General features: G+C 71.4%; 47 protein-coding genes, 1 tRNA gene, 1 pseudogene and 1 riboswitch. Of the genes and pseudogenes, 25 read left to right on the forward strand and 24 right to left on the reverse strand.

Going from position 1 to position 53,909, the window contains the following annotated elements; genetic code table 11:
- Positions 1-28 precede the first annotated feature (28 nt).
- From MED15_RS19710 to MED15_RS19720, 3 genes are all read left to right on the forward strand, one after another.
- Positions 29-1,342, forward strand: a complete 1,314-nt coding sequence (locus MED15_RS19710) for a hemolysin family protein (protein WP_112736615.1) — start codon at positions 29-31, stop codon at positions 1,340-1,342.
- The gene (locus MED15_RS19715; RefSeq protein ID WP_112601088.1) at positions 1,335-2,336 is read left to right on the forward strand and encodes a hemolysin family protein; all 1,002 of its coding nucleotides are present in this window, start codon (positions 1,335-1,337) and stop codon (positions 2,334-2,336) included. Before MED15_RS19710 ends, MED15_RS19715 begins: the two co-directional genes overlap by 8 nt.
- Positions 2,337-2,503: 167 nt before the next feature.
- Positions 2,504-3,517: a C40 family peptidase gene (locus MED15_RS19720; protein ID WP_225855105.1), complete on the forward strand. Its 1,014-nt coding sequence runs from the start codon at positions 2,504-2,506 to the stop codon at positions 3,515-3,517.
- A 55-nt stretch (positions 3,518-3,572) separates the two neighbouring features.
- Here MED15_RS19720 and MED15_RS19725 read toward each other — a convergent pair whose 3' ends face one another.
- Complete coding sequence (locus MED15_RS19725; protein ID WP_112736581.1) at positions 3,573-5,555, reverse strand: N-acetylmuramoyl-L-alanine amidase; 1,983 nt, start codon at positions 5,553-5,555, stop codon at positions 3,573-3,575.
- A gap of 235 nt (positions 5,556-5,790) precedes the next feature.
- Positions 5,791-5,926: riboswitch (cyclic di-AMP (ydaO/yuaA leader) on the forward strand.
- A 76-nt stretch (positions 5,927-6,002) separates the two neighbouring features.
- Between MED15_RS19725 and MED15_RS19730 the strand changes: the two genes are divergently transcribed.
- Complete coding sequence (locus tag MED15_RS19730) at positions 6,003-6,980, forward strand: C40 family peptidase (protein ID WP_244220515.1); 978 nt, start codon at positions 6,003-6,005, stop codon at positions 6,978-6,980.
- A gap of 73 nt (positions 6,981-7,053) precedes the next feature.
- Here the strand turns inward: MED15_RS19730 and dcd are convergent, their stop codons facing one another.
- On the reverse strand, positions 7,054-7,632 hold the full coding sequence (dcd, locus tag MED15_RS19735; RefSeq protein ID WP_112736617.1) for a dCTP deaminase: 579 nt from the start codon (positions 7,630-7,632) through the stop codon (positions 7,054-7,056).
- 99 nt (positions 7,633-7,731) lie between these two features.
- Between dcd and MED15_RS19740 the strand changes: the two genes are divergently transcribed.
- Together MED15_RS19740 and MED15_RS19745 are read left to right on the forward strand one after the other, a co-directional pair.
- On the forward strand, positions 7,732-8,289 hold the full coding sequence (locus MED15_RS19740; protein ID WP_112586041.1) for a pyridoxamine 5'-phosphate oxidase family protein: 558 nt from the start codon (positions 7,732-7,734) through the stop codon (positions 8,287-8,289).
- A gap of 235 nt (positions 8,290-8,524) precedes the next feature.
- Positions 8,525-8,598: transfer RNA gene (locus MED15_RS19745), tRNA-Gly, on the forward strand.
- Between the two features lie 484 nt (positions 8,599-9,082).
- Here the strand turns inward: MED15_RS19745 and MED15_RS19755 are convergent.
- Positions 9,083-9,706, reverse strand: coding sequence for a hypothetical protein (locus tag MED15_RS19755; RefSeq protein ID WP_112601103.1), 624 nt, complete (start codon positions 9,704-9,706; stop codon positions 9,083-9,085).
- Between the two features lie 233 nt (positions 9,707-9,939).
- Between MED15_RS19755 and MED15_RS33565 the strand changes: the two are divergent.
- A pseudogene (locus MED15_RS33565) lies at positions 9,940-10,208 on the forward strand (integrase core domain-containing protein); the annotation flags it as partial.
- A gap of 647 nt (positions 10,209-10,855) precedes the next feature.
- Here the strand turns inward: MED15_RS33565 and MED15_RS19765 are convergent.
- Both MED15_RS19765 and MED15_RS19770 read right to left on the reverse strand, forming a co-directional pair.
- Complete coding sequence (locus MED15_RS19765; protein WP_112730507.1) at positions 10,856-11,419, reverse strand: 2'-5' RNA ligase family protein; 564 nt, start codon at positions 11,417-11,419, stop codon at positions 10,856-10,858.
- Between the two features lie 166 nt (positions 11,420-11,585).
- Positions 11,586-12,524, reverse strand: coding sequence for an LD-carboxypeptidase (locus MED15_RS19770; RefSeq protein ID WP_244220516.1), 939 nt, complete (start codon positions 12,522-12,524; stop codon positions 11,586-11,588).
- 262 nt (positions 12,525-12,786) lie between these two features.
- On the opposite strand from MED15_RS19770, the gene MED15_RS19775 reads away from it, so the two are divergent.
- The gene (locus MED15_RS19775; RefSeq protein ID WP_112736585.1) at positions 12,787-15,924 is read left to right on the forward strand and encodes an ATP-binding protein; all 3,138 of its coding nucleotides are present in this window, start codon (positions 12,787-12,789) and stop codon (positions 15,922-15,924) included.
- On the opposite strand, the gene MED15_RS19780 is transcribed toward MED15_RS19775, so the two are convergent.
- Both MED15_RS19780 and MED15_RS19785 read right to left on the reverse strand, forming a co-directional pair.
- Positions 15,908-16,657 carry an ABC transporter permease gene (locus tag MED15_RS19780; RefSeq protein ID WP_112586046.1) on the reverse strand — a complete coding sequence of 250 codons (750 nt, stop codon included), beginning with the start codon at positions 16,655-16,657 and terminating at the stop codon, positions 15,908-15,910. The two genes, MED15_RS19775 and MED15_RS19780, sit on opposite strands and share 17 nt — an antisense overlap.
- Positions 16,654-17,598, reverse strand: a complete 945-nt coding sequence (locus tag MED15_RS19785) for an ATP-binding cassette domain-containing protein (RefSeq protein WP_112736587.1) — start codon at positions 17,596-17,598, stop codon at positions 16,654-16,656. Before MED15_RS19785 ends, MED15_RS19780 begins: the two co-directional genes overlap by 4 nt.
- A 142-nt stretch (positions 17,599-17,740) precedes the next feature.
- On the opposite strand from MED15_RS19785, the gene MED15_RS19790 reads away from it, so the two are divergent.
- On the forward strand, positions 17,741-18,106 hold the full coding sequence (locus MED15_RS19790) for a VOC family protein (RefSeq protein WP_112586050.1): 366 nt from the start codon (positions 17,741-17,743) through the stop codon (positions 18,104-18,106).
- Between the two features lie 25 nt (positions 18,107-18,131).
- Here the strand turns inward: MED15_RS19790 and MED15_RS19795 are convergent, their stop codons facing one another.
- The 3 genes from MED15_RS19795 to MED15_RS19805 all read right to left on the reverse strand — a co-directional run bounded on the left by MED15_RS19795 (position 18,132) and on the right by MED15_RS19805 (position 19,959).
- The gene (locus MED15_RS19795) at positions 18,132-18,776 is read right to left on the reverse strand and encodes a dihydrofolate reductase family protein (RefSeq protein ID WP_112736589.1); all 645 of its coding nucleotides are present in this window, start codon (positions 18,774-18,776) and stop codon (positions 18,132-18,134) included.
- 32 nt (positions 18,777-18,808) lie between these two features.
- Entirely contained in the window at positions 18,809-19,513 is a 705-nt protein-coding gene (locus tag MED15_RS19800; RefSeq protein WP_112586054.1) for a dihydrofolate reductase family protein, read from the reverse strand.
- Between the two features lie 77 nt (positions 19,514-19,590).
- Positions 19,591-19,959, reverse strand: coding sequence for a hypothetical protein (locus MED15_RS19805; protein WP_112601095.1), 369 nt, complete (start codon positions 19,957-19,959; stop codon positions 19,591-19,593).
- A gap of 182 nt (positions 19,960-20,141) precedes the next feature.
- On the opposite strand from MED15_RS19805, the gene MED15_RS19810 reads away from it, so the two are divergent.
- On the forward strand, positions 20,142-21,050 hold the full coding sequence (locus tag MED15_RS19810) for an LLM class flavin-dependent oxidoreductase (RefSeq protein WP_112736591.1): 909 nt from the start codon (positions 20,142-20,144) through the stop codon (positions 21,048-21,050).
- Between the two features lie 32 nt (positions 21,051-21,082).
- Here the strand turns inward: MED15_RS19810 and MED15_RS19815 are convergent, their stop codons facing one another.
- From MED15_RS19815 to MED15_RS19825, 3 genes are read right to left on the reverse strand one after another with little or no spacing between them, the layout of a single operon-like run.
- The gene (locus tag MED15_RS19815) at positions 21,083-21,514 is read right to left on the reverse strand and encodes an ASCH domain-containing protein (protein ID WP_112601097.1); all 432 of its coding nucleotides are present in this window, start codon (positions 21,512-21,514) and stop codon (positions 21,083-21,085) included.
- Between the two features lie 49 nt (positions 21,515-21,563).
- Positions 21,564-22,610: a questin oxidase family protein gene (locus tag MED15_RS19820; RefSeq protein WP_112736593.1), complete on the reverse strand. Its 1,047-nt coding sequence runs from the start codon at positions 22,608-22,610 to the stop codon at positions 21,564-21,566.
- A gap of 33 nt (positions 22,611-22,643) precedes the next feature.
- Entirely contained in the window at positions 22,644-23,195 is a 552-nt protein-coding gene (locus MED15_RS19825) for a phosphoribosyltransferase family protein (RefSeq protein ID WP_112700120.1), read from the reverse strand.
- Between the two features lie 187 nt (positions 23,196-23,382).
- Here MED15_RS19825 and MED15_RS19830 point away from each other — a divergent pair, with 187 nt between their 5' ends.
- From MED15_RS19830 to MED15_RS19845, 4 genes are all read left to right on the forward strand, one after another.
- Positions 23,383-24,021 (forward strand): septal ring lytic transglycosylase RlpA family protein, encoded by a 639-nt coding sequence (locus tag MED15_RS19830; RefSeq protein WP_208646699.1) that lies wholly within the window; start codon positions 23,383-23,385, stop codon positions 24,019-24,021.
- A gap of 104 nt (positions 24,022-24,125) precedes the next feature.
- The gene (locus MED15_RS19835) at positions 24,126-25,250 is read left to right on the forward strand and encodes a PP2C family protein-serine/threonine phosphatase (protein WP_112586070.1); all 1,125 of its coding nucleotides are present in this window, start codon (positions 24,126-24,128) and stop codon (positions 25,248-25,250) included.
- A 129-nt stretch (positions 25,251-25,379) separates the two neighbouring features.
- The gene (locus MED15_RS19840; protein ID WP_112601100.1) at positions 25,380-27,236 is read left to right on the forward strand and encodes an acyl-CoA dehydrogenase; all 1,857 of its coding nucleotides are present in this window, start codon (positions 25,380-25,382) and stop codon (positions 27,234-27,236) included.
- A gap of 192 nt (positions 27,237-27,428) precedes the next feature.
- Complete coding sequence (locus MED15_RS19845; protein ID WP_030487564.1) at positions 27,429-27,698, forward strand: DUF6458 family protein; 270 nt, start codon at positions 27,429-27,431, stop codon at positions 27,696-27,698.
- 49 nt (positions 27,699-27,747) lie between these two features.
- Here the strand turns inward: MED15_RS19845 and MED15_RS19850 are convergent, their stop codons facing one another.
- Complete coding sequence (locus MED15_RS19850; RefSeq protein WP_112601101.1) at positions 27,748-28,287, reverse strand: SixA phosphatase family protein; 540 nt, start codon at positions 28,285-28,287, stop codon at positions 27,748-27,750.
- A gap of 112 nt (positions 28,288-28,399) precedes the next feature.
- Between MED15_RS19850 and MED15_RS19855 the strand changes: the two genes are divergently transcribed.
- Positions 28,400-28,687: a DUF6458 family protein gene (locus MED15_RS19855; protein WP_112736597.1), complete on the forward strand. Its 288-nt coding sequence runs from the start codon at positions 28,400-28,402 to the stop codon at positions 28,685-28,687.
- 633 nt (positions 28,688-29,320) lie between these two features.
- Here MED15_RS19855 and trhA read toward each other — a convergent pair.
- Positions 29,321-29,998 (reverse strand): PAQR family membrane homeostasis protein TrhA, encoded by a 678-nt coding sequence (gene trhA, locus MED15_RS19860; protein WP_112601190.1) that lies wholly within the window; start codon positions 29,996-29,998, stop codon positions 29,321-29,323.
- A gap of 107 nt (positions 29,999-30,105) precedes the next feature.
- Between trhA and MED15_RS19865 the strand changes: the two genes are divergently transcribed.
- Genes MED15_RS19865 through MED15_RS19875 form a run of 3 tightly spaced genes read left to right on the forward strand, consistent with a single transcriptional unit; the run spans position 30,106 to position 32,550 of the window.
- Entirely contained in the window at positions 30,106-30,957 is an 852-nt protein-coding gene (locus MED15_RS19865; protein WP_112736599.1) for a 5-oxoprolinase subunit B family protein, read from the forward strand.
- Positions 30,954-31,817: a 5-oxoprolinase subunit C family protein gene (locus MED15_RS19870; RefSeq protein WP_112586080.1), complete on the forward strand. Its 864-nt coding sequence runs from the start codon at positions 30,954-30,956 to the stop codon at positions 31,815-31,817. Before MED15_RS19865 ends, MED15_RS19870 begins: the two co-directional genes overlap by 4 nt.
- Positions 31,801-32,550, forward strand: a complete 750-nt coding sequence (locus MED15_RS19875; protein ID WP_091396260.1) for a LamB/YcsF family protein — start codon at positions 31,801-31,803, stop codon at positions 32,548-32,550. Before MED15_RS19870 ends, MED15_RS19875 begins: the two co-directional genes overlap by 17 nt.
- A 60-nt stretch (positions 32,551-32,610) precedes the next feature.
- Here the strand turns inward: MED15_RS19875 and MED15_RS19880 are convergent, their stop codons facing one another.
- From MED15_RS19880 to pdhA, 6 genes are all read right to left on the reverse strand, one after another.
- Positions 32,611-34,443 (reverse strand): NHL domain-containing thioredoxin family protein, encoded by a 1,833-nt coding sequence (locus MED15_RS19880; RefSeq protein WP_112601192.1) that lies wholly within the window; start codon positions 34,441-34,443, stop codon positions 32,611-32,613.
- A 117-nt stretch (positions 34,444-34,560) separates the two neighbouring features.
- Positions 34,561-37,305, reverse strand: coding sequence for an LppU/SCO3897 family protein (locus tag MED15_RS19885; RefSeq protein WP_112736601.1), 2,745 nt, complete (start codon positions 37,303-37,305; stop codon positions 34,561-34,563).
- A gap of 343 nt (positions 37,306-37,648) precedes the next feature.
- Positions 37,649-37,786, reverse strand: a complete 138-nt coding sequence (locus tag MED15_RS33570; RefSeq protein ID WP_165435866.1) for a hypothetical protein — start codon at positions 37,784-37,786, stop codon at positions 37,649-37,651.
- A gap of 218 nt (positions 37,787-38,004) precedes the next feature.
- The gene (locus MED15_RS19890) at positions 38,005-39,462 is read right to left on the reverse strand and encodes a dihydrolipoamide acetyltransferase family protein (RefSeq protein ID WP_112586427.1); all 1,458 of its coding nucleotides are present in this window, start codon (positions 39,460-39,462) and stop codon (positions 38,005-38,007) included.
- A 5-nt stretch (positions 39,463-39,467) separates the two neighbouring features.
- Complete coding sequence (locus MED15_RS19895; RefSeq protein ID WP_091396229.1) at positions 39,468-40,457, reverse strand: alpha-ketoacid dehydrogenase subunit beta; 990 nt, start codon at positions 40,455-40,457, stop codon at positions 39,468-39,470.
- Positions 40,457-41,632 (reverse strand): pyruvate dehydrogenase (acetyl-transferring) E1 component subunit alpha, encoded by a 1,176-nt coding sequence (gene pdhA / locus MED15_RS19900; protein ID WP_091396226.1) that lies wholly within the window; start codon positions 41,630-41,632, stop codon positions 40,457-40,459. Before pdhA ends, MED15_RS19895 begins: the two co-directional genes overlap by 1 nt.
- Before the next feature lie 523 nt (positions 41,633-42,155).
- Between pdhA and MED15_RS33575 the strand changes: the two genes are divergently transcribed.
- Both MED15_RS33575 and MED15_RS19915 read left to right on the forward strand, forming a co-directional pair.
- A complete protein-coding gene (locus MED15_RS33575; protein ID WP_167457692.1) occupies positions 42,156-43,109 on the forward strand; it encodes a hypothetical protein in 954 nt (317 codons plus the stop codon).
- Between the two features lie 21 nt (positions 43,110-43,130).
- The gene (locus tag MED15_RS19915; RefSeq protein WP_112736607.1) at positions 43,131-43,754 is read left to right on the forward strand and encodes a phosphatase PAP2 family protein; all 624 of its coding nucleotides are present in this window, start codon (positions 43,131-43,133) and stop codon (positions 43,752-43,754) included.
- A 70-nt stretch (positions 43,755-43,824) separates the two neighbouring features.
- Here the strand turns inward: MED15_RS19915 and MED15_RS19920 are convergent, their stop codons facing one another.
- The 3 genes from MED15_RS19920 to MED15_RS19930 are packed head-to-tail and all read right to left on the reverse strand — an operon-like array spanning position 43,825 to position 48,608.
- The gene (locus tag MED15_RS19920; protein WP_112736609.1) at positions 43,825-45,048 is read right to left on the reverse strand and encodes a hypothetical protein; all 1,224 of its coding nucleotides are present in this window, start codon (positions 45,046-45,048) and stop codon (positions 43,825-43,827) included.
- A gap of 57 nt (positions 45,049-45,105) precedes the next feature.
- Positions 45,106-46,791, reverse strand: a complete 1,686-nt coding sequence (locus MED15_RS19925) for a GTPase (protein ID WP_112736611.1) — start codon at positions 46,789-46,791, stop codon at positions 45,106-45,108.
- Positions 46,788-48,608 carry a GTPase domain-containing protein gene (locus MED15_RS19930; RefSeq protein WP_112586094.1) on the reverse strand — a complete coding sequence of 607 codons (1,821 nt, stop codon included), beginning with the start codon at positions 48,606-48,608 and terminating at the stop codon, positions 46,788-46,790. The genes MED15_RS19925 and MED15_RS19930 overlap by 4 nt, the downstream gene beginning before the upstream one ends.
- Before the next feature lie 220 nt (positions 48,609-48,828).
- Here MED15_RS19930 and dnaK point away from each other — a divergent pair, with 220 nt between their 5' ends.
- The 5 genes from dnaK (at position 48,829) to MED15_RS19955 (ending at position 53,574) form a co-directional block, all read left to right on the forward strand.
- Positions 48,829-50,697: a molecular chaperone DnaK gene (gene dnaK, locus MED15_RS19935; RefSeq protein WP_112586096.1), complete on the forward strand. Its 1,869-nt coding sequence runs from the start codon at positions 48,829-48,831 to the stop codon at positions 50,695-50,697.
- Positions 50,698-50,745: 48 nt separating this feature from the next.
- On the forward strand, positions 50,746-51,501 hold the full coding sequence (gene grpE / locus MED15_RS19940; RefSeq protein ID WP_112586098.1) for a nucleotide exchange factor GrpE: 756 nt from the start codon (positions 50,746-50,748) through the stop codon (positions 51,499-51,501).
- 85 nt (positions 51,502-51,586) lie between these two features.
- The gene (dnaJ, locus tag MED15_RS19945; protein WP_112586100.1) at positions 51,587-52,771 is read left to right on the forward strand and encodes a molecular chaperone DnaJ; all 1,185 of its coding nucleotides are present in this window, start codon (positions 51,587-51,589) and stop codon (positions 52,769-52,771) included.
- 30 nt (positions 52,772-52,801) lie between these two features.
- A complete protein-coding gene (locus tag MED15_RS19950; protein ID WP_030332087.1) occupies positions 52,802-53,242 on the forward strand; it encodes a heat shock protein transcriptional repressor HspR in 441 nt (146 codons plus the stop codon).
- Positions 53,243-53,379: 137 nt separating this feature from the next.
- Positions 53,380-53,574, forward strand: a complete 195-nt coding sequence (locus tag MED15_RS19955) for a hypothetical protein (protein ID WP_112736613.1) — start codon at positions 53,380-53,382, stop codon at positions 53,572-53,574.
- Positions 53,575-53,909 lie beyond the last annotated feature (335 nt).

A 53,909-nucleotide genomic window follows, 5' to 3' on the forward strand; every position in this document is an offset into this window, starting at 1 on the left:
CATCGACGGCCTACTCTTGACGACGCTGTTGCCCCTGGTCGGCTTCGTAGCCCTGACCGCGGGCAACGCGTTCTTCGTCGCGGCCGAGTTCGCCCTGGTCACGGTCGACCGGGCGGAGATCGACCGGCGGTCCGCCGCGGGCGACCAGGCCGCCCTGACGGTACGCACGGCGCTGCGCGAACTCTCCTTCCAGCTCTCCGGGGCACAGCTCGGCATCACCATCACCGCGCTGCTCACCGGCTACCTGGCCGAGCCGGCCCTGGCCCGGCTCTTCACCCCGCTGTTGCGCCCGCTGGCCGGAGACAGCACCGAGCGGCTCACGCCGTTCCTCGCGTTGGCCCTGGCCACGCTGATCTCCATGCTCTTCGGCGAGTTGGTGCCGAAGAACGCGGCGCTGGCCCGGCCCATGCCGGCGGCGCTGGCCACGGCCGGCCCGATGCACACCTTCTCCCGGACGTTCGGCTGGGTGATCCGGGGGTTGAACGGCTCGGCGAACCGACTGGTCCGGGCGCTCGGCGTGGAGCCGCAGGAGGAGTTGGCAAGCGCCCGCTCGCCGGAGGAGCTGGGCCTGCTGGCGGCCATCTCGGCGCGGGCCGGTGCGCTGCCCACCGACACGGCGATGCTGCTTCGTCGCACCATCCGCTTCGGTGACAAGCGGGCCGCGGAGGCGATGACCCCCAGGGTGGACGTGGTCGCGCTGCGTGCAACCGCCACCGTGGCCGAGCTGCTGGAGGAGTCGCGGCGGACCGGGCGGACCCGGTTCCCCGTGTACGAGGAGACCCTGGACCTGGTGACCGGGGTTGCCGCGGTGCCCGACGCGTTGGGGGTGCCGCTGGCCGACCGGGCGTCGACGACTGTCGGCTCGGTGGCCCGCGAGCCGGTGTACGTGCCGGAGAGCCTGAACCTGGACGGTGTCCTGGCCGCGCTGAAGGCGGCCGGGGCCGACCTGGCCATCGTGGTCGACGAGTACGGCGGCACTGACGGCGTGGTGACAGTCGAGGACCTCGTCGAGGAGCTGGTCGGAGAGATCGCCGACGAGTTCGACCCGGCGAGCGTGGACGACGACGGGTCGGCCGAGCTGACGGTGCCGGGCGGTGAGCGCACAGTGCTGGTCGACGGTGTGCTCCGCTCCGACGAGTTGGCCGAGCAGACCGGCTTCCGGCTGCCCGAGGGGCCGTACGAGACCCTGGCCGGGTTCCTGATGGCCCAGCTCGGGCACATCCCGCTCGCCGGCGAGACGGTCGAGGCGGACGGCTGGGAGTTCACAGTGGTCGAGGTGGAGCGGCACCGGATCGAGCAGGTCCGGGTGTTGCGCCCGGCGGATCCGGACGACGATGACTGAGCTGCTGGTGACAGTGCTGTTGCTGCTCGGCAACGGGTTCTTCGTGGGCAGCGAGTTCGCGCTCATCGCGTCGCGCCGGACGGTGATCGAGCCGCTGGCCGCCGGGTCGAAACGCGCCCGCTGGGCGTTGTCGGCGATGAACCAGATCCCGCTGATGATCGCCGGTGCGCAGCTCGGCATCACTGTCTGCTCGTTGGGTCTGGGCGCGATCGCCGAACCGGCGCTGGCTCACCTGCTGGAGCCGCCGTTCCACGCGGCCGGCCTGCCGGAGCGGGCGGTGCACCCGGTGGCGTTCGTGCTGGCACTGGGCGTGGTGGTCTTTCTGCACACGGTCGTCGGTGAAATGGTGCCGAAGAACATCACGCTGGCCGGTCCGGAGGTCTCCGCGCTCTGGCTCGGCCCGGCGATGCTGGCATTCTGTGTGGCCACCAAACCGTTGTTGCTCGCGATGAAATGGGCGGCCCGGCGGGTGCTCGCGTTCTGGCGGATCGAGGCGTCCGAGGCGGTGAAGACGGTGTTCACCGCCGAGGAGTTGGCCGGGTTGGTCTCCCAGGCGCGCACCGAGGGGCTGCTCGACGCGGAGCAGCACGCGCGGATCACCGGCGCGCTGGCCCTGCACGCCCGGACGGCGGCGGACGCGCTGCAACCGTGGTCGACGGTGGTGACGGTGGCCGAGGACGTCTCGCCGGCGTCACTGGAGGTGCTGGCGACCCGGACCGGCCGGTCCCGGTTCCCGGTGGTGCAGCGGTCGACCCGTCGGGTGCTCGGCTTCGTGCACGTCAAGGACGTGCTCGGGTACGCCGGGCAGGGCCGCCGGTCCCCGGTGCCGGCCGACGTCTACCGCCCGCTGGCGGTGGTGCCGCCGGACCGTACGCTGGCCGACCTGCTGCTGGCGATGCGTCGCGAACGGCGGCACATGGTGCTGGTCAGCGACGGGCGACGGCCACTCGGTGTGGTCACTCTTGACGATGTATTGACCGCAATCGTTGGGTGATGGACGAATACCCTTGGTGTGCAAGCGGTTGCACGACAGTGATGGTTACCGCGCTCGCCTTGATTACCGTCCCGAGCTTCCCTAATGTGGGGCACCGACCGCTGTGGGTCGTCTGCCTCGGCCCTTCCCTCACGCGAGGCGCCCGGCGGTCGGTTGCAAAGGAGTCGGTGCCGGTGGCAACCATGCCCCCTCATCGTCACGACCTGAACGCGTCTGCTCGCTCTGGTGGTCTGCGTCGCGCCGCGCACCGGGTGCTGGTCCTGGTCGCCGCCGCGGCGGTCGGTGCCGGTCTTCTGACCGCGCCGGCACACGCCGCGCCCTCGGTCGACGAGATCGAGGCGCAGATCGACAAGAAGTGGGAGCAGTTGGAGCCCACCATCGAGCAGTACAACAAGGTCCGGGCGCAGCTGAAGGTCAACCGGCAGAAGTCGGCGGACCTGCAGAAGAAGATCGAGCCGCTGGCGCTGCAGAGCGAGTTGGCGCTCAACCGGGTCGGCGATCTCGCCTCCCGCTACTACATCTCCGGCCCGTCGCACGACATCGGCGCGCTGCTGGTCAGCGCCAAGCCGGACACGCTCACCGAGCAGCTCACCATCCTCGACCGGCTCGCTTCGCAGGAGCGCAAGGAGGTCGAGGGTGTGCTGGCCGTGCGGGACAAGTACGACGGCGAGAAGCGGAAGCTGGACGCGCTGATCGTCACCCAGACCAAGCAGCAGAACGACCTGGCGGCGAAGAAGAAGCAGATCGACGGCGAGATCAAGAAGCTCGAGGCGTCGATGCCGAAGACCACTGTCAAGACCGCGGCCTGCCCGACCATCAACGGGGTGGTCAGCGCGGCGGCCCGTACCGCGATCAAGACCGCCTGCGGCAAGGTCGGCAAGCCGTACGTCTGGGGTGCCACCGGCCCGAACTCGTTCGACTGCTCGGGGCTGACCCAGTACGCCTACAAGGCGGCCGGGATCTACCTCACGCACCACACCGGTGACCAGTGGAACGAGGGCAAGGCCATCTCGCGCGGCGATGCCCGCCCCGGTGACCTGGTCTTCTTCTTCTCCGGCCTGAGTCACGTCGGGCTCTATCTGGGCAACAACACCATGGTGCACGCGCCACGTGCCGGCAAGCCGGTGCAGGTGTCCAGCATCAACACCATGCCCGTCGCCGGATTCCGCAGACCCGGCTGATCCACATCGCGCGACACGAAGGCCCCCGGTCACCGACCGGGGGCCTTCGTGGTTCTCAGCGCGGCGCGCCGACCGGGGACGGCAACAGCTGCACGTCGGCGAGGTCGACGTACATGATCCGGTGGCCGAACTGGATCTGCGCGTACCGGTTCTTGCCGCGAATCACCGTCCAGTCGCCGGGCGAGGAGCCGTCGAACGTGCTGGCCCGGTAGTACTCGCCGGCCAGCACCGCGCCGACGGCGTACCGCTGCCCGGCGGCCAGGGTGTACTGGAGCGGCGAGATCGCCTGGTAGGGCACCCCTTCCGGGTACGCGGACTGCTCCGGGTACGCCCGTCCGTAGACCGGAACGGTGGTCCGGCCGGGCTTCGGCGTGGCCACGACGCCGACGGTCCAACTGGCGGTCGGCGCGGACGCCGGGTTGTGGAACCAGGCCCGCTGCCCGAGGTACCAGATCGCCGTCCAGTCGCCCTGCCGCCCGGCCAGCGCGTACGTCTGCCCGGCGGATGCCCGGGCCCCGTGGTCCGACACGGTCATCGTGTTCGGGCTGCCGTCCGGGCGCAGCGCGATGTCGTTGACCAGCGGCGCGTCCGCGGACGGTGCGCTGCGCAGCACCACCGCCGAGGAGCCGCGTGGCGCGCAGGGCACGCCCGGGGTGACGCAGCCGGTGAACGCCGGCTGGTTGGTGGTGTAGTCCGGGTCGATCCGGACCATTCCGGTGGCCGGGGTGCCGGTGTCCAGCCGAGGTGCGTGCAGCAGGTCGAAGTAGTGCGTCCAGTCCCAGTACGGGCCCGGATCCCAGTGCATTCCCCGCACTGTCGAGGCGATGGTGCCGGGCACGTTGTCGTGGCCGATGATGTGCTGGCGGTCCAGTGGGATGCCCAGCCTCAGCGCCAGGTGTCGGACCAGCTTCGCCGAGGTCCGGTACATCGCCTCGGTGTACCAGGTGCCCTGCGCCGCGAAGCCCTCGTGTTCCAGCCCGATCGACTTCGCGTTGACGTACCAGTTGCCGGCGTGCCAGCCGACGTCCTTGGTCTTCACGTGCTGCGCGATGTGCCCGTCGACCGAGCGCAGCGAGTAGTGCCAGCTCACGTAGGTCGGGTCCTGGACGAGTTTCAGGGTCGTGGCCCAACTCGCCTCGGTGTCGTGGATGACGATGTACTCGATCTTCTGCCGGGCGGGTCGGTCGGAGAGGTCGTGGTTGCCGTAGTCCCCGTCGCCGAACGCTTCGTAGGGCGCCGGGATCCACTCGCAGGAGATGGTACGGGGGCACTCCACCCCGTCCGGGCGGGCCAGGCGGCGCAGGCCCAGCCGGTCCAACCAGGAACGCTCGGGCCGCACCACACGGGCCGGCAGGGTGATCCGCTGGCCGTCGTCGGTCACCCGGGCTTCGCCCGCGCCGATGGTGGTGAAGACCTCGTCGGCGAAGGCTGCCGCGGCGTCGGCGCTGTCCGCGCCCGAGTAGCGGGCGACCGCGCCGTACCAGGCCGCCGGGTCGGTGTCCGCGCCGACCGGCGCGCCCAGATCCCTCTGGTACGCGCTCAGCAGCGCGGCCCCACCCCGGATGTTGAGGCCCGCGTCGGTGCGCAGTGCCTCGGGGGTGGCGCCGGTCAGCGTGGCGGCGGCGTCGACGGTCTGCAATGCGGCGGTGGACGGCTCGGGTGCCTCGACCGGCCGGGGCGCGGGCACCCGGGCGGGACGGGAGTCGTCGCCGCGTGGGTCCTCGGCGCCGGCGTCGTGGTGGCCGCGCCCGGGTAGGGCGGCCACGTGCCGCGCATCGGTCAGGTGCATCGGACCGTAGCCGCCACTGGTGCTCGGTGTGCCGGCGTTGGTGTCCCAGCGCGACTCCAGGTAGGAGACGCCGAGCAGCACGACGGCCGGCACGCCGTACTCGGTGGCCGCTGCGGCGTACTGCTGCTGGCGGTCGGTGGTGGGCGCGGCGGCGGCCGGGCCGGCGGAGAGTGGCACAGTGGTTGCGGCGGCGACCACGGTGGCGGCGAGCAGTGCGCGCCAGCCGGTCGACAGGGTTGGATGGTGCATCGAACCCCCTAGATTTTCGCGGAGTGAGGTCAGGTCACCATCGCGCCGTCCGGGAGGTCACGTCAATACCTTTCCATCTATCGAAGCATGCGGAAAGAATTCTTCACACACGGTCGGTGACCTCGTCCAATCCGTACGGAGTGTCACTGCCGCACGGGTTGCGGATCGGTAACAAGCGTCTCTACTCTGGTCATTCGTCGGCCCGACAGCAGCTCCGCCCAGCCCGGGCGGTAACGGACCGACACCGCCGAGTCGTTTCCGAACGAACCGGGGACCCAGGTCCCTCGGGGTGAATCCGCAGCCACTGCGGTAGGGCGCCGACTTCCCGCCCGAACCCGTCAGCTAACCCGGTAGGCGGTCAGGAAGAAGGAGTACGGAACCCCGGTGGCACTCCATGCCCCGCGGCCGTCGTCCGAGCGGTCGGCATCAGCCGGTCCGTCGTCGATCGTGCCGCGCCCACGCTGGTCCCGCTTCACCACCGCACTCGCCGCGCTGGCCGGCATCGCCGTCGTTCTGACCGGCAGTGCCACGGCGGCCCACGCCGACCCGTCCGTCGCCGAGATCGAGCGCCAGATCGACGCCGACTGGAACAAGCTCGAACCGATCATCGAGCGGCACAACGCCACCCGCACCGACCTCACCGCGAAGCGCAAGCAGGCCGACGCGCTGGCCGCCCGGATCACTCCGCTTGAGCGCCAGGTCGACGCCGCGATGGACAAGGTCAGTGCCCTGGCCGTGCGCGCCTACATGGGTGAGAACGTCTCGACCGTCAACGCGATGCTGGGTAGCCGGTCGCCCAGCGAGGTGGTCGGCCAGCTGGAAATGCTCGACCGCTTCGCGCACAACCAGCAGAAGGACGTACGCCAGGTGGCCGACCTGCGCGACCAGTTGGCCGCGCAGAAGGCGCCACTGGACGAGATGGTGGCCCAGCTGAGCCGCACGGAAGCTCAGCTGGCGGCGAAGAAGAAGCAAATCAACGACGAGATCGACCGCCTACAGAAGTTGCGCCTGAAGGTGTACGGCAGCGGCGGCGGCGGTCCGCTGCGCCCAGCGCCCTGCCCGGGTAGCTACCCTGGCGGTGCCGCGGGCACGGCGGTCAAGTTCGCCTGCGCGCAGATCGGCAAGCCCTACGTCTGGGGTGCCGAAGGCCCGAACTCGTACGACTGCTCCGGGCTGATGCTGGCCGCCTGGGCGAAGGCCGGCGTGTCGCTGCCGCACAACGCCGCCGCGCAGAGCCGGGTCACCAAGGACGTCAGCAAGGGTGACCTGCGCCCCGGCGACCTGGTCTTCTACTACAGCGACATCCACCACGTCGGCATGTACGTCGGCGGCGGCTGGGTGGTGCACGCCTCGCAGGCCGGTCAGCCGGTAAAGATGAAGAAGGTCGACGACGGCCCGATCCACAGCTACGGCCGTCCAGGCTGACCCCGGGTGATCGAAGGGCCCGTCGCGATCCGTCGCGGCGGGCCCTCGTCGTCTCGGTCCTGGCGGCTGAACCTCAGCGGGTCGGCCAGGTGCGCCAGTGCCGCCAGGCGCGGCTGGGCGTCGGCCCCCGCTGGCCCTGGTAGCGCGAGCCGTAGACCACCGAGCCGTACGGGTGCTCGGCCGGCGAGGAGAGTCGGAAGATGCAGAGCTGCCCGATCTTCATGCCCGGCCACAGGGTGATCGGCAGGTTCGCCACGTTCGAGAGTTCCAGCGTCACGTGACCGGAGAAGCCCGGGTCGATGAAGCCGGCGGTGGAGTGCGTGAGCAGCCCGAGCCGGCCCAGGGAGCTCTTGCCCTCCAGTCGGCCGGCGAGATGGTCACCCAGCGAGATGACCTCCAGTGTCGAGGCGAGGACGAACTCCCCGGGGTGCAGCACGAACGGCTCGCCGTCGGGGACCTCGACCGCCGAGGTCAGGTCGTCCTGCTGCATGGCGGGATCGATGTGGGTATAGAGGTGGTTGTTGAAAACCCGGAACAGCCGGTCGAGTCGGACGTCGATGCTGGACGGTTGGACCAGCGTGGGCTCGAACGGCTCCAGGCCCAGCGTGCCGGCCTTGATCTCGGAGACCAGGTCGCGGTCGGAGAGCAGCATCGGACCACCATAGCCGCGTTGCCAAAAGTGGCCGGATTCGGTGCCGGTGACCAGCGCGTCGAGGTCGCTGCTCGTACATTTGTTCGATAGAATGCCCACATGGCTTCCTGGTCCGAATTCGCCGCCGACGAGCCCCGACTCGCCGACGGGATCCGCGTTCTCCTCCAGCAATACGGGCCGGGCTTCGGCTATCTGGCCACGGTCCGTGCCGACGGCGGGCCCCGCGTCCATCCGGTCTCCCCGGTCATCACCGCCGAGGGGCTGTTCTGCTTCATCATCGACTCGCCCAAGCGCCGCGACCTCGAACGTGACGGCCGTTACGCGCTGCACTCGTTCCCTGCGGAGGAGAGCGACGACGAGGCGTACGTGGCGGGGCGTGCCCGTCCGGTGACCGATCCGGTCCTCGTGGCGCAGTTGGCGCACAGCGCCCGGGCTGAGCCGCAGGTCGACTGGCGGCTCTTCGAGTTCACGGTCGACGTGGCCATGCTCACCCGCCGCGAGCAGCACATCGCTGGCATCCCGGGCCTCGCGCCGGGTCGGCCGGCCGTTCGGGTCTGGCTCGACCCAAACGCCCCGTCGGCGGTGGCCGCGCCCCTCGCCGTCCCGCAGGCGCGCCCGACCCGCCTCAGCCGTGACGTCCAGTGCACGGCCGCCTGACCAGGGCCGGAAGATCATCGGTGCCGGCTCAGTCGTAACGGAGCCGGCACCCGCCGCCCACCGCCTGCGGTGATCAACTCGACTTCAAGAAGATCGCGGTGTCCCAGCGCTCCGGATGCCCCGACTTCCAGAAAGCCGAGTGGATCAACCCGGGCGGAGCGGTACGGGGACACCTGCGGCCGGCGGGGGTACCTGGGTGCACGGGTTCGACGACTCGGGTACAGTGGTGCCGCTTGCGGGTGTAGTTCAATGGCAGAACATCAGCTTCCCAAGCTGACAGTGCGGGTTCGATTCCCGTCACCCGCTCCACTGCGAAGGCCCTGGTCAGGACGTCAGTCCGAGCCAGGGCCTTCGACGTTGCGGGGGCCTGCAGCGCCGGACGGGCCATCCACGGGCCACTAGCCACGCTTCTTGCCCGCCTTTGCTCGGCCTTTCACGGCGTCGCTCACAGGTTCGCCCCGGTCCGGGACACCAGGGCGTTGCCGGTGTGCCGCAGGTCGTGGAAGTGGAAGCCGGGCAGGCCGGCCGCAGCCACCGACTCGCGCCACTTGCAGGCGGTCTGGAAGTTGGAGCGGCGTAGGACGGCACCCTTCGCACCGGTGAGGACGAGGGCGTCCTGGTCCTCGTCGACGAAGTCGTCCAGGTATGAGCGGATGTTGCGCGACGGCCCTGCGGGCCGCCCTTGAGCACGGAACCTTTGCGACCCCTCGGCCGGCTATTGCGGGGCAGGCCAGGGGCCTGCCCGGGGTGCACGCGCCGCATCCCCGCCACGGCCTCGTCGTGACGTGCGGCGTCAGTTCTCGCTTGACGTTGGAAGGGTCTTCACGATCGCCGCCGCCAGGGTCATCGCCTTCTCCTGAGCCGCGGCGGTGATCTCGGCAGCGGAGTTTTGCTTGCGTGGCCACAGCGTGAGCGCCTCGATGCTGATCAGCAGTGGTCCGTGCGCGAAGACCAGCCGGGCGTCGCCGGGCAGATAATTGACCCCTGCGTCGATTTCCGGGTTCACTCGTTTCACCGTCGCCGTGGTTAGCCGCGCGCTCGTCGAATCGATGGTCACCGCGCGTGACCCCCACCGGGCAGTCGCTTGGCCGATGTTGAGGTGGAAGTCGTCGCTCGGGCAGCGTGCGGTTCGCGCCCTCGTTTCGGCGGCGACGGCCGCAGACGCATCCGACAAATGGACCACCCTGACGTCCAAGAGGGTCATCGGGGTTTGAATGTTCTGGAAAGATGGCACGGGGTTGACCTCAAGGCCAGCCGCCCACACTGCATCAAGCTGCAACCCGGCCCCCTTTGCCCGGTCCGGGTCGGCGGTGAGCAAGTCGCAGGGTTCGTACCACGCTTCGCCGATCTCGATCTCGCCCTGCCGGATGTCGTCGCCGACACCGGCCTGCTCGACCAGCCCGCCAACAGTCGCCATCAGAGCCTGCGGCTCGCTGGGTAGAGCCGAGCGCGTGGGGCTCACCGACGGCGGCGGCGGTGCCGGCGGGACAGGCTGTTCCACGCAGCCGGCAAGTCCCGCCAATACCAGCACGCTCGTGATGAGTGGTCCCCCGCGTATCCGATCACCCACACTCATTGATCCCCCGATTCCATTCGGGCCGCAGCATACTGTTTTTCGCCTCCGGCGACTGCCCGTGCCGTTTGGACGACGAGGCTGGCGCTGTCGCCTCGGTCGGGTCCAAGGCGACTCGTACGACAACGCGATGGCCGAGGCGTTCAACTCCCTCTACAAGGCCGAACTCGTCCGCAACCGAGGTCCGTGGCGCGGGCTCGACGACCTGGAGATGGCCACCGTCGAGTACATCGACTGGTACAACAACCACCGCTTGCACGGCGAGCTCGGGCACATCCCGCCCGCCGAACACGAGGCCCTACACGCGATGACCCACCCGGTCACCGCACCCCTGAAAACCAGCTGACCATCAAACTCGGGGCTTGACATTGTGCGATTCCCAAGCTGACAGTGCGGGTTCGATCCCCGTCACCCACTCCACTGCGAAGGCCCAGGTCAGGACATGTTCCCGACCTGGGCCTCATCCGTTCCGATCACTTCTTGCGCTTGCCGTACCCGCTATCTGCCCGATCCTGACTCCCCTTGCGCTGCGAGTCGAGCGAGCGGCGATCTGCTCGTCCTGGTGCGGTTACGCCGCTACTACTCCAGAGCTGCGAGAAGGCTAGCGGCGGCACCGACGAGCGCAGCGATGCTGCCGATCAGCGCTGCCCACTCACCTGGCGTGGTTGGCCGGCCTTGGCCTGTCCGTCTCTCTCGCCTGTTCGTTCGCCTCATCAACCCTGCGCCTTCCTCGGCCCGTGGTTGCAGGTCAGGAGCAACACCGACAACGGATGTACTGCCCTGTCCCCGCACCTTCTGCTGGTCTCACAGGCAGTAGGTCCGTCACCAAATTGGCTTACGTAGCGCTTGAATGCAGGTTGCATCACCAATGGGCATGGACCCCGCACGGGTCCTCGCTGGCGGGCTGCTGTGGGAGGCAGGGCGCACCCAAGTGGACGGCGTGGTCCTGTCATTCGGTGTCGCCCGTCGCCCGCTCCACGGTCGAGGCCCTAGTCAGGACGCTGTGACTTCCGTACCAGCCGGCGCCGGTGGTATCGCACCCAGCGGGAACTCGCAGATGGTAGGCCAAGGGTTGATGTCCGGCGTTCCGGCAATGAGCCGGACTCTGTCGATGGCTGCGTTGATCGGTAGGTGCGCGGAGATGGTTTCTGCGGCGTGGCTCAGCGTGGGCTTGGCGGCGTCATGACCGATGGTCAGGTGCGGCACCACGTCGCTGTGCGCCCCGGCATACGGGGGCGCCTCGGGGAACTGCTGACACACCGCCGAAGTGAGCCCCCGGAACGGGCGAGCTGGCTGTGGAGCAAGCCAGACGACGGTGTCACCAAACCAGCCGACGTGTGTCAGTGCGACGTCGAACCGCGGTATGCCGGCGATGGTCTCGCGCAGCACCGCCAAGACCTGCTCATCGATCTGCTGTGGGGGCAGGAACGGGTAGAGGACGGTCACGTGCGCTGGCACCCCCCACCCGGCGGCCCGGTCGAGCGATGCCCGGAACCGCCCCACCGCCTCCTCAGCCTCGGGTATCGGCACGATGAGGGCCGTCTGTGTCGGTTCCATCCCCGCAGTTTCCAACGACAATGGGTGCCGGTCCACCGGATTCGCCGCCCGCCGCAGGAGGACGTCGCACCCACAGAACGGCATCGAGCTCGGCCAACAGCAGAGTCCGACGGGCGTGGTGTGCAAGCTCCCCGGAACCACATTCGTGCGGCGAGGAAGGACGCCCCTATCGGTAGTCGGCGAAGATCCGGCGTTCCACGCCGTCGACGGTGATCGGGCCGCCGTGAGGGAGGATCCACTGTGGTCTGGTGTGGCCGAATGGGACCCCGACGCAGACGACCGCCTCGGGGTTGTATCGGGTCACCACGTCGACGACAGTGTCGCGCTGCTGCTCGCGTAGCCGTGCCCGATCGGCGGCCGGGGGTCGACGGGTGTGGTCGGAGACCGGCGGACGGGCGACCAGGACCGCGTCGACGGCGCTGAGGAAGCCGCGTTCACCCAGTGATCGGACGATCCAGCCGACCTCGCGTGCGGGGAGAAGTTCCTCCGACGTCTCGATGATCAGCACCCCACCGTGCAGGGCCTCCGGGGAAAAGGGGAAGCGTCCCGCCGTCAGGATCCACTGGATGACCTCCAGGCAGCCACCCCAGGTGGGGCCGGTGACCGCGCGGGGCGGCCCGTACCAGCTCCACGGCTCCGTCGGTTCGCGCTCTCCAAAGGACTTCAACGCCTGCGGGTCTGCCCAGTCGATGCCGATGTCCTCGGACTCACCCGGATCGGTGATCTCCAGCTGCTCCCCGGTGAGCAGTGCCGCCCGCAGCGACCGGACGTGGATGTCGTCGACGGCAGGCCCGGGGCCGAGGTGCACCTGGGAGGACCCGCCGTAGAAGCTGGCGATGCCGAGGCCCCAGAGCCAGTGGTGCAGGTTGGTGTTGTCGCTGGTGCCGAGGAACGGCTTCGGGTCGGCGCGGGCCAGGTCGGCGTCCAGGTGGGGGATGACGGTGATCTGGTCGTCGCCGCCGATGACGGCGAGAATGCCGCGTACCTGGGGGTCCGCGAAGGCGGCGTTGATGTCCGCCGCCCGCGCTGCCGCGCTCGCACCGACCTGGCGGGTGGTGGGGTATTCGACCGGGACGAGGCCGGTCAGGTCGGCAAGCCGTCGCATGGCCTGCTCGTGGATCCCGGGATAGGCACCGGGCGCAGCGAAGGACGGCGAGAGGACCGCGAGGTGGTCCCCCGGACGTGCTTTCCGAGGACGAACGAGCTCATGCGCCATGTCGAGATCCAACAGGTCGGCCAGCCGGTGCGCATCTCATTTCGGGACGGGCGCCAGGAGCTTCACGCGTTTCTCCTCCGCCCCGACAGCCGCCGGCGGAGCGGGTGCCGGCGACACGGATGCTTCTCATGTTCATGGCAAGATCTGCCAGGTGCAGGTCGGGATGCTTGGTCCCTTCGAGGTTCGCACGGACGTCGGCACCCTCATTGACGTGCCGGGCGCGCGACTGCGCGGGCTGTTGACCGCCCTCGCGCTCAACCCGGGACACGTGGTCCCGAAGGGGACCCTCGTCGACTGGATCTGGGGCGAACATCCGCCCGCCGAGGCGGCGAACGCCCTGCACCGCCTGGTTTCCCGGCTGCGGAAGGCGCTGCCGGAGGGGTCGATCGAGGGACAGACGGACGGCTACCGGTTGCTGGTCGAACCCGACGTCGTCGACGCCGTACGGTTCGAACGCCTCGTCGGCCTGGCTCGCGATGACGAGGGCCCGCAGCGGGTACGGCGGCTGCGCGAGGCCCTCGACCTGTGGCGCGGTGCGGCGATGCAGGACGTCGGTCTTGTCGACAGCACCGCGCTCGACGCGGCGGTCACCCGATTCGACAGGCTGCGTCTGACCGCCCTGGAGGATCGCTTCGACGTGGAGGTCAGCCTCGGCCGCGGGCCGGAGCTGGTCGCTGAGCTGACCGACCTGGTGGCCGCGCACCCGGTGCGGGAACGGCTGGTTCTCGCGTTGATGCGGGCCCTCGCGGCGAGCGGCCGAGACAACGAGGCGCTGCTCGTGTATCAGCGCACGAGCGAGGTCCTGGCCGACGCGCTGGGCGTCGACCCCTCACCGGAACTCGCGGCGTTGCACGTCGCGCTCCTGCGGGGTGAGGTGCAACGCCGCGAGGAGAACCGGAAGACCAACCTTCGCGCCGAGTTGAGCAGCTTCATCGGTAAGGACGAGGCCGTCGCCGAGGTCGGCGCGCTCGTCGCCGAACACCGGCTCACGACCCTGATCGGGCCGGGTGGCTCCGGGAAGACCCGGCTGGCCACGGAAACCGCGCGCAGAATGCTCGACAACCTGCCGGACGGCGCCTGGCTGGTCGAGTTCGCCGCCATCGGCGCGGACGGTGACGTCGTGCAGGCGACGCTCACGGGGCTCGGACTTCGGGACGCTCTGCTCGGCGAGGCACCGAGCATGGAGTTGATCGACCGGCTCGTCGCCGCGATCCGCGAGCGGGAGGCGCTGCTGATCCTGGACAACTGCGAGCACGTGATCGATTCGGCGGCGGTGCTCGCCGACCGGCTGCTCGGGGAGTGTCGGCGACTGCGGATCCTCGCGACGAGCAGGGAACCGCTCGGCATCACTGGCGAGGCGCTCTGGCCGGTCGCGCCACTGGCCCTGCCGGACGTCGACGCCGACCCCAGCGAGATCGAAACCTCTCCCGCTGTCCGGTTGCTGCGGGACCGAGCGGTCGCGGTGCGGAGGGATCTGGCGGTCGACGATCTCACGTTGTCGACGATGGCGCGGATCTGTCGGGCGCTGGACGGGATGCCGTTGGCGATCGAACTGGCCGCCGCCAGGTTGCGCACCATGTCCATCGACCAGCTCGCCAGGCGGCTCGACGATCGGTTCCGTCTGCTGACCGGCGGAAGCCGTACCGCGTTGCCCCGGCACCGAACGCTGCGCGCGGTGGTCGACTGGAGTTGGGAGCTGCTGACCGACGCGGAACGGGCGGTCCTGCGCCGGCTCTCGGTGTTCTCGGGCGGGGTGAGTCTGGAAGCGGCCGAACGGGTCTGCGCCGGCGACGAGGTCGAGCCGGAGGACGTGCTCGAACTGGTCACCGCGCTGGCCGAGAAGTCGCTGTTGGTCGCCGAGGGCGACGAGACCCTGCGCTACCGGATGCTCGGCACGATCAAGGAGTACGCCGCGCACCGCCTCGTCGAGGCGGGGGAATCGGACCTGGCGCGCCACGCGCATCTGACGTACTTCACCGAACTGGCCGAGACCGCCGAGCCGCAGCTTCGCCGCGCGGACCAGGTGAAATGGCTCGCCGCTCTCGAAGTTGAGCACGACAACATCGGTTCCGCGATGCGTGGGGCCCTCGCCGCCGGTGAAGCGCCCGCGGCCATGCGACTGGCCGCGGGCGCCGGCTGGTACTGGTGGCTCGGTGGCCACCGGACCGAAGGCATGGAGCTGATCACGGCGGCCACTGAGACGCCTGGTGAGGTCAGCGACGAGATCCGGGCCACTGTGTACGCGCTCGTCGTGCTCTTCGTGAACTCGGGACCGGGCGACGAACACCATGCGGCGGAGTGGATCCACAAGGCGTACGAGTTCAGCCAACGCAGTCACGGCAGCCACCCGGGGATGGCGCTCGTCGTCCCGCTGGAACGCATGTTGCGAGCCCCGGACGCGATCCTGGCCGCGTGGGAACCGCTGCTGAACGACGAGGATCCCTGGGTACGCGCACTGGCCCGGTTGCAACTCGGCAAGATGCGGATCATCTTCGGCCAGGACGGTCGGGATGTGGAGGCGTATCTCGTGGCGGCGCTCGCCGAGTTCCGGGCACTCGGCGAACGGTTCGGGATCTCCTTCGCCCTGACCGAGCTGGCGGAGTTGATTGCCGTACGCGGTGAGTTCGCCGGTGCGTGCGAGCACTACGAAGAGGCCGCCGCGGTCGTCACCGAGGTCGGCACCGTCGAGGACATCATCCGGATACGGTCCCGGCAGGCTCAGCTGTACTGGTTGCTTGGTGATGAGGAGTCCAGCGCGGCTGCCATGGCCGAGGCGCGGCGATGCGCGGCGCGGGTCACGTGGCCGGGTGCGTTGGCAGTGCTGGCCCTGTCACAGGCGGAACTCGCTCGCTGGCGTGGCCACGCCGACGAGGTGGCCCGCCAGGTCGGTGTCGCGACGACAGTGTTGCGCGACGAGGCGGAGCAGGCGCACATCCGCGTGGTGACCCACGACCTGCTCGGTTATGTCACGGACGATCTCGGTGAGGCGCGCAGACACCATTCCTTGGCCTGCGAGGCGGCAGCCGCGACGGGACACGCACCCTCGATCGCGCGGGTACTCGTCGGCGTCGCGGACCTGGCGCTGCGCCGTGACCAGCATGAGCAGGCCGCGCGGCTGCTCGCCGCGAGCACCGGTGTGCGCGGACGGCAGGATCATTCCCAGCCGGATGTGGCCCGGATCGAGCGGGAAATACGGCGCCGCCTCGGCGAAGCGAGCTTCGCAGAGGCGGCGCGGGAAGGCAGTCGGACGGACTGGAACCGGTTGGTAGCGGTCACGCTCGCTTCGTGAACGTGGATCGCGCCCACAGGTAGCCGACGAGAGCGATGCCGACGCACCAGACGAGGGCGGGGATCAGGTCACCGCTGGACGGCGTTCCGTTGAGGAACCCGCGCAGGGTTTCGATGATCGGCGTGAAGGGCTGGTATTCCGCGAACTCCCGCAGCCCGGGCCCCATCTTGTCCGCTGGCACGATCGCGCTGCTGAAGAACGGCAGCATGACCAGCGGTACGGAGGCCAGCCCCGCCGTTTCCGGAGACTTCGCCGAAAGCCCCAGGGCGACAGTGAGCCAGCCGGCGGCGAAGCCGAGCAGCACGATCACGCCGATCGCGCCGAGCCAGCCGAGGAGGCTCGCCGACGGGCTGAATCCGAGCAGGAAGGCCACCCCGACAAGGGCGGCGATGGCGACCAGGTTGGTCAGCACGCTGGCGACGACGTGACCGGTCAGCACCGCACCGCGGGAGACGTGCATGACTTTGAACCGGTTGATGATGCCCTTCGTCATGTCGGAGTTCACAGCGGTTGCGGTGGCCCCCAGCCCGTAACAGACCGCCAACAGCATCAGCCCGGGAGTCGCGTAGTCGATGTAGTCGACACCGACGTTGAAGGCGTCACCGAACATGTACACGAACATCAACATGATCACGATAGGCATCAGGACCGCGTTGAACACCGAGGTCGGGTTCCGGGCGATGTGCTTGAAGTTGCGACGCAGCATGACGATCGAGTGGGACTTGGTGCTCATTTCGCGGAAACCTCCTGGGTGCGGCTGCCCGTCAGGGCGAGGAAAACGTCGTCGAGGTCCGGCGTCTGCACGGAGAACCCTTCGGCGCTGATCGCGTACTCGTCGAGGCGGTCCAGCAGGGCCCGCAGTGAGGCTGTTCCGCCGTCGCTGGGAACCCGCAGCGCCAGTGCCTCGTCGTCCCGTGTGGAGTCGGTGAGCACCCGGGCGGCCGCGTCGAGTTCGGCGACGGTGGTGAACCGGAGCCGGACGTGAGTGCCGGGGATCTGGCGCTTGAGCTCGTCGGGCGTGCCCTGGGCGACCAGACGCCCCTGGTCGAGGACGGCGATCCGGTCGGCGAGCTGATCCGCTTCCTCCAGATACTGAGTGGTGAGGAAGATCGTCACGCCGTCGGCCACCAGGTCACGGATGATCGACCACATCGTGCGGCGGCTACGTGGGTCCAGGCCCGTCGTCGGCTCGTCGAGGAAGATGATCCGCGGGTCGCCGACCAGAGTCATCGCCAGATCCAGCTTCCGGCGCATACCACCGGAATAGGTCGACACCGGCTTCTGTGCCGACTCCACCAGATCGAACCGCTCCAGCAACTCCGTGACGACCCGCCTGCCGTCCTTGCCCGGAACCTGGCTGAGATCCACCATCAGTTGCAGGTTCTCTCGGCCGGTCAGCAGTTCGTCCACCGCCGCGAACTGACCGGTGACCCCGATCGCCGCGCGCACCGCCTTGGCCTCGGTGGCGGCGTTGTGCCCTGCGATGCGTACGGTCCCGCCGTCGGCCTTCACCAACGTGGTCAGCACGTTCACCGTCGTCGTCTTACCCGCCCCGTTCGGGCCGAGCAGGGAGAAGATCGTGCCCGCAGGGACATCCAGGTCGATGCCGTCGAGCACGACCTTGTCCTTGTAGGCCTTCCGCAGCCCGGAGACTGCAATCGCTGAACTCGTCATGCAGCTACCATCGGCGGCTGGGCTGTCACCCCCCTGTCATGGCCCTGACACGGCCACTGACACCGTGTTTCTCCTTGTCGCGCCCCCGTGGTAGTTCCTGCTGGACCACGGCACCGGCTAGGGTCCGGCTTGGAGGTGGTCCGTGTTCACCGAAGCCTTCCCGATCGTGACGACACCTGACCTGCCACGACTGATCGCGTTCTACCGGGACGTGGTCGGCTTCGAGCTGACCTACCGGTTCCCGGACGAGGGCGCCCCGGAGTTCGTCGCTCTGCGGCTGGGCAGCAGCGAGCTCGGCCTGGCCGCCAACCCGGAGGCTGGCGGGCCGGCCGACTCGCACCGCTGGGAGTTGTGCGTCTACGCCGACGACTGCGACGCAGCCGTGGGCGCGCTGCGCACGGGTGGGGCGACAGTCACCGAGGAGCCGGTCGACCAGCCGTGGGGCGAGCGGTCCGCGCGGGTCACCGACCCCGACGGCAACCGGTTGCTGGTGCTGGCCCGGCTCTAGACGGCAGTGCCGGGGAGGAGGGCGGTCATCGCCTCCAGAACAGGAGATGGGTGACCCCACTGGGGCTGGGCACCGACTCGAGGTGGAAGCGGTCGAGCAACTCGTCAGGGCTGCCCCACAACCGCTCGCCCCGGTGGAGGTCGACGGGCGCCACGGCGATGTGCATCGTGTCGACCAGATCGGCCTCGATGAACTCGCGGATGGTCGCGACCCCACCACCGAGGCGTACGTCCCGACCCTCGGCTGCCTGCTTCGCCTCGGCCAGTGCCTCGGCCGGGCTGACATCGCGGAAGTGGAACGTGGTGTCGGACAGGCTGAACGACGGGCGCACGTGGTGGGTGAGCACGAAGACCGGCGTGTGAAACGGCGGGTTTTCCCCCCACCAGCCCTGCCAGTCATGGTCCTTCCAGGGGCCACGCTGGGGGCCGAACTTGTTGCGACCCATGATCTCCGCGCCGATGTTGCACTCGGCGTCGCGGGTCAGGTAGTCGTCCAGGCCACGGGTGCCGCCCGGCTCGGTGCGATACACGAAGCTGGCGGTGGCGGCACGCCAGGAGAACAGCGGGGTGGGGTCCGCGTGACCGAAGGGCCGTTCCAGGCTCTGCCCCTCTCCGGTCCCGAACCCGTCGCGCGAAACGTTGAAGCACTGCACCCGCAACAGTTGCGCCATGGTGTCTCCTCCTTCCTCCGATGGGCCGTGATTCAGTTCGCGGTGACCGTCGGGCCACCGCCGCGGCCCCGGTCGTCGAGCACGAGCGGGGCGCGACCGCGCACCGCGTACCGGATGTGGGTCACCTGTGGGGTGGCAAGGACGCGGGTCGGCGTCAGCTCGACTCCCTCCCGGTCACCCAGGTCGAGGTCCGCGTCGAAGAGCCGCAGGCCGGTGCCGAGCACAACCGGTACGACGTGCAACTCCAACTCGTCGAGCAGACCGGCCTTGAGCACCTGCCGCACCAGACTGCCACCTCCGGCCACCGCGACGTCCTTGCCTCCGGCCACGGCGCGCGCCTGCTCGACGGCGCTGGCCACGCCATCGGTGACGTAGGTGAAACTGGTGCCCCCGCCCTTCACCAGCCGCTGGCGGGGGCGGTGGGTGACGACGAAGACCGGCGCGCGAAACGGCGGCTCCTCACCCCAGGGGATCTCACCCCCGTCGGCCATCCGGCGCCCCATCACGTACGCGCCGGCCGCCCCGAATGACTCGGCGATCACCTCGGAGTTGGTGTCCTGCTCCCCGCCGGCGAAGCCCTGCCGTTCGCGCCAGGCCGCCGCTTCGGTCGCCCACCGGGTGACCCGGAAGAATTTCGCGCTCTCCGCCGAGTCCATCCAGTTGCCGTTCCCGTCGAACTGCGGGCCGGCGTAGAAGCCGTCCACCGACACCGACAGCTGTGCGGTCACCTTCGTCATCGCGCTCTGGTCCTCTCCTCGGGCGACACCCCGCCTGGGTGCCGCTCCCCGAGGGGTCGGAGCCGAACGCGATGTCCCTACCGGGAAGAAGTGTGACCCGTGCCACTCTCGGGCTCGGTCAGGCACCACGTCCCGGCGTGTTCCGGGTCGCGTGACCAGCGCATCCGGGCCCTTTCCTCCGGGCGGGGGCTCCAGTCCCGGTAGGGCGCGAGGGCCACCCGCCAGGCGATCACCGCGAAGAAGTAGAGGCCCGGGCCGACCAGCCAGAGCAGGGCATCGCGTCGCCGGTAGGAGGCGTACGGCGCCAGCCACGCGGTCGCCGCCATCGGCACCGCGACCGCGCTGAGATCGGCGATCGGCCCGCGGCCGAACCGGGCCTCGATCAGCTCGCGGAGAACGAGGGACGGAACCATCACCCCGACCAGCAACGCCACCGTGCGGATCATGCGGACTCGACGCGCCCGGCGATCCGGGGATACGCGGTCAGCAGCCGCTCCTTCGGTGGGCATCCCCGGAGGGTACGGGCTGGCCGCAACGGTGGATCTACGACTTCCGGTCGGCGAAGGTCGGCTGGCGAAGGTGTTCCGGACGCCTCCCCGTCCTCTGCTCAGCGTGATGCTGGGGGCGGATGACCGGTCCGGCTAGGGTGGCGATCATGCGGATTGGCATCGTGATCCTGCCGGACCAGCGGTGGGCGGAGTCGCAGCGTCGCTGGCGGCAGGTCGACGAGTGGGGCTTCGACCACGCCTGGACGTACGACCACCTGGGTTGGCGTGACCTGGTCGACGGCCCGTGGTTCGACTCGATGGCCACGCTGACCGCGGCCGCCACGGTGACCTCGCGGATTCGACTGGGCACCCTCGTGGCGTCGCCGAACTTCCGGCACCCGGCCGCGTTCGCCCGGCAGATCACCACCGTGGACGACGTCTCCGCCGGCCGCCTGCTGCTCGGCCTGGGAGCGGGTGGCATCGGCTTCGACTCGGCGGTGCTGGGTGGTGAGACCCTGCCGCCGCGTCAGCGGGTCGACCGGTTCGCCGAGTTCATCGAGTTGTTGGACCTGATCCTGCGGGAGGACGGCACCACCTGGCGTGGCGACTGGTTCGCCGCGGTGGATGCCCGCAACAACCCCGGCTGCGTGCAGCAGCCTCGGGTGCCGTTCGTGGTGGCCGCCAACGGGCCACGGTCGATGCGGTTGGTGGCCCGCTTCGGGCAGGGCTGGGTGACCACCGGCACCGGTGACGACAACGACCTGGCGGCCTGGTGGGCCAGTGTGTCGGCGCTGTCCGCGCGGATGGACCGGACCCTGGACGAGGCCGGCCGCGACCCGGCCAGTCTGGACCGCTACCTCTCACTGGACGCGGCGCCGGTCTTCTCGCTCAGCAGCGCACAGTTCTTCGCCGACCAGGTCGGCCGGGCCGCCGAGCTGGGCTTCACCGACGTGGTGACGCACTGGCCGCGCGCCAGCAGTTGGTACGCCGGTGACGAGGCCGTCCTGGTGGACGTGGCGACGCGGTTGCTGCCACAACTACGCGGCTGAGGCCGCCACACCGAGCCGGCCGGGGCGGCCGGTCAGGTGCCGAGGTCGCCGCTGGCCACACCGCCCTCGCCACCGGAAACCAGGCGGAAGCGCAGGCAGACGATCGGGGTGTCGCCGTCGACCGGCGTGCCGAGCCGCGCCCAGTAGGTCGAGTGCCCGGCCCGCCACTCCTCGATCGAGCGGTCACCCTCACCCTCGGCGTGGGCGAAGTCCCAGGGCACGTCGGCGAAGCGGACCACCTCGACTCCGGTGATCTCCACGACGCCGGTCAGTGCGTTGTCGTCGTCGACCAGGGCCAGGCGTTCGCCGACGTGCTCCAACTCCTCGCCTTCTTCCGCGTACTCGGCGAGCCGGCCGGCCGTCGCGGTCTTCACACCGGCCAGCACCAGGGTGTTGAGGGTCGACCGCAACTCGCCGGGGGTGCCGAGGGCGAGGGCGCGCAGTTCACCGATCCGAGGCCACATCCTGCCGAGGCTAGGCCAGCGCGGCCGGGGCCGCCGCCGCAATACCCGCTCAGATCAGTTGGCCGGCGTAGCCGGGTGCGGTGAGAAGCCGCTCGTCAGCACTGGTCGCGTACGCGTCGAGGATCGCGTCGGCGAGCTTGACCACGTGTTCGTCGCCGTGGCGGGCCGCGCGGGCGAAGACCTCCGCCGGCGTCGCTGGGGTCACTGTGGGTGGCGCGATGCCGTTGGCTGGGGCGTACACGGAGGTCATGGCCGCCGTCGCGGCCCAGGCCGCGGCGAGGCTCGGCGCCCACAGACCCCGGTCCAGTGCCGGCAGGGTACGCAGCACGGCGGTCGGCGCGGTGACCGCGTGCACCAGCATGACCGGCGCGGCGTGTCCGAAGCGCAGGTAGTCCAGGCCGGCCCGGTGCACCAGCGTGGTGAGCCCGCGCTCCGCCTCGGCCGGGCTCCGCACGGGGCGCAGCGTCGCGACTGCCGGCTCCCATCGGGGTACGCCCGGCAACTGCTCCAGCCGATCCCGGACGCCGCCGGTCTGGTCGTCGATCCGGGGCAGTCCCGCCAGCGCGGCCGCCACGTCGTTGTCGTCGGTGCCTGGCTGGTCCGTGACGCCGGTGAGCAGCCGGTCGGTGCCGGGGATCGGCTGCCACCGGGCCGCCCAGTAGCCGAGGGCCTGGCCCAACTCGGTGAGCCGCTGTCGGTTTCCGTCGTCCGGGTCGAGCGCGCGTACGGCGTGCCCGACCCGGATCACACCGTGCGTGGCGCCGGCGGCGATGCCCGGCAGCAGCCGGGGCCACCAGGTGCCGAGCACCGCACGCCACGGGTGTTCGCGCAGTTGCCTGTCGAAGTAGTCCAGCCAGTCGCCGGCGCGCTTCGGATCACCCAGCGCTGACCGCCAGTCGTCGATCGGGTGCAGCCCTCGGGGCAACTCGTCGAGGCGGCCGAGGTAGTCGTCGAGCCAACGGTGCACCCGGTGCGGGTGCCCGTGTCGGACCAGCGCCTCGACGGCCATCGGCCCGTGGTTGGACAGCCAGCCCTGGTATTCGGGGCCGGTGCGGTGCAGCCGCTCGTACGCCTCGTCGAGAACTCCGTCGCTCATCCGCCGATCGTCGGTGTTGAACCTCGCTTCAGGTCAAGAGGGCAGATCCGCGGCGTCGATCAGGCCGGTGATCCGTAGGTCGGCCACGACCTCGGGCGGGCAGTCCACGGCCACCACGGCGGTGCCCAGCACCTCGGCGCCCCGCGCGGCGCAGATGTCGTAGAGGGCGTGTAGCTGCGCGCCGGTACGTACCCAGTCGTCCACCACCAGCACCCGGTCGTCGGGGCCGAGGTGTCGGTCCCGTACGGCGAGGTCAATCCGTCGGCCCCGGTAGTCCGGTGGGCTCTGCGCCCAGGTGAGTGGCCCGGCCGGCAGTCGCCCGTCAGCGGGCTTGTGGGCGGCCACGAAGCCGACCCCGAGGGCGGTGGCGGCCAACGGCCCGAGGAGCAGCCCGGTGACGGCCGGCGCGAGCACCACAGTGGGCCGGGCGGCTCGGTACGGTGCCACCAGGGCCGGCCCCAGCTCGGCCAGCACCGCCGGGTCCCGCCACCAACCGGAGATGTCGCTGACCAGGTGACTGGTGTCCGGGCCGGGGTCGATCCACTGGAACAGGGCGGCCAGGCGTTCGGTCAGATCGGCGGGCATCCGCTCATCCTGCGGCACGGGCGGCGGGCGTGGCGGCACCCGGGCCACCCGGCCCACCCCGGGTCGGATGATCGGCTACACGTATCTGGGTAAATACGGGCATACCACCATGATCACGTTGACTTCGGAAGTGCTTCTCTCGTTACGGTCCGACCCGGTTTGTTCAGACGACGAAAGGACCGGGCCGGTGGCAGGCAAGCACTCCCGTACCCGCATCTTCTCCTCCCCGGCGGGCATCGTGGCCACCGCGGCGGTCGGGGTCGCCCTCGCCGTCGGAGGCACTGTGGGCGCCGTGCAACTGGTCTCCGGCCCCGACCAGTCGGGGCAGGTGGCTCTCGACCTCACCCCGACCACCGCCGCGAGCAGCCTCGCCCCCAGCTCCCCGGCCGTCACCCCGAGCGTCAGCGCCTCGCCCAGCGTGACCGCCAGCCCGTCGGCGACCCGGTCGCAGCAGGCCGCCTCCCGGGGCAAGGAGCGCACCTCGTCGCCGAAGCCGAAGCCGAAGCCGACCGTCAAGAAGACCACGGCAGCGGCGAAGGTGCTGGAGAGCGGTTCCTGCGGTGCCTCGTTCTACTCCGACGGGCAGCTCACCGCCAACGGCGAGTCGTTCAACCCCAACGCGCTGACCGCCGCGCACAAGACACTGCCGTTCAACACCAAGGTCCGGGTGACCAACCCGGCGAACGGCAAGTCGGTGACGGTGCGGATCAACGACCGCGGCCCGTTCATCGACGGCCGCTGCCTGGACCTCTCCCGGGCCGCCTTCGCCAGCATCGCCTCGGTCGACGTGGGCGCGCTCACCGTCCGCTACGAGGTCCTCGGCTGAGCGGGACCGGCGACGCCGATTCGGCCGGCCGACTGGGCCGGCCGGACAGAACCTCCTCGGACGACGGGTCAGGTTCATTCACCGGTTCACGTGGATCAGGCAAACTGTCCCTCGTACCCACGCGACTCCTCCAGTCGGGCCGTCGCCCGCTGAGCCCCGGATCCCGCGCCGGCCTCGGCGCGGCCCTCGTTCTGCTCGCGATCGTCTCGGCGGTGGAGGCGGCGGACGGCCGCAAGGTGCACTACGTCGCGCTCCTGGCGGCCGCACCGGTTCTCGCCGCCGCCCTGGCGTCCTGGCTGGTGGTCCTGGGGGTGGGCGTCGCGGCGACAGTGATCGGCGCCGGCTTCGCGCTGGTCGCGCCGAAGGTCTCGTTGGCCACCTCGGTCAGCGTTGTCGCGGTCGCGCTCGTCACCGGGATGGCCGTGGCGGTGGCCTGGGTTCGCCAGCGGCAGGCCGAGCGGATCGTCGAGCTGACCAAGCTCGCCGCAGTGGCCCAGCAGGCGGTGTTGCGCCCGCTCGGGCCGCAGGTCGGCACGCTCTCGGTCGCGGGACGCTACATCTCCTCCACAGCGACGGCCGAGATCGGCGGCGACCTGTACGAGGCGATCGACACGCCCTACGGCGTCCGCATGATCATCGGTGACGTGCGGGGCAAGGGCCTGGACGCGGTCCGGCTGGCCAGCATCGTCCTCGGTTCCTACCGGCATGTGGCCTACGAGCGGGCCGACCTGCGGGCCGTCGTCGCAGACCTGGACCGCGCGGTGGCCCGCAACGTCGGCGACGAGGACTTCGTCACGGCGGCACTGGTCGAGGAGCGTGGCGGCACCCTCACGATCGTCAACTGCGGGCATCCGCCACCGCTGCTGCTACGCCGGGGTGCGGTGATCCCACTGGAACCGCCGGCCCCGGCGCCTCCGCTCGGGTTCATGCCGGTGGTCCGCCCCCGGGTCGAACGCCTGGAGCCCGGGGACCGGCTGCTGCTGTTCACCGACGGTCTCGGCGAGGCGCGAAGGGACGGCGAGTTCTTCCCGACCGCCGACCGGGCCTGGCGACTGCTCGGCCACGGCACTGTCGCCGACGGGCTGGCATCGCTGGAGACCGCCCTGGTCGAGTGGGTGCACGGTCGGCTCGACGACGACATCGCCCTGGTCCTGATGGAGTACGTGGGTGCCCGTACCGGCGCGGCCGTCGCCGTCCCGAGCTGGGAGGTCGGCGCCGCCGAGAGCTGAGCCGACCGACCGCGCCCGCAGGTGTGTAATCGCCGTCACTTGGGTGATCCGCTTGTCGCTGCCTACCCGCGAGTAATACAGTCGGGGTTACTGATCGGTAACACCTGTCCGGAAGCGGGGCCAGCGAGCATGACCCACTACAAGAGCAACCTCCGGGATCTCGAGTTCAACCTGTTCGAGGTCTTCGGGGCGGACCAGGCGTTCGGCCAGGAACCGTACTCCGAACTCGACGCCGATACCGCCCGCACTTTCCTCTCCGAGCTTGATCGCCTCGCTCGCGAGGACCTGGCCGCCAGCTACACGGACAGCGACCGCAACCCGCCGGTGTTCGACCCGGCCACGCACACCGCGCCGCTCCCGGAGTCGTTCAAGAAGTCCTACCAGGCATTCATGGACTCCGAGTTCTGGCGCCTGGACCTGCCGCCGCACCTGGGCGGCACCAACGCGCCGCGCGCCCTCTGGTGGGCCCTCGCCGAACTGGTGCTCGGCTCGAACGCCCCCATCTGGATGTACGCGTCCGGCCCCTCCTTCGCGCACGTCCTGCACGTCGAGGGCACCGAGCAGCAGAAGCGGTGGGCCAAGCTCTTCATCGACAAGCAGTGGGGCTCCACGATGGTGCTCACCGAGCCGGATGCTGGCTCGGACGTTGGCGCGGGGCGCACCCGGGCGATCCAGCAGCCCGACGGCACCTGGCACATCGAGGGTGTGAAGCGCTTCATCACCTCGGGTGAGCACGACCTGAGCGACAACATCGTGCACTACGTGCTGGCCCGTCCGGTCGGCGTGGAGGGCGTCGGCGGTCCCGGCACCAAGGGCCTGTCGCTCTTCGTGGTGCCGAAGTTCCACTTCGACGAGACCACCGGCGAGCTGGGCGAGCGCAATGGCGTCTACACCACCAACGTCGAGCACAAGATGGGCCTGAAGGTCTCCAACACCTGCGAGCTGACCTTCGGCGAGCACGGCGTACCGGCCAAGGGCTGGCTGCTGGGCGACAAGCACGACGGCATCCGGCAGATGTTCATGATCATCGAGTACGCCCGGATGCTGGTTGGCACCAAGGCGATCGCCACCCTCTCCACCGGCTACCTCAACGCCCTTGAGTACGCGAAGAGCCGGGTGCAGGGCGCCGACCTGATCCAGCAGGCGGACAAGACCGCGCCGCGGGTCACCATCACCCACCACCCGGACGTGCGCCGCTCGCTGCTGCTGCAGAAGTCGTACGCCGAGGGCCTTCGCGCTCTGGTCCTCTACACCGCCACCTGGCAGGACAAGGTCGCCATCGCCGAGGCGGCCGGCGACGAGAAGGCCACCAAGCTGGCCAAGCGGGTCAACGACCTGCTGCTGCCGCTGGTCAAGGGCGTCGGTTCGGAGCGGGCGTACGAGATGCTCGGGCACGAGGCCCTGCAGACCTTCGGCGGCTCCGGCTTCCTCCAGGACTACCCGCTGGAGCAGTACGTCCGGGATGCCAAGATCGACACCCTGTACGAGGGCACCACCGCCATCCAGAGCCTGGACCTGATCTTCCGCAAGATCGTTCGGGACAACGGCAAGGCCCTCATGGCGGTCGCCGGCGAGATCCAGGAGTTCATCTCCTCCGAGGCGGGCAACGGCCAGCTCAAGGAGGAGCGGCAGGCGCTCGGCAAGGCGCTCGGCGAGGTGCAGAACATCCTCGGTGTGATGACGGGCTGGCTGGGCGAGGCGCAGAGCGGCGACACCCGCGCCCTCTACAAGGTCGGGCTGAGCAGCCGGCGCTTCCTGCTGGCCATCGGCGACCTGGTGGTCGGCTGGCTGCTGCAGCGGCAGGCCGAAGTGGCGCTGAAGGCCCTGGCCGGCGAGGTTTCCGCCAGCGACAAGGCGTTCTACACCGGCAAGGTGGCCGCCGCCCGCTTCTTCGCCCGTGAGGTGCTGCCCCGCATCGGTGCCGACCGGCGGATCATCGAGGGTGCCGACCTCGACATCATGGACCTCCCGGAGGAGGCCTTCTAGGTTCTGTGCTGGGTCGCACCACCCGGCACCGGCGGCCGGTGGGGCTTCTGCCCCGCCGGCCGCCGCCGTCTCACCCTGGCCACGGCACGTATTGGCCGAGCCCGGTCGGGTATGCCGCTGGCGTGGCGGGTAACCGTCGCGTGACCTCGAAAGGGAACGCCCAGAGCCACCGCACGGGGGAGTGCAGCGCACATGGGTGTAGGAAGCGGCATTTTTCTCATCGCGATCGGCGCGATCCTGACCTTCGCGCTGAGAGCCAACGTCTGGTGGATCGACGTACGGGCGGTCGGCTGGGTGTTCATCCTGGCCGGGCTGGCCGTACTGCTGACCACGGTCTGGTTCTGGCAGGACCGGCGCAAGCGGGCTCGAACCCTCATCGTGGAGGAGAACCGGCTGTCTCATCCGACGGCGATGATGCCGCCACCGCCGGACCCGCCGCCACCAACCGCGCCGCCGTCCTGATCCCCGCACAACGCGTACCCCTGAGCCACCCGCCGGATCGGCGGGTGGCTCAGCCGCGTGCGGTGTGCCGAGCCGTGAGTGGCGCTCCCGACCTGCTCAACTCCATCCAGCTGGGCGGGCAGCGGTGCACCGCCAGCTCGGCGGTGCGCAAACCCTCGTCGTCCACTCCCTCGGGATCGAGGAGCGCGGAGAGCAGCGAGATGCCCGGATTGTGGGCAATGAGCAATGCCGTGCGGGCCTCCGGGTCCACCGTGCGGACCAGCGACAACAACTCCTCGGGGTGCGCGTCGTACGCACCCGGCTCATAGCGGACGGTCGGGCGAGGACCAGTCGGGCCACCCTCCGGCGGCGAACCGGTCATCCCCATCGCCACCCCGTGCCAGGTCTGCCGGGTGCGTCGGGCCGTCGAGCAGATCACCACGTCGGGCAGCAGCCCATGGTGCGCCAACCAGGCCCCAGCCGCAGCCGCGTCGGCGTTCCCGCGTGCGCTCAGCGGCCGCTCCGCGTCGTCCGCCGCGTCGCTGCCCTGCTCGGCCTTCGCGTGCCGCAGCAACACCAGTGTCAGTGTGTCGGGGTCGGCGTCCGTCATGCCCCCAGCTTGCCCGATTGGCGATCTCCGTGCCTGGGTAAGTCGATGGATGCCGCACCCCTACCGACGGCCGCGGCGCGACGTACGCCAGGTTAGAGCCGAGGAGCGAGACATGGGCATTGGTGGCAGCATCTTCTTGATCGCATTAGGCGCGATCTTCGCGTTCGCAGTGGAAGCCGACCTGGGCTGGCTGGACCTGGCCGTGGTCGGCTGGGTGCTGATGCTCACCGGCGTCGCCGGCCTGCTCACCACCCTCTACTTCTGGAACAGCCGCCGCCGCCCGGCGGTGGCCGCGCCGGTACGCGAGGAGCGCGTGGTGGCCGACCGGGTCGTGCCGGTCCAGGACAACCAGGTCGTGCAGGAGTACCGCGAGGTTCGTCGGCCGGGCCGACCCGTCTGATCCTCGCCCACACACTCCGGGGTCCCGCAGCGTCGCGGGGCCCCGGCTCACGTCTGCGCCCCGGCTGGTGTGTGCGCCCGGTTGCTGTGTGCGCCCTGGTTGGTGTGTGCGCCCGCGCGTGTGGGGCCTGGCTCACGTGTGCGCCCGGCTTTTGCGTGTGCGACGGGACCGCCGCCGCCCCGCTACCCCTGCCAAGATCCGCACACTTTCGGGGAAACTGCTGCTTGAGGGCGTGTCGAGGCAGCAGTTTCCCCGAAGTTGTGCGGATCTTGAGGGCGGGCCCGATCCCGGGAGCGGTGATCGGCCGAAGATCGTGCTCGATCCAGGAAGTAGGGCTTTCGGGTGCGAGCGAGGCCACTACATCCATGATCGAGCACGATCATGGCGGCTGCCGCCGTGTCGTTCCCGGCGAGCGGCGTTCCCGGCGAGCGGCGTTGCCGGGACCACGACGCCGGCTGCGCTCGCGCCGGGGTGGGTTCGCGCGCCGGGCTGCGTTCGCTGGGCCGGTTGCGTTCGCGCCGGGGTGGGTTCGCGCGCCGGGCTGCGTTCGCTGGGCCGCCTGCGCCCCGGCAGTTTGGGGCCGGGCCTGCGTCGTGGTCGTTTCGGGCCGTGTCCTGCGTCCTGGCCGTTTGGTCAGGCGAACAGCGCGAAGTAGATCGCGATGTGGTGACAGAGAGCCGCCAGCAGCGTGCAGGCGTGGAAAAACTCGTGGTGGCCGAAGACGGTCGGCCACGGATTGGGTCGGCGCAACGCATAGAAGACCGCGCCGACGCTGTAGATCGCACCACCGACGATCAGCAGCACCAGTGCCGCGACGCCGCCCCCGTGCAGGATCTCCGGCAGCATGGCCACCGCCACCCAGCCCAGCGCCAGGTAGAGCGGCGCGGACACCCAGCGCGGCGCGTGCGGCCAGATCACCTTGACCGCCACGCCGGCCAGCGCGCCGCCCCAGACCAGGGCCAGCATCACGGTGGCCGGCCGGGGCGCGAGCAGCATCGCGCAGAGCGGTGTGTACGTGCCGGCGATGAACACGAAGATCATCGAGTGGTCCATCCGGCGCATCACCTGGTAGCCGCGCTCTGACCACACACGACGGTGGTACAGCGCGCTCGTGCCGAAGAGCCCGCAGACCGTCAGGCTGTAGATGAGGCAGCTCACCAGGGGTGCCCACCCCGGCCGAGTGGCAGCGATCGAGCAGAGCACGATGCCGCAGACCACGGCGACGAAGAAGGCGTACGTGTGCAGCCAGCCGCGCATCCGGGGCTTACCGATGTCGACCGGCTTCAGGCGAAGCGGGGCGGAGGTGGTCACCCAATCAGGTTACGGCACCGTAGGTTACTTGTAAGTAGTGGCGTTGGTGACACCCGGCACCGTCAACGTGAACACCGGATCGGCGCGACATCGGCGAGGATGAGCGGATGCGGATCCGACCCGTCGGGGCGCACGCCCTGCTACTCGACTGCACCACCCCGGCCGACACCCCCGAAGCCGTGGCCGACATCCCGGAGGCCGCATTTGTCGAAGCGTGGCGGGCCGAGCTGTGGCGGCGTCGGGAGCGGGGCGACCTGATCGCCGTGGAGATCGTGCCGGCGGCCCGGACCGTGCTGCTCGACGGCCTGCCCGACCCGACCACCACGGCCGAGCAGTTGACCCGATGGACGTCTGCCGTCACCGCCGCGATCACCCGCCCCGACCAGGCCCACGCCGAAGCCCACGCCGAGGCCGGAGCCAAATCCCACGCCAAAGACCACGCCCACGCCAAAGACCACGCCCACTCCAAGGCCGAAGCCCAGGCCGGAGCCGACGCCGACGCCCAAGCCCAAGCCCAAGCCCAAGCCCAAGACCGCAACGCCACAGCCGAAGACGGGGCCGAAGACGGGGCCGACGACGCGGCGGACGTTGTCGTACCGGTCACCTTCGACGGGCCGGACCTGCCGGCGGTGGCGGAGCACTGGGGCGTGGACGTGCCGGCAGTGCGGCATCGGTTGACCAGCACCCGGTTCCGGGTCGCCTTCTGCGGCTTCGCCCCCGGATTCCCCTACCTGACCGGGCTGCCCGCCGAGTTGGCACTGCCCCGGCTGGCCACGCCCCGTCCCCGGGTGCCGGCCGGCTCGGTCGCGTTGGCCGGCCCGTACGCCGGCATCTACCCGGGCGCTTCCCCGGGCGGCTGGTTGCTGGTCGGTCGGACCGACCTGGTGCTGTTCGACGTGGCCGCCGACCCGCCGGCCCGACTTGGTCCGGGCACCACTGTGCGGATGGTGGCGGCGTGACCCACCCGGCCACCATCGAGGTGCTCCGCGCCGGTGCGCTCACCACGGTGCAGGACCTGGGCCGGCCCGGCTGGGCGCACCTGGGGGTACCCCGGTCCGGCGCCCTCGACCCGGGTGCCCTGCGGTTGGCCAACCGACTGGTCGGCAACCCGGAGCACGCGGCTGGCCTGGAGATCACCCTGACCGGTTGCACAGTGCGGTTGACCCGGGCGGCCACGGTGGCGGTCACCGGCGCCGAGGTCCCCGTCCAGGCGGGTGTCCGGCCCGGTGACACCGGACGCCCGCTCACGGTGCCGGCCGGAACGGTGCTGCGGATCGGTCCCGCCCGGCGGGGCGTACGGAGTTGGCTGGCGGTGGCGGGCGGCATCGACGTGTCACCGGTGCTCGGTAGCCGAGCCACCGACACCCTCTCCGGGCTCGGCCCGCCCCGGCTGCGGGACGGTGACCTGCTGCCGCTCGGTGATCCGGTCGGCACCCCCGCACCGGTGGACCTGACCGTGTGCCCCACGCCGCCTGAGGAGCTGCACCTGACGCTGGGCCCCGGTCCTCGGGAGGACTGGTTCACGCCGACCGCGTTCGACCGGCTCTTCGGCAGCGCGTACACCATCAGCCCGGTGAGCAACCGGGTCGGCGCGCGGCTCGCCGGCGCGGCGCTGCCCCGCGCGGTGGCCGGCGAACTCCCCAGCGAGGGAATCGTGCTCGGCGCGGTGCAGGTGCCGGCGGACGGACAACCCCTGATCTTCCTCGCGGACCATCCGACCACCGGTGGATACCCCGTCATCGGGGTGGTCACCGACGTGACCCCGCTCGCGCAGGCCCGGCCAGGTACTACCGTCAGATTCCATGGACCTCAACGCTGACCTGGGCGAGGGATTCGGCATCTGGCGACTCGGTGACGACGAGGCGCTGCTGAGCCTCGTCACCTCCGCCAACGTCGCCTGCGGCTTCCACGGCGGTGACCCGTCCACCATGCGGCGGGTCTGCGAGGGCGCTGCGCGGCGCGGGGTCGCGGTGGGTGCGCAGGTCGGCTACCGGGACCTGGCCGGTTTCGGCCGGCGGCACATCGCGTACGACTTCGCGGAGCTACGTGACGAGGTGACCTACCAGTTGGGGGCGTTGGACGCGTTCTGCCGGCTGTTCCGCACCCGGGTCCGCTACCTCAAGCCGCACGGCGCGCTCTACCACGCGGCCAGCACCGACGAGTCCCAGGCGGCGGCGGTGGTCGCCGCCGTCAGCGGTTACGACCCCGAGCTGCCCGTACTCTGCCTTCCCGGCTCGACGCTCGCCCAACTCGCCGTGGGCGCGGGCCTGCCGGTGGTTGCCGAGGCGTTCGCCGACCGCGCCTACCTGCCCAACGGGGCGCTGGTGCCGCGCGGCACCCCCGGAGCGGTGATCACCGACCCCGAGCAGGTCGCCGAACGGGCGGCGCGGATGGCCACCGAACGCAGCGTGGTGGCGGTCGACGGCACCGTCATCCCGTGCTCGGTCGACTCGATCTGCGTGCACGGCGACACCCCAGGCGCGGTCTCCGCAGCCGAACTCGTCCGCGCCACCCTGATCGACGCCGACATCACACTGGCCCCGTTCGCCTGATCGGAGGGGCCCGGTTGGGCCCCTCCGACCGCGTCAGGCGTCCAGGCCGCGGAGCACGCGTCAGGCGTCCAGGCCGCGGAGCACCAGCGGCAGCCGGGTCACGGCGCCGTCGACCACCCGGACCGGTACGCCCCAGTCCTGCCGGGTCAGGTGGCACGCCGCGTGCTCGACGTCCGCGTCACAGGTCGCCGCCTGCGCGGTCACCTGAAGCACCCCCGCGGTGACCTCGCCGTTGAGCACCAGCCGGCGGGACAGCTCGGTGCCCGTGCCGGCACCGTCCACCAGCAGCTCCGGTGGGGAAGCGGAGACCACCAGCCGGGTCGACGGCCCGTACGTCTCGTCCAGCTTCTGCCCCGGCGCCGGGGTGAAGACGATGTCCAGGGTGACCTCGCCGGCCGCGACGTCGGTCGGCTTGCGCTCGGTGCGGTGCCGAGGCCCGTCCACAGTGCTGGCACCCGCAGCCGACAGGGCACCGGGGGCGAGCCGGGTCAACCGGTGCGCGGCGGACTCCACCACCAGCACCTCACCCGACGGGGTGAGCACCAGGTCGCTCGGCTCCGCCAACCCGTCGGCGACGGTGGAGACCTGGTTGCTGGCCGGGTCGAAGCGGCGCACCGCGCCGTTGTACGTGTCCGCGATCAGCACCGAGCCGTCCGGCAGCGCGCACACGCCCAGCGGATGCTGGAGCAGCGCCGACTCCGCCGGACCGTCCACGTGACCGAAGTCGAACAGGCCCTGCCCGACGGCGGTGCCCAGCACACCGTTCTCGACGTACCGGATCGAACTGGACTCGCTGTCGGCCACCCAGAGCCGGGTGCCGTCGGCGGAGACGGAGAGCCCCGACGGCTGGGCCATCCACGCCTCGGCCAGCGGGCCGTCGCGCAACGCCTCCACCGTGGTGCCGGCGTACATGCCGGCGGTCCGCTTGATCGGGTCGAACCACCAGAGCTGGTGGATACCGGCCATCGCGATGATCAGCTTGTCGTCGTACCAGGCCAGGTCCCACGGGGAGGAGAGGTCGACGGCGAACGCGTCGTGGGCGTGGTCGTCGACCTCGGCGCGCCACTGCCGCCCACTGCCGGCCACGGTGACCACCTCGCCGGACTCCAGCCGTACGCCGCGCAGCAGGTGGTTGACCGTGTCGGCCACCACCAGGTCGTAGCCGGCCACCTCGGCGACGTGCGTGGGCAGCAGACACACCCCCTGCGGCTCGGAGAACGTCGCCGCGGCGGCCGGCCCGTCCGCCCGGCCGCGCTCACCCGAGCCGATCCGACGCACCGGCGTCTCGCCGTCCGGGTCGATCTCGACCAGGGAGTGCCGGGCCGAGTCCGAGACCAGCAGGTTGCCGTTGGGCAGCAGCACCGCCTTGCCCGGGAAGCGCAGCGCGGTCTCCGGTGCTGGCGGCGGGACGTACGGGCCGTTTCCACGGTGCAGAGTGCCCTTGGCCTCGTGGGTGGCGACCAACTCGTCGATCAGTCGGGCCAGCCCCTCGGCGTGCCCCTCGCCGGCCATGGTGGCCACCACGTAACCCTCGGGGTCGATCACCGACAGGGTCGGCCAGGCCCGGGCCGCGTACTGCTGCCACATGTCCAGCTCAGGATCGTCGAGTACGGGGTGGTGCACCCCGTACCGCTCCACCGCGGCGGCGAGCGCGTCGGCGTCCTTCTCGTGCTCGAACTTCGGCGAGTGCACGCCGATCACGACGAGCACGTCGCCGTACTTCTCCTCCAGCGGGCGCAGCTCATCGAGCACGTGCAGGCAGTTGATACAGCAGAACGTCCAGAAATCCGCAATGACGATCTTGCCGCGAAGGTCGGCGAGCTTGAGGTCGCGTCCACCGGTGTTCAGCCAGCCCCGACCGCGCAGTTCGGGAGCCCGTACTCGTGCGCTCATGCACCCATCGTGCCTGACCACCGGCCCGCGTCCGGCCGGAGGGGGCGAGATTCGGTACCACCTGCGGGTACGACGACGGCGGGGTCACGGTTGCCCGTGACCCCGCCGTCGATGCAGCTACTTCGTGGCCGGCTTCAGGCAGAGCACCCGGTTGGTGCCCTCACCCGGCAGCACCACGTGGGGCTGCGTCGTGTCGGTGCACTTCTCCTTGGCGTCCACCTTCGAGACGATCGTGAACGCGCCCGCCTCGCCGCAGTCCGCCGCCGAGGCGCCGCCCTGCCCGGACTGCTTCACGCAGGTGCCGACCGCCGGGTCGAAGGCCGGCGTGTCGTTCCCGCCGACCTTGCCGAGCAGCAGCAGCAGGCCGAGCGGCACCGCCAGGATGAGCATCGCGGCGATCAGCACCGCGGCCAGCACCCTGCCGTTGCGTACCTTCGGCGTCGGTGGCTCCACCTTCGGCTCGTCGGCGGCGTCCGGCTTGAACGCGTCGAACCGGCCCTGGTCCGCCTGGCCGGTCTCCTGGCCCCAGGACGACGCGGGCTGCGGCGGTGGCGGGAACGACGGCGGGAAGCCGCCGCCCGGCACCGGTTCGGTCGCCGGCCCGCCGAAGCCTGGCGCGCCGGAGCCCGGGCCACCGAAGTTCGGCGCACCGAAGGTCGCCGTTCCGTTGGCGGCGCCGGCGGCGGGCGACCCGGGGCCGCCGAACTGGTCCGCCGGCGGTTCGGCACCGGAGTGCGGGCGGGTGCCGTTCACCGGCCTGTTGTTGCCCGGGGCGTCGACGAAGGACGGCACACCGGGCGGGAACGCCGGCGGCGCCGACGGGGCCTCGTTGAACGCGTTCGGTGCCGGCTGCCGGTCGTCGAAGCGCGGATCGGCCGGGGACTCGCCGCCCCAGCCGGGCCCAGCCTGCCGCTGCGCGTCGTTCTGCCAGTCGGGTGCGGACTGCTGCCGCTGCGCGTCGTTCTGCCAGTCGGGAGCGATCTGCCGCTGCCCCTCGTGCTGCCAGTCGGGCCCAGCCTGCCGTGGCGCGTCGTTCTGCCAATCCGGAGCACCCTGGCGGTCGGCGCCCGAGTCGCCCTGGAACGCCTCCGGCTCCGGCTCGGCCTCCGGCTCCGATCGTGCCGGACGGCCGTACACCCGGGGTTGCGGGGTGGCCGTGCCGGTCGGTCGGATGGCCTGGTCGGTCGGGGGCATCACCCGGCTGGCCAGCGGCACCGAAGCGCTCGCTGTGGCCCGGGCCGCTGCGCCAGCCGCCGACTCGGCGTCCGACACCGGTACGACCGCGCGGCCCGCTCCGGACTCCGGAGAGGTACGCGGGGCGGGCACCACAGCGCCGCTCGTGGAGACGTCCTCGGAGCGGCCACCGTACTGCGCGGCGGCGTCCGGGGTCTCCCGCTCGGCGTAGGCGGGCTGCTCGGGGATCGGAGCGAACTGGGCCTGGGGCGCATAGTCGGCCGGCGGGGCGGCAGCCAGGCTGGCACCCGGGACGCGCTGCTCCTGCGGGGGCAGCGGCACCGCGTTCGCCGGCGAGATGCCCGGTGCGGGCCCAGGCTGGTAGGCCGGTGCCTCGTCGCCTCGGTCCGCCTCCCAACCGCCGCGGGACTGGGCGGAAGCCTCGGCCTCCGCGCGACCCCACACCTCACCGGGGGCCCACGGCTCGACCTCCGGCACGCCGCCGGAGTTGCCCTGGGCGGCGTTGTCCGGGCCGGCGGCCCAGTTGGGCGCGCCGCCGCTGGTCGGCACGCTGGCGCTGGCGCTGGCGCTGGCGCGGGCGGGGAGGTTGCTCGGCTCTGCCGGGGTCCACCCTGCCTGCTCCGGCCGCTCGGTCGGCTGCTCGGGTTGGGAGAGCACCCAGTCGGGCTGCTGCGGACGGCCCTCGGCCTCACCCCAGGCGGCCGGCTGCGCGGGCTGGTCCTGCCGCGCGTCGCTGCCGTCGTTCCACACTGCGGGCTGCGCCTGCTGCTGCTGCGCGGCCCACCCGCCAGAGTTGGCCGGATCGTCCTGCGCGGGCCAGTTCGTCGTCGGGGCCGGGACCTGGGCGGCGCCACGGGCCGGGCTCGGCTGGGCGGCCTGACCCCAGCCGGGGGCGGGCTGCTCGGTCGCCTCGGCGGGCTGGCCCCAGGTCGGTGGCGACTGCTCCGCTGGCGTCCACACCGGCTGGTCGTCGCGGGAGGCGCCGGCGGCGGGCCAGCCGCCGTTGCCAGCGGCCTGGTCCTGCTGAGCGCTGCCGGACCAGCCGGCGGCCTGCGGTGCATCGGATTGCGGAGATTCGGTCGCCCGCCAGTCGGCGGCGGGCGGGCTGGCCTGCGCCGCGCCGCCCCAGCCGCTGGCCGGGTCCTCCTGGGCGGGCCAGGCGGCGGTGGCCGGGGGAACCTGCGCGGCACCCCGTGCGGCTGGCTGGGCCTGAACCCAGTCCGGCTGCTCAGCGGGGGCGTTCGGGGTCCAGGTCGGTGCGGGTGTGCCCTGCTCGGCGGGCGTCCAGCCCTGCTGCTGCGCGGCCCAGGGGTCGGGCTGCGCCGGAGCTGGCGCGCCATCATTGCCGGGCCACGTGCCGGGCTGCTGCTGCGGCGGCTCGCTCGCGCCACCGCCGGCGGCCCAGGCGGGCTGCGCCGGGTCGTTGGGCTGCCCAGCGGCGGCGGCACCCCAGGCGGGGGCCGGCGGCTGCTCGGACTGGGTCGCCCATGCCGGCGCCGACGGGCTGGGCCGTGTCGGGGGCGGGGGTGCCCAGCCCAGGTCGGGGCCGGCGGCGTTCTGGCCGTTGTCCGGCTGCGCCGGGCGGTCGCCGTACGGCGCCGGTCCGCCGGCGCCCGGTGACACCTCGTCCGGCTCTTGGCCGGGTCGGTGCGGGCCCTCGGACGTCATGGGTGCGCCTCCTCCATCACATGTCGGCTCGCCGGTGCCGATCGGTCTCCTCGGCGTGGCTGCCGGCGTCACCGGCGTACCGCTGTGCCGGCTCCCCGCACGGTATCGGGTGGTGGCACGACACGTCCAAGGAGCACTGGTCGTCACTCACCGTGGCCGGTTGATGTCGAGCAGTTTTTGTCGGCTCGGCCTCTGCCGGGTCGGCGGGCGGCGACCGAAGCCCACCGTACCGGGCGCTGCGGCAGGGCGGAATCCCGGTGGTGGTGGTTGGGAAACGCCGATGGCCCACCCGGTGGGCCGGGTGGGCCATCGATCTGGAGGAGGTGAGGAATGTCGTGGAGCGTCAGCTCATGTGACGCTGGGCGATGACGAGGATCTCCTCGCGAACCGCCGGCGAGTTCGCCGAGCGCAGCGCGTGCTCGATGGCACGGGCGCGGCGGGTCGCGTCGCGGTGGTTGCGGATTCGCTCGATCATGCTCATTGGTGGGTCCCCCTAGCTATTCGGTTGTCAGCCCCTGATGCCTCTATTCAACAGCAGAAGCCGCCGAATCTCCATCGATTATTAGGTGAGCTGAGACACCTGCCTAACAATCAAAGGTCAACAGGCCATCTGGCCGATGGTTTCGTCGCCCAACGGACACGGCCGGTGTGCCGGGCGTTAACCCGTGGCACACCGGCCGTGGCTGGCCTCCGAAACGATCAGGTCCAGGCGAGCAGCGCCGCCTCCGGATCCGTGAGGAAGTCGCCGACGTCCCGCAGGAACTTCGAGCCCAGCTCACCGTCGATGATCCGGTGGTCGAAGCTCAGGCCCAGCGTGGTGACCTGGCGAACCTTGACCTTGCCCTTGTGCACCCAGGGCATCTCCCGCACCGCGCCGAAGGCCAGGATCGCGGACTCACCCGGCGGCAGGATCGGTGTGCCGGTGTCCACCCCGAACACGCCGACGTTGGTGATGGTCAGGGTGCCGCCGGACATGGCCGCCGGCGAGGTGCGGCCGGACTTCGCCGTCTGCACCAGGTCGGTCAGCGCGTCCGCCAACTCCCGCAGCGAGAGTCGGCCGGCGTCCTTGACGTTGGGCACGATCAGACCGCGCTCGGTGGCCGCCGCGATGCCGAGGTTGACGTACTCCTTGACCACGATCTCGTCGCCCGCCCAGGTCGAGTTGACCATCGGGTGCCGTTGTACCGCCAGCAGCACCGCCTTCGCCACCAGCAGCAGCGGCGAGACCCGTACGTCGCGCCACTCCCGTCGGCCGCGCAGCCGGTCCAGGGCCTTCATCGCCCGGGTCACGTCGACGGTCAGGAACTCCGTCACGTGCGGGGCGGTGAACGCCGAGCGGGACATGTTCTCGGCGGTCAGCTTGCGGACGCCCTTGACCGGGATGCGCTGCTCCCGGTCCGCGCCGAAGCTGGGCGCGGTCGTCGCCGCGATCGGCTCGGCAACCACCACGCTCGCACCGCTCGCCGCCTGCTGCACGTCCTCCCGGGTGATCGAGCCAAGCGGCCCGGACCCGGTCAACGTGCCAAGGTCGACCCCGAGATCCTTGGCGAGCTTGCGCACCGGCGGCTTGGCCAGCACGCCGCCAGTGGCCGTCGCGGCCCGCCCGTTCTGAGCCGGCGCCGCCACCGGCGTGACCACCGGTGGTGGAGTCGGCGCGGTCGGTGCGGGAGCCGCCACGGCCTGTGCCGGGACCGCGCCCTTGCGGGGGCGGCGCTTCGCGGCTGTCGTCCGTGGGCCGTAGCCGACCAGCACCGCCGTCCGCCCGCCAGGGGCCGCACCGCCGATCAGGCCGGGCTCGATCATGCCCTCGGCCGGTGCCACCTCCACCGCCGCCAGCGAGGCCGCCGACGGGGTGGGCAGGTCACCGCTGGGCGTGGCCGTGGTCGACGGCGCCTCCAGCGGCCCGGCACCCGGGTCGGTGTCGATCGCGATGATCGGCGTACCGACCTCGACCGTGGTGCCCTCCGGGTGGTGGATCGCCTGCACCTGCCCGGCCCACTTCGCCGGGATCTCCACTGCCGCCTTCGCCGTCTCCACCTCGACGATCGGCTGGTTCAGCTCGATGGTGTCGCCGACCTTGACCAGCCAGGCCAGGATCTCGCCCTCGGTCAGCCCCTCGCCCAGGTCGGGCAGGTTGAACGTCTTGATCCGGGACATGTCGCTCACCAGCCGAAGGTGCGGTCGACAGCGTCGAGCACCCGGTCGAGGTCGGGCAGGTACTCCTCCTCCACCCGGGCGGCCGGGTAGGGGGTGTCGAAGCCGGTCACCCGCAGCACGGGCGACTCCAGGGAGTAGAAGCACTCCTCGGTGATCCGGGCGGCCAACTCGGCGCCGAGGCCGATGTTGGACGGCGCCTCGTGCACCACGACCACACGGCCGGTGCGCTTCACCGACTCGTACGCCGCGGTCAGGTCCAGCGGCGAGAGCGAGCGCAGGTCGATGACCTCCAGCTCCCGGCCGTCCTCGGCGGCGGCGGTCGCCGCATCCAGACAGGTCCGCACCATCGGGCCGTAGGCCAGCACGGTGACGTCGGTGCCGGGCCGCACGACCCGGGCCGAGTGCAGGGGGTACGCGTCGGACAGCGGTGCGTCCAGGTCGACCTGGCCCTTTTCCCAGTAGCGCCGCTTGGGCTCCAGGAAGACGATCGGGTCGTCCGAGGCGATGGCCTGCTGGATCATCACGTACGCGTCCTGCGGGTTGGAGCAGGTCACCACCTTCAGGCCGGCCGTGTGCGCGAAGTACGCCTCCGGCGACTCGGAGTGGTGCTCGACCGCGCCGATGCCGCCGCCGAACGGGATCCGGATCACCATGGGGATGCTGAGCCTGCCGCCCGAGCGGTAGTGCATCTTCGCCACCTGCGACACGATCTGGTCGTACGCGGGGTAGACGAAGCCGTCGAACTGGATCTCGCAGACCGGCCGGTAGCCGCGGATGGCCAGGCCGACCGCGGTGCCGATGATGCCGGACTCGGCCAACGGCGTGTCGATCACCCGTTGGTCGCCGAAGTCCTTCTGGAGACCGTCGGTGATCCGGAAGACGCCGCCGAGCTTGCCGACGTCCTCGCCCATGATGACGACCTTGGGGTCGTTCTCCAGGGCGCGGCGCAGACCGGTGTTGAGGGCCTTGCCGATGGTGAGCGTCTCCGTGGCCATCAGTGGGCGCTCCCCTCGAACGACTCCATGTAGCGGCTGAACTTCGCGCGCTGCTCGTCGAGCAGCGGTGACCCGTTGGGGTAGACGTGGTCGAACATCGTCACCGGCTCCGGGTTCGGCATCTCGAGCACCCGCTCGCGCAGGTGCACCGACTCGCGGCGGGCCTGCTCGTCGACCTCGGCGAAGAAGTCCGCGTCGGCGATCTGCTGCTTCTCCAGGAATGCCTTGACCCGGGCGATCGGGTCCTTGGCCTGCCACGCCTCGACCTCGCTGGCGATGCGGTAGCGGGTCGGGTCGTCGGAGGTGGTGTGCGCGCCCATCCGGTAGGTGTACGCCTCGATCAGGCTCGGGCCCTGCCCGAGGCGGGCGTTGTCCAGCGCGGTGCGGGTGACCGCGTACGTGGCGAGCACGTCGTTGCCGTCCACCCGTACGCCGGGGAAGCCGAAGCCGGCGGCCCGCTGGTAGAGCGGGACACGGGTCTGGCGCTCCAGCGGCTCGGAGATCGCGTACTGGTTGTTCTGGCAGAAGAAGACCAGCGGCGCGTTGAACACGCTGGCCCAGACGAACGCCTCGTTCACGTCGCCCTGGCTGGTGGCGCCGTCGCCGAAGTAGGCGATCGCCGCCTCGCCGTCGTCGGTGCCGGTCTTGCCGTCGATGGTGATTCCCATCGCGTAGCCGGTCGCGTGCAGGGTCTGCGCGCCGATGACGATGGTGTACATGTTGAACTTGAACTCGTTCGGGTCCCAGCCGCCCTGGTCGACGCCGCGGAACAGGCCGAGCGGCATGATCGGGTCGATGCCCCGGCAGTAGAGGACGCCGTGCTCACGGTAGGTCGGGAAGGCCATGTCCTGGGTACGCAGCGCCCGCCCGGAGCCGACCTGGGCGGCCTCCTGGCCCAGCAGGCTGGCCCAGAGGCCCAGCTCGCCCTGACGCTGGAGAGCGGTCGCCTCGGCGTCCAGCTTCCGGACCAGCACCAGGTCGCGGTAGAGACCGCGGTATTCCTCGTCGGTGAAGTCGACGCGGTACTCGGTGCCGTCCGGCCCGGTGGCGCTGTCGATCCGCTCGCCTTCGGGGGTGAGTAGCTGCACCAGCGCGGGGTCGCCGGCCGCGCCCTTCCTGGAGCGGGATGCAGCCCGCCTGCTGCGGGTGGTGCCCCCGGGGTCGCCCTTTGCCATCGGTCTCTCCCTGTCGTGTCTGCGTCGGCACCGGGGGGTCACCCGGCCGCGCAACTCGTGCGCCTGCCCGGCTGCTGCCGGACCGGTTCCTGGCGGCCGCGCCTAGCCCCGGTGGGGGTTGCCGCACGGCGTGATCCGGGTTCTGGCCGAACCCGGATCGGGAGCGCCGGCGCTCAACCGCGCCTGCCGCGAGGGTGCGCGGAGGTCACGGCTGCGTTGCCGTCGTGCTCCATATTCGCAGAGCAGGTGAGCGCGCCCACAGTACGCCTGCCTCCGCAATCCGACCGCCCATGCTTTGACGCCGTTTGTCGCCATCATGCCGGCCCGCGTTTCCCATGCGTTGCGGCACGATTCGTCACCGTTCGGGCAGCACCGCGTGTCGACACGCGGTGGAGGTTTGCTGACCCACTGTGACTGCGCGAGGCTGATTCCCGCAGGATCGCGCCTATCGGGTTATTTGTCGGGTTTTTGCCCCGGCGGCGTCCATTCATGTCCTCCGACGGCCGACGACTAGGAGTGTGCGGTGTACGAGCCAGGTGACGGTCCCGGCACACCAGCGCTTGGTCGGCACCGGTCGGCTGGCGGCTATCGCCGGATGGTCGGTGTCCACCGGGCCGCCGGCGCCGGTGGCCCCTCCCGCGGTTACCTGCTCACTGTCGCGCTGCTGGCCGGCACGGCGTCGATGCCCATCCTCGCCGCGATCAGCGCGGGCTCGGCCACCCCGGGCAGCACCGCCCTACCGGACAGCAGCACCCCGTTCATGCCCACCCCGTCCGTCGGGCCGGTGGTGATCCCAATGCCGGTGACCAGCCAACCACCGCTTCCCCCGCTCGGCACACCCAGCGTCGGCCCGACCAGCGGCTGGCTGCCGGCCGCTCCGTCGCGTCCACGGGAAGGGCCCGCCGCCGCCGATCCCGGGCCCGTCCGGTGGACGACCGCCCCGCCGGTGGCACCTGGACCGACACGGAGCACCGCGCCGCCGGTACCCCCGCCCGTCGCTCCGCCACCGCCGGTCGACCCCGACCCGACCGATCCGCCGGGCCCGGACCCGACCGACCCGGACCCGACCGATCCGCCGGACCCGGACCCGACCGACCCCGACCCGACCTACTCGCCGGGCCCGGACCCCACCGACCCGGACCCGACCGATCCGGCCGATCCCGATCCGACCCCGACCCTGACGGTGGACCCGACGCCCACACTGGACCCGACGCTGGGGCCGACACCCACGCCGACCGACGACGCGACCGCGACCGCCGTGCCGACCAGCACCCGGTCCGTCCCGGCCCCCACACCCACGCCGCCCGCGATACCGACCCGCCGACCCAGCCCGGCGATCCCGTCGCCGTCGGCCGTCGCCTCGAAGGCCCCGCGTCAGCCCGGTGCCACTGGCCGGACCGACGTACCCGGCGGTGTCGCCGACGGTACGGTGACGATCAGGCGCGGCCCGCCCGGCGACGGCGGCGTCCGGCGGTAGGCGTGTACCGGAGGGGGTGGCGTGGGCGGCGGTGCGGAACCCCGCCCGGTCACCACCAGGCCCGGCCCGGGGTTGCGGATCGCCCGGCTGGTCACCGAGGTGACCGCCCCGGCGGTGCTCGTGTCGCTGCTGATCATCACGGTGAGCTGGCACAGCGCCAGCCGCCCCGGTCAGGGCCTCGTCTGGGGTCTGCTCGCCACTCTCTTCGTCACCGGCATTCCGTTCGCCTACATCGTCGGCGGGGTACGCCGTGGCCGGCTCACCGACCACCACGTCGGCCGCCGGGAGCAGCGCCGGGCGCCGCTGCTGGTCGGCCTCGGTTCGGTCGCGGCGGGGCTCGCCCTGCTCGCCGTGCTCGGCGCGCCCCGCCCGGTGCTGGCACTGGCGGTGTCCGGCCTCGTCGGCCTCGTCGTCGCCGTGTCGGTCAGCCACTGGTGGAAGATGTCGATCCACTCGGCGGTGGCCGCCGGCACGCTGGTCATCCTGATGCTGACCTTCGGGACGCGGCTGGTCGTCGCCGTACCGCTGCTGGCGGTGGTCGGCTGGTCCCGGGTACGGCTGCGGGACCACACGGTGGCGCAGGTGCTGACCGGAGGTGCGCTCGGCGCCCTGGTCGCCGCGGTGATCTTCGGCCTGCTGCGCTAGCCCGATCCAGGGTCCGCCGTGCTGACCCGCCCCGGGCGGGCGGCGCGTAGCCGCCCACCCTCCGACGCCGTCAGGCGCCGTCGTCGGCGAGGCGGTGGCGGTTCGCCTCGATCCACGCGTCCAGCGCGGCCGGGTCGTCCGGGTCAACCCCGTCGGCCATCAGCTGCGCCACTGCGGCGGTGGCCGCGCTGCGCCGCTCACCGGTCGAGTAGAGGCGGGCGAACTCCGGCACCATCTCCTCGATCGCCTCGTCGGTGCGCGTCGCCGCCGCCTCGGGCAGCCCGCGCTGGCGCGACGCGTACCGCGCCCAGGCCCGCAGCACCCGGGGGAGCATCGCCGCGTCGTCCATGTCCAGCACAGCCCGGCGGTGCACCCAGTCGAGCAGGAAGAGCCCGGACACCGCAGGACTCCAGCGCATCGGATCGGAATCCGGGAAGCTCGCCGAGTGGTCCAGCAGCAGGCTCAGGCAGAAGTGCAGGGAGGCCAACTCCGGGCCGTCGACGGCGTCCAGCCCGAAGCGGGCAGCCTCCGGCGCGGCAAGGAACCGCCGGACCAGGTCGGTGCGCTCGGCCGCGGAGAGCGGCTCGACCTCCGCCGGACCGGTCGGCTCGGCCGCGGTGGGCAGCATCGCCAACCGGGCCCTGACCAACGCTCGGTCGGTGGCGAGTGACCCCTCGCCGGGCAGCTCGCCCAGGTCGTCGGTGACCGCCAGATGGCGAGCCACCTCGCCCCGGAACCGGGCTGGATCTTCGGTACGGAACCAGGTCAGCTCGTCGTCGGCGCACATCTGCCGGACCTGGTCCAGGATCCGTTCGGCCGGCCCGCCCACGAAGATGTCCTTGGTGATCCCGATGTTGTGGTCCACCAGGGCCACCAGCGCGTGCTCCGAGCCGCCCGACTCGTCGTCGTAGGCGAAGGTCGCGAGGTAGGAGGTCTGGTCGCCGTACACGTCTCCGTACGCCCAGGTGCCGGTGAGGTGCACCCGGCCGAGCTGGGCCGTCCAGGTGGGCGCCTGGCTGCCCGGGCGCACCCGATCGGTGCCCTCGGCAGTCGGGACGAGCGTGGCGAAGACCTGCCGGATGGTGGTCGCCGCTGCGACCCTGCGGCGGGCGGTGGCGGCGAGGAAGCCGGTGACGAACTCCCGTACGGCGGCGTCGCGGTCGGTCTCCGCGATCGCGTAGACACTGCCCAGCAGGGCGCTGCCGAGCATCTCGGCGTCGAGAGCGGACTCCAGCTTGGTCACGTCGCGTGCGGCGTGCAGCACCGCGTCGTAGGGGGTCTGAGGCGTGGCCATGCTCCGACCCTACGCCGCCTGAGGCGTACGCAGAGCGGTAGCGAGCCGCGCGGAGCGTCAGCGGCGTGCGGCGTCCCGCAGCGCGTCGCGTGCCTGCGCGTACGAGCCGAGCACGATCCGTACCGGTGTCAGCACGTACTCGTCGCCCACCTGCGCGACCCGCGCCGTCAGCCGCTGGTCGGCCCGGGCCCGGGCGCGCAGGGCGGCCCAGCGCACCACCGGCCGGGTCAACGCCGCCACCAGCAGCCCGGCCAGCAGGCCGCCGAGCAGCAGCACGGTCGGCAGCGGCACCTGGCCGACCATCGGGTTGTCCAGCGCGGGCAGGCCGAGCGCCCGCAGCGCGTAGCCGAGCACCAGCCAGCCCAGCCCGACCACGGCGGCGAGGGTGACCAACCACTGCACACCGCCGACGACCCGCCACCACAGCGGGCGACGGTCGAGGCCGAGGTCGGTGCCGGCGATCGTGCGATCCAGGGCGTCCGGTAGGTCGCCGAGGCGGGACCGGGCGGCGGAGGTCACCGCGCCGGGCCAGGCGGCGGGCAGGTCGGCGGCGGCCCGGTCGGCCACCGCGCGGATGGCGAGACCGAGCGCCGAGCGCTGGGCGGCCGTCGGGTCCGGTACCGAGGTGGCCGCCACCAGGCTCTCCGCCGGGTCGGCCTGGTCGCCGGTCGGGCCGGGCAGGTGCAGCCGACGCAGCGGGTCGGGCCGCAACCGCCGCCAGCCCCGCACCACGGGCCAGCCGGTGGCTGCGCCGGCCCGGTGCCGGTACGCCCGCTCCACGGCCTCGGTCACCGCCGGCACCCCGGCCGCCCCGGCCAGCGCCCGGTTCAGCCCGTTGACGGCGGTGTCGTCCGGCCCGCCCGCCGGCCGGGCCGAACCGACCAGCTCGTCCAGGCCGGCGACGACCGTGTCGACGTCACCCGCGAGCCGACGCAACGCGGCCTGCCGCTCGGCGACCGTGCGCTCCAGCGCGTTGCGCAGCCCGACCATCCCGGCCGGATCGATGGCGGTGGTGGCCAGCAGGGGCACCCCGGTCAGCCCGTCGGTGTCGAGCAGCCGACGCAGGTCGTCCAGGACCCGGGGCACCTCGGCCGGGGGCAGCCGGTCGGCCTGGTTGAGCACGACCACTGTGACCTCGCGGTGCCGGTGAAACTCGCGCAGGTAGCTGTCGTGGATGACCCGGTCGGCGTACTTCTGCGGGTCGACCACCCAGACCACCTGGTCGACCAGGCCCAGGAGTCGGTCCACCTCGAGCCGGTGCGATCGCTGCACCGAGTCGAAGTCGGGCAGGTCGAGCAGGATCAGCCCGTGCAGGGCCGTCTCGTCGTCCGCGTCCAGGGCGCTCTCCCGGACGAAGCGGTGTCGGGGCAGTACGCCGATCCAGTCGAGCAGATGGTTGGCGCCCTCCAGCGGCCCCCACACGCAGGCGTGGGTGACGCCGGTGGTCGGCCGGCGGACCCCGACCGGCGAGAGTTCCAGTTGGGCCAACGCGTTGAAGAGGCTGGACTTGCCGCTGCCCGTGGCGCCGGCCAGGGCGACCACTGTGTGGTCCCGGGACAGCGCGAGCCGGGTGCCGGCCCGTTCGACCACTGTGTGCGCGGGCACCAGGTCGGCGTCCGGCAGCAGACCGTCCACGGCGGTCAGGAACCGGCGTACCGCGTCCAGGCGGGCGATCAGCGCGTCGGCGTCGACCCGCTGGTCCCCGCGGAACACGTCGCGTACCCGGCCGGCGATGTTGCTCACCGGGAACCCTCCTCGTCGGCGGCGGACAGGCCGCTGCGGTGCCGGGCCAGCTCGACCCGGCCGGCGGCCCGGCGCAGCCCGTCGCCGGCGTCCTCGGCGGGGCGGGCGTCGGCGGTGCGGCTCAGGAAGCGGTCGGCCTCCGCGTCGAGCAGCGTGCGCACCCGGTCCAGCAGGTCGGTGCGGGCCTTGGCGGCGAGGGTACGCACCGCCTGGTCGCCGAAGATCGCCTGGAGGACGGCCTGCGCGGCGACAGTGGTACCGGCCCCGGTGGCCAGCTCCAGCCCGGTCGGGATGAACGCGGTGGAGGCGAAGACGGCGATCATCACGGCCAGCCCGGTGGCGTTCACCGCGTACGCGGCGGTGCGGGCCACGAACCGCTTGTCACCGCCCTCGACCCGGACCAGTTCCAGCACTCCGCGCTGCCAGTCGCGGACCATGCGCTCGGCGCGCTCGGGCAGGTCGTCGCTCGGGTGGGCGAGCGCCGGGTCGAGCAGCCCGGCGCCGGCCGGGTGTGCCTTCCACCCCGTGTACGCGGACTCGGCGGCCTCCGAGGCCACCCCGCGCAGCAGCGTCACCAGTTGGGACTCGATGGCGTTGCGCAGCTCGGCGGCGGGCGCCGGCCGACCGGTGACGGCGGCCACGACCCGGTCCCGGAGGCGGCCGATCCGTGCCTCCAGCGTGCGGAACAGCTCGCCGGTGCCGACGAACTCCTGCCAGCGGGCGAGCACCTCACCCCGGAGCAGCCGGCCGTCCTGGAGCCCCTGCTCGACGGTGCGCTCGGCACCCCGGTACGCGGCCCGGACCCGTTCGTCCAGCCCGTCGGCGGCGGCGAGCTGCTCGTCGGCGGCGTCGGCCAGATCCTCCACGGCGGGGTGGAGTGCCGCCAGCGCCCCGTCGAGGGTCTGGCGGACCACCGCCGCCCGCGCGTCCACGTCGGCGGCCAACCGGGCGAACCAGTCGGCCAGTGGGGCGGTGACTCCCTCGGGCAGCAGCCCCTGACCGTCGACCCAGGTCTCGGGCAACACGAACAGCGGCGCACGCCCGAGGTCCTGCTCGGCGAGCATCTCGGTCAGATGCGCGGCGATCTCGTCGGTGGCCTCGGCGGGCACCCGGTCCAGGACCATGGCGATCACCGCGCCGCGCGTCCGGGCACTGCGCAGCAGCTCCCAGGGCACCGCGTCGGCGTACCGGGCGGCGGTGGTGACGAAGAGCCACAGATCGGCGGCGGCCAGCAGCTGGGTGGCGAGCGCCCGGTTGGCGTCGACGACCGAGTCGATGTCGGGCGCGTCGAGGAAGGCCAGCCCGGCGGGCAGGGCCGGGGCGGTGACGAGGTGCAGGGCGCGCGGATCGTCGCTCGGCTCGGTGGTGCGGGTCAGCCCGGGCAGGAGGTCACCCTGCCGGAACCATGCCGCGTCGGAGGGGTTGCAGACCAGCACCGGTGAGCGGGTGGTCGGCCGGAGCACGCCGGCGGCGCTGACCCGGGCCTTGACCAGGCTGTTGACCAGGGTCGACTTACCCGCGCCGGTGGAGCCGCCGACCACCACGAGCAGTGGGGCGTCCAACCGGGCGAGCCGGGGCAGCAGGTAGTCGTCGAGTTGGTCGGTGAGTGCTGTGGCGCTGTGCCGGGCAGAGTTGGCGGAGGGCAGCGCGAGGGGATACCGGGTCGCGCCGATCGCCTCCCGGAGGCCCGACAGTGCGCCGGGGAGGCTGTCGTCCCCGGTGGTGGCGGGCGGCTCCTCCGCGGCGTCCGGCGGGTCGGTGCGGGCTGCGACGGCGGGCGCACCGGAACGGGTGGCGGGATCGCCGTGCGTCGTCACCGCTAAAGCGTGCCCGACCGATGCAAGGGAAGACAACCGGACGGTAATAACGGCTGGGTTGCGTCGGGTTGACTCAAGTCAACTTGACGATTGGCCAACGCGTGGCACTATTGAGTCAAGTTCACTCAACTTGTGGTGGGGCCCGCTGCGGGCGGTGCTCGCCAGCAGCCCACGGGCGATGCCCGTCACCTGCACAACCTTACGAAGCGAGGAAGCGAAGATGGCACGTGCGGTCGGTATCGACCTCGGCACGACGAACTCCTGCGTCAGCGTTCTCGAGGGCGGTGAGCCCACCGTCATCGCCAACGCTGAGGGGTCGCGGACGACTCCTTCGATCGTCGCGTTCGCCCGCAACGGCGAGGTGCTCGTCGGTGAGGTCGCCAAGCGCCAAGCGGTGACCAACCCGGACCGGACGATCCGGTCGGTCAAGCGCGAGGTCGGCACGAACTGGTCCGTCGACATCGACGGCAAGAAGTACACCCCGCAGGAGATCTCGGCCCGGACGCTGATGAAGCTCAAGCGGGACGCCGAGGCGTACCTGGGTGAGCAGATCACCGACGCGGTGATCACCGTTCCGGCCTACTTCAACGACAGCCAGCGCCAGGCCACCAAGGAGGCCGGTGAGATCGCCGGCTTCAACGTGCTGCGGATCGTCAACGAGCCGACCGCGGCCGCCCTGGCGTACGGGCTGGACAAGGGCTCCAAGGAGCAGACCGTCCTGGTCTTCGACCTCGGCGGCGGCACCTTCGACGTGTCGCTGCTGGAGCTGGCCGAGGGCGTCGTCGAGGTCAAGTCGACAAGCGGTGACAACCAGCTCGGTGGCGACGACTGGGACCAGCGGATCATCGACCACCTGGTCAAGACGTTCCGCGGTGAGCACGGCATCGACCTGGCTCAGGACAAGATGGCCCTCCAGCGGCTCCGCGAGGCAGCCGAGAAGGCCAAGATCGAGCTGTCCGCCGCCACCACCACCAACATCAACCTGCCGTACATCACCGCCGGCGCGGCCGGCCCCCTGCACCTCGACGTGACGCTCAGCCGCGCCGAGTTCCAGCGGATGACGCAGGACCTGCTGGACCGTTGCAAGGGCCCGTTCGAGCAGGCCGTGAAGGACGCCGGGATCAAGATCTCCGACGTCGAGCACGTCATCCTGGTCGGCGGTTCGACCCGGATGCCCGCCGTGACGGACCTGGTCAAGCAGCTCACCGGTCGCGACCCCAACAAGGGCGTCAACCCGGACGAGGTGGTCGCCGTCGGCGCCGCCCTCCAGGCCGGTGTGCTCAAGGGTGAGGTCAAGGACGTCCTGCTGCTCGACGTGACCCCGCTGAGCCTGGGCATCGAGACCAAGGGCGGCATCTTCACCAAGCTGATCGAGCGCAACACCACCATCCCGACCAAGCGTTCCGAGGTCTTCACCACGGCGGACGACAACCAGCCGTCGGTGCTGATCCAGGTGTTCCAGGGTGAGCGGGAGATCGCGGCGTACAACAAGAAGCTCGGCACCTTCGAGCTGACCGGCCTCCCGCCGGCGCCGCGCGGCGTGCCGCAGATCGAGGTCGCCTTCGACATCGACGCCAACGGCATCGTCAACGTGCACGCCAAGGACCTGGGCACCGGCAAGGAACAGAAGATGACGATCACCGGTGGCTCCTCGCTGCCGAAGGACGACATCGAGCGGATGCGCCGGGACGCCGAGGAGCACGCGGAGGAGGACAAGCGCCGCCGCGACGACGCCGAGACCCGCAACGTGGCCGAGGCGCTCCAGTGGCAGACCGAGAAGTTCCTCGCCGAGAGCGGCGACAAGCTGCCCGGTGAGAACCGCGAGCAGCTCAACGAGGCGCTCGGCGAGCTGCGTGGCGCCCTCGGCGGTCAGGACATCGAGAAGATCAAGTCGGCGCACGAGAAGCTGGCTCAGGTCTCCCAGCAGGCCGGTTCGCTGCTCTACTCCCAGCAGGCCGAGCAGGGTCAGCAGCCGGGTGGCGAGCCCGGCCCGGGTGCGACCGGCGCGACCGGCGCGACCGGCGCGCAGGCCGGCGGCGCCGACGACGTGGTCGACGCGGAAATCGTGGACGAGGACGGCAAGAAGTGACCGTCGGCCTCCGCCACGTTTCCACCGCGAAGGGGATGAGGTAGCCGCATGACGCAGAAGCCACGAGCCGCCGACCCGGGCGACACCGGGTCGACGCCGGGTGGCTCCGCGACCACGGAGCCGACCGGCGACGGGGAGCGGGTCGTCATCCGCAACAACCGCAAGCTCGTCGACACCGCCGAGCCGGAGGGGACCGCCGCCGACGCGGAGACCGGTGTGCCGGCCGAGGGTCTGGTCGAGGACGCCGAGGTCGTGGTCGACGAGATCGAGGTCGAGGTCAACTCCACCGACGGGCCGGAGCCGTCCGGTCCGCCGGTGGTGGACGCCCCGGCGCAGCCGGTGGACGGCGGCGGCACGGGCACCTCGCTCGGTGCCGAGCTGGAGGCGCTCCGGGCCGACCTCGACGAGCGGACCCGGGATCTGCAGCGGGTGTCGGCCGAGTACGCCAACTACCGCAAGCGGGTCGACCGCGACCGCAGCCTCGTACAGGAGCAGGCGACCGGCTCGGTGCTGGCCGCGCTGCTGCCGATCCTGGACGACCTGGACCGGGCCCGGGAACACGGCGACCTGGTCGGGCCGTTCGGCACGGTGGCGGAACAACTCACCACCGCGCTGGGCAAGTTCGGCCTGAACGCCTTCGGCGAGCAGGGCGACCCGTTCGACCCGACCCGGCACGAGGCGGTCGCGCACCAGACCTCGGCCGACGTCAGCGAGCCGACCTGCGTACAGGTCATGCGACGCGGCTACCAGCTCGGTGAGCGGCTGCTGCGCCCCGCGCTGGTCGCGGTCGCGGATCCGGAATAGTGCCAGACAGTGACCGGGCCGTCCCGCCCACCGCTCAGCGGTGGGCGGGACGGCCGGGCCACCAGGGTCGGAAGGAGGTGGACCGGTGAGTTCGAAGGACTGGATCGAGAAGGACTTCTACGCCGTGCTCGGCGTGGACAAGGCCGCCTCCGCGGATGACATCAAGAAGGCGTACCGCAAGGTGGCCCGGGAGTCGCACCCGGACCACAACCCGGGCGACCCGAAGGCCGAGGAGCGGTTCAAGGCCGCGTCCGAGGCGTACAACGTGCTGTCGGACAGCGGCCGCCGTCGCGAGTACGACGAGATGCGTTCGCTGTTCGGCTCGGGCGCGTTCCGGCGCAACGCCCGGGGTGGGGGTCAGCCGGGCGGCATGCCGTTCGACGTCTCCGACATGTTCGGCGGCGGAGGCGGTGGCGGCGATCGTCGCTTCGGCGGCGCCGGCTTCCAGGACCTCTTCAGCTCGATCTTCAGTGGCGGTCAGGCCGGTGGGCAGGCCGCACCACACGGTCCGGCCCGTGGTCGGGACGTGGAGACCGAGGTGGCGCTGGACTTCGGCGACGCGGTGCGTGGAGTGACGCTGCCCCTGACGCTGCGCGCGCCGGGAGTCTGTGACACCTGCCACGGCAACGGGGCCAAGCCCGGCACCCAGCCGCGTACCTGCCCGGTCTGTCATGGTGCCGGCGTGACGACCCGCAACCAGGGGTCGTTCAGCTTCTCCGAGCCGTGCCGCAACTGCCAGGGCGTCGGCACCGTGGTCGAGGAGAAGTGCCCGGAGTGCCACGGCAGCGGCGGTGTCACCAAGACCCGCACCATGAACGTGCGCTTCCCCGCCGGTGTGGCCGACGGTCAACGCATCCGGCTGGCCGGGCGTGGCGAGCCGGGCGAGCGCGGTGGCCCAGCCGGCGACCTCTTCGTGCACGTCAAGGTTCGGCCGGACGAGCTGTTCGGGCGTACCGGAGACGACCTGACGCTGACCGTGCCGGTCACCTTCGCGGAGGCCGTGCTCGGCACGGACCTGCGGGTGCCCACGCTCGACGGCGCGGTGACCCTGCGGGTGCCGCCGGGGACGCCGAGCGGGCGGGTGCTGCGGGCCCGGGGCAAGGGTGTGGTCCGCCGCGACGGGCAGGCCGGTGACCTGCTGGTCACGCTGGACGTGGTGGTGCCGGCCCGGTTGTCGGACGAGGCGCGCACGGCGCTGGAGTCGTTCGCCGAGCAGACCCCGCCGGCGGCCCGGGAACATCTCGACGCACGGGTGCGTCGAGTCAGTTAGTCCGGTGGAATGGACGCGGAGGTGAGCGGGATGTCGGGCGAGTTCCTCGGTTCGGGCGACCCTGCCTACGAGGCCAAGGTGCTGATGATCTCGGTAGCGGCACGGATGGCGGGGATGCACCCGCAGACCCTGCGCCAGTACGACCGACTGGGGCTGGTGCAGCCCGGCCGGGCCGCTGGTGGCGGGCGTCGCTACAGCGTCCGGGACGTGGTGCTGCTGCGCGAGGTGCAGCGGCTCAGCCAGGACGACGGGATCAACCTGGCCGGCGTCAAGCGGATCATCGGGCTGGAGCGGCTGCTGGAGCAGGCGCAGCAGCGGGTGGCCCGGCTGGAGGCGGAGCTGGACGCCGCGTACCGCCGGGTGGCGGAGCTGGAGTCGCTGGCCCGCTTCCCAGGCCGGGATCTGGTGCCGACCAACCGCACGTCCACCGCCCTGGTGGTGTGGCGCCCCCGCCGGACGCCCGATCGCTGACCTGCCGCTCACCCGGATCCGTCTTCTCGGCCCGGACCGTGCCGGATTCCCGGCGCGGTCCGGGCCGCTTCGGTTAGCCTGTCGACAAGGGTCCAATCGGCTCAATTCGGACCTACCGGCATGGCGATGGGGGAGCGATGGCGGAACCGGCCAAGAAGGTGGCCCAGCAGACCGAGGACCGGTTGGAGAGCCTGGCCGAGACCGTCCGCAAGAAGTTCGACAAGGTGACCGACGGGACCTACCGGGACCGGATCATCGCGGGCCGGTTCGCCGAAGACGGCGACCATACCGGCGAACGGGGCCGAGCCGAGACGGAACGCAAGCAGGACTGACCGGTGACCGACGTGCGGGCCGGGACCCACGGGGGGTCCCGGCCCGTTCGCCGTGATCGGGGGTCCCGGCCCGCGGCCGTAATCGGGGGTCCCAGTTCGTTCGCCGTTTCCGACCGAGGACCGGTGACGCCGACTCCTGGGCGTCAGGCCGACTCGCAGGTCCTTTCGAGCTGAATCGTTTACGACATCACGTCGCACCGCTGCTTCGACCGACCTCGACCGGTCCTGGTCGGGCCGACCTCGACCGGTCCTGGTCGGGCCGACCTCGACCGGTCCTGGTCGGGCCGACCTCGACCGGTCCTGGTCGGGCCGACCTCGACCGGTCCTGGCCGTGT

Origin of the sequence: Micromonospora noduli (assembly GCF_003264475.1) — a bacterium.
GTDB classification, from domain to species: domain Bacteria; phylum Actinomycetota; class Actinomycetes; order Mycobacteriales; family Micromonosporaceae; genus Micromonospora; species Micromonospora noduli.

Excerpts from the sequence above, each read along its gene's own strand:
- MED15_RS19845 (WP_030487564.1), top strand. The coding sequence starts at position 27,429 with ATGGGTGTAGGAAGCGGCATTTTTCTCATCGCGATCGGCGCGATCCTG.
- MED15_RS19795 (WP_112736589.1), bottom strand. The coding sequence starts at position 18,776 with ATGGCGCAACTGTTGCGGGTGCAGTGCTTCAACGTTTCGCGCGACGGG.
- dcd (WP_112736617.1), bottom strand. The coding sequence starts at position 7,632 with ATGCTGCTCTCCGACCGCGACCTGGTCTCCGAGATCAAGGCCGGCACG.
- MED15_RS19820 (WP_112736593.1), bottom strand. The coding sequence starts at position 22,610 with ATGAGCGACGGAGTTCTCGACGAGGCGTACGAGCGGCTGCACCGCACC.
- MED15_RS19840 (WP_112601100.1), top strand. The coding sequence starts at position 25,380 with ATGACCCACTACAAGAGCAACCTCCGGGATCTCGAGTTCAACCTGTTC.
- grpE (WP_112586098.1), top strand. The coding sequence starts at position 50,746 with ATGACGCAGAAGCCACGAGCCGCCGACCCGGGCGACACCGGGTCGACG.
- MED15_RS19825 (WP_112700120.1), bottom strand. The coding sequence starts at position 23,195 with ATGCCCGCCGATCTGACCGAACGCCTGGCCGCCCTGTTCCAGTGGATC.
- MED15_RS19755 (WP_112601103.1), bottom strand. The coding sequence starts at position 9,706 with ATGGCGACTGTTGGCGGGCTGGTCGAGCAGGCCGGTGTCGGCGACGAC.
- MED15_RS19890 (WP_112586427.1), bottom strand. The coding sequence starts at position 39,462 with ATGTCCCGGATCAAGACGTTCAACCTGCCCGACCTGGGCGAGGGGCTG.
- MED15_RS19865 (WP_112736599.1), top strand. The coding sequence starts at position 30,106 with ATGCGGATCCGACCCGTCGGGGCGCACGCCCTGCTACTCGACTGCACC.
- MED15_RS19875 (WP_091396260.1), top strand. The coding sequence starts at position 31,801 with ATGGACCTCAACGCTGACCTGGGCGAGGGATTCGGCATCTGGCGACTC.
- dnaK (WP_112586096.1), top strand. The coding sequence starts at position 48,829 with ATGGCACGTGCGGTCGGTATCGACCTCGGCACGACGAACTCCTGCGTC.
- MED15_RS19920 (WP_112736609.1), bottom strand. The coding sequence starts at position 45,048 with ATGGCCACGCCTCAGACCCCCTACGACGCGGTGCTGCACGCCGCACGC.
- MED15_RS19885 (WP_112736601.1), bottom strand. The coding sequence starts at position 37,305 with ATGACGTCCGAGGGCCCGCACCGACCCGGCCAAGAGCCGGACGAGGTG.
- MED15_RS19880 (WP_112601192.1), bottom strand. The coding sequence starts at position 34,443 with ATGAGCGCACGAGTACGGGCTCCCGAACTGCGCGGTCGGGGCTGGCTG.
- MED15_RS19850 (WP_112601101.1), bottom strand. The coding sequence starts at position 28,287 with ATGACGGACGCCGACCCCGACACACTGACACTGGTGTTGCTGCGGCAC.
- MED15_RS19955 (WP_112736613.1), top strand. The coding sequence starts at position 53,380 with ATGGCGGAACCGGCCAAGAAGGTGGCCCAGCAGACCGAGGACCGGTTG.
- MED15_RS19785 (WP_112736587.1), bottom strand. The coding sequence starts at position 17,598 with ATGACGAGTTCAGCGATTGCAGTCTCCGGGCTGCGGAAGGCCTACAAG.
- MED15_RS33570 (WP_165435866.1), bottom strand. The coding sequence starts at position 37,786 with ATGAGCATGATCGAGCGAATCCGCAACCACCGCGACGCGACCCGCCGC.
- MED15_RS19950 (WP_030332087.1), top strand. The coding sequence starts at position 52,802 with ATGTCGGGCGAGTTCCTCGGTTCGGGCGACCCTGCCTACGAGGCCAAG.
- MED15_RS19810 (WP_112736591.1), top strand. The coding sequence starts at position 20,142 with ATGACCGGTCCGGCTAGGGTGGCGATCATGCGGATTGGCATCGTGATC.
- MED15_RS19895 (WP_091396229.1), bottom strand. The coding sequence starts at position 40,457 with ATGGCCACGGAGACGCTCACCATCGGCAAGGCCCTCAACACCGGTCTG.
- MED15_RS19855 (WP_112736597.1), top strand. The coding sequence starts at position 28,400 with ATGGGCATTGGTGGCAGCATCTTCTTGATCGCATTAGGCGCGATCTTC.
- MED15_RS19800 (WP_112586054.1), bottom strand. The coding sequence starts at position 19,513 with ATGACGAAGGTGACCGCACAGCTGTCGGTGTCGGTGGACGGCTTCTAC.
- MED15_RS19765 (WP_112730507.1), bottom strand. The coding sequence starts at position 11,419 with ATGGAACCGACACAGACGGCCCTCATCGTGCCGATACCCGAGGCTGAG.
- MED15_RS19740 (WP_112586041.1), top strand. The coding sequence starts at position 7,732 with ATGGCTTCCTGGTCCGAATTCGCCGCCGACGAGCCCCGACTCGCCGAC.
- MED15_RS19780 (WP_112586046.1), bottom strand. The coding sequence starts at position 16,657 with ATGAGCACCAAGTCCCACTCGATCGTCATGCTGCGTCGCAACTTCAAG.
- MED15_RS19815 (WP_112601097.1), bottom strand. The coding sequence starts at position 21,514 with ATGTGGCCTCGGATCGGTGAACTGCGCGCCCTCGCCCTCGGCACCCCC.
- MED15_RS19805 (WP_112601095.1), bottom strand. The coding sequence starts at position 19,959 with ATGATCCGCACGGTGGCGTTGCTGGTCGGGGTGATGGTTCCGTCCCTC.
- pdhA (WP_091396226.1), bottom strand. The coding sequence starts at position 41,632 with ATGGCAAAGGGCGACCCCGGGGGCACCACCCGCAGCAGGCGGGCTGCA.
- MED15_RS19725 (WP_112736581.1), bottom strand. The coding sequence starts at position 5,555 with ATGCACCATCCAACCCTGTCGACCGGCTGGCGCGCACTGCTCGCCGCC.
- MED15_RS19715 (WP_112601088.1), top strand. The coding sequence starts at position 1,335 with ATGACTGAGCTGCTGGTGACAGTGCTGTTGCTGCTCGGCAACGGGTTC.
- MED15_RS19770 (WP_244220516.1), bottom strand. The coding sequence starts at position 12,524 with ATGCGACGGCTTGCCGACCTGACCGGCCTCGTCCCGGTCGAATACCCC.